General features: G+C 51.6%; 50 protein-coding genes and 2 pseudogenes (2 of these 52 cut by a window edge). 16 read left to right on the forward strand and 36 right to left on the reverse strand.

Annotated features, from left to right (window positions below; translation table 11 throughout):
• Nucleotides 1-331: the 5' portion of a 3'-5' exonuclease KapD gene (gene kapD, locus JG50_RS0107170; RefSeq protein WP_033100425.1), read on the reverse strand. 272 nt of this gene lie to the left of the window's left edge; only the first 331 of its 603 coding nucleotides appear in the window; it begins with the start codon at nucleotides 329-331; its stop codon lies off the left edge, out of view.
• Between the two features lie 271 nt (nucleotides 332-602).
• On the opposite strand from kapD, the gene JG50_RS0107175 reads away from it, so the two are divergent.
• A complete protein-coding gene (locus JG50_RS0107175) occupies nucleotides 603-1,052 on the forward strand; it encodes an SRPBCC family protein (protein WP_033100426.1) in 450 nt (149 codons plus the stop codon).
• Between the two features lie 556 nt (nucleotides 1,053-1,608).
• Here JG50_RS0107175 and JG50_RS0107180 read toward each other — a convergent pair.
• Nucleotides 1,609-2,112: a GNAT family N-acetyltransferase gene (locus JG50_RS0107180; protein WP_033100427.1), complete on the reverse strand. Its 504-nt coding sequence runs from the start codon at nucleotides 2,110-2,112 to the stop codon at nucleotides 1,609-1,611.
• 251 nt (nucleotides 2,113-2,363) lie between these two features.
• Here JG50_RS0107180 and JG50_RS0107185 point away from each other — a divergent pair, with 251 nt between their 5' ends.
• Complete coding sequence (locus tag JG50_RS0107185; protein ID WP_052154092.1) at nucleotides 2,364-3,554, forward strand: MFS transporter; 1,191 nt, start codon at nucleotides 2,364-2,366, stop codon at nucleotides 3,552-3,554.
• A 51-nt stretch (nucleotides 3,555-3,605) separates the two neighbouring features.
• Here JG50_RS0107185 and JG50_RS0107190 read toward each other — a convergent pair whose 3' ends face one another.
• The 11 genes and pseudogenes from JG50_RS0107190 to JG50_RS0107245 all read right to left on the reverse strand — a co-directional run bounded on the left by JG50_RS0107190 (nucleotide 3,606) and on the right by JG50_RS0107245 (nucleotide 18,254).
• Nucleotides 3,606-3,914: a cytochrome C oxidase subunit IV family protein gene (locus tag JG50_RS0107190; protein ID WP_052154093.1), complete on the reverse strand. Its 309-nt coding sequence runs from the start codon at nucleotides 3,912-3,914 to the stop codon at nucleotides 3,606-3,608.
• Between the two features lie 155 nt (nucleotides 3,915-4,069).
• The gene (locus tag JG50_RS0107195) at nucleotides 4,070-5,689 is read right to left on the reverse strand and encodes a CTP synthase (RefSeq protein ID WP_033100428.1); all 1,620 of its coding nucleotides are present in this window, start codon (nucleotides 5,687-5,689) and stop codon (nucleotides 4,070-4,072) included.
• A gap of 140 nt (nucleotides 5,690-5,829) precedes the next feature.
• The gene (rpoE, locus tag JG50_RS0107200; RefSeq protein WP_033100429.1) at nucleotides 5,830-6,294 is read right to left on the reverse strand and encodes a DNA-directed RNA polymerase subunit delta; all 465 of its coding nucleotides are present in this window, start codon (nucleotides 6,292-6,294) and stop codon (nucleotides 5,830-5,832) included.
• Nucleotides 6,295-6,691: 397 nt separating this feature from the next.
• Nucleotides 6,692-9,933, reverse strand: a pseudogene (gene icmF / locus JG50_RS18160) (fused isobutyryl-CoA mutase/GTPase IcmF).
• Nucleotides 9,911-10,570 carry a TetR/AcrR family transcriptional regulator gene (locus JG50_RS0107215; protein WP_033100431.1) on the reverse strand — a complete coding sequence of 220 codons (660 nt, stop codon included), beginning with the start codon at nucleotides 10,568-10,570 and terminating at the stop codon, nucleotides 9,911-9,913. Before JG50_RS0107215 ends, icmF begins: the two are co-directional and overlap by 23 nt.
• Before the next feature lie 12 nt (nucleotides 10,571-10,582).
• The gene (meaB, locus tag JG50_RS0107220) at nucleotides 10,583-11,521 is read right to left on the reverse strand and encodes a methylmalonyl Co-A mutase-associated GTPase MeaB (RefSeq protein WP_033100432.1); all 939 of its coding nucleotides are present in this window, start codon (nucleotides 11,519-11,521) and stop codon (nucleotides 10,583-10,585) included.
• Nucleotides 11,522-11,545: 24 nt separating this feature from the next.
• On the reverse strand, nucleotides 11,546-12,688 hold the full coding sequence (locus JG50_RS0107225) for an acyl-CoA dehydrogenase (protein WP_033100433.1): 1,143 nt from the start codon (nucleotides 12,686-12,688) through the stop codon (nucleotides 11,546-11,548).
• Nucleotides 12,689-12,702: 14 nt separating this feature from the next.
• Nucleotides 12,703-13,836 carry an acyl-CoA dehydrogenase gene (locus tag JG50_RS0107230; protein WP_258560218.1) on the reverse strand — a complete coding sequence of 378 codons (1,134 nt, stop codon included), beginning with the start codon at nucleotides 13,834-13,836 and terminating at the stop codon, nucleotides 12,703-12,705.
• 34 nt (nucleotides 13,837-13,870) lie between these two features.
• The gene (locus JG50_RS0107235; RefSeq protein WP_033100435.1) at nucleotides 13,871-14,725 is read right to left on the reverse strand and encodes a 3-hydroxybutyryl-CoA dehydrogenase; all 855 of its coding nucleotides are present in this window, start codon (nucleotides 14,723-14,725) and stop codon (nucleotides 13,871-13,873) included.
• Between the two features lie 23 nt (nucleotides 14,726-14,748).
• Nucleotides 14,749-15,930 carry an acetyl-CoA C-acetyltransferase gene (locus JG50_RS0107240; protein ID WP_033100436.1) on the reverse strand — a complete coding sequence of 394 codons (1,182 nt, stop codon included), beginning with the start codon at nucleotides 15,928-15,930 and terminating at the stop codon, nucleotides 14,749-14,751.
• A 227-nt stretch (nucleotides 15,931-16,157) separates the two neighbouring features.
• Nucleotides 16,158-18,254, reverse strand: coding sequence for a (Fe-S)-binding protein (locus JG50_RS0107245; RefSeq protein WP_033100437.1), 2,097 nt, complete (start codon nucleotides 18,252-18,254; stop codon nucleotides 16,158-16,160).
• A 315-nt stretch (nucleotides 18,255-18,569) separates the two neighbouring features.
• On the opposite strand from JG50_RS0107245, the gene JG50_RS0107250 reads away from it, so the two are divergent.
• From JG50_RS0107250 to JG50_RS0107265, 4 genes are all read left to right on the forward strand, one after another.
• Complete coding sequence (locus JG50_RS0107250) at nucleotides 18,570-19,085, forward strand: GNAT family N-acetyltransferase (protein ID WP_033100438.1); 516 nt, start codon at nucleotides 18,570-18,572, stop codon at nucleotides 19,083-19,085.
• 303 nt (nucleotides 19,086-19,388) lie between these two features.
• Nucleotides 19,389-20,183 carry a ParM/StbA family protein gene (locus JG50_RS0107255; protein WP_033100439.1) on the forward strand — a complete coding sequence of 265 codons (795 nt, stop codon included), beginning with the start codon at nucleotides 19,389-19,391 and terminating at the stop codon, nucleotides 20,181-20,183.
• Nucleotides 20,180-20,449 carry a hypothetical protein gene (locus JG50_RS0107260; protein WP_033100440.1) on the forward strand — a complete coding sequence of 90 codons (270 nt, stop codon included), beginning with the start codon at nucleotides 20,180-20,182 and terminating at the stop codon, nucleotides 20,447-20,449. Before JG50_RS0107255 ends, JG50_RS0107260 begins: the two co-directional genes overlap by 4 nt.
• A 29-nt stretch (nucleotides 20,450-20,478) precedes the next feature.
• Nucleotides 20,479-20,856 carry a hypothetical protein gene (locus JG50_RS0107265; protein WP_033100441.1) on the forward strand — a complete coding sequence of 126 codons (378 nt, stop codon included), beginning with the start codon at nucleotides 20,479-20,481 and terminating at the stop codon, nucleotides 20,854-20,856.
• A 55-nt stretch (nucleotides 20,857-20,911) separates the two neighbouring features.
• Here JG50_RS0107265 and kamE read toward each other — a convergent pair whose 3' ends face one another.
• The 13 genes and pseudogenes from kamE to speE all read right to left on the reverse strand — a co-directional run bounded on the left by kamE (nucleotide 20,912) and on the right by speE (nucleotide 36,317).
• Nucleotides 20,912-21,673 carry a lysine 5,6-aminomutase subunit beta gene (kamE, locus tag JG50_RS0107270; RefSeq protein ID WP_033100442.1) on the reverse strand — a complete coding sequence of 254 codons (762 nt, stop codon included), beginning with the start codon at nucleotides 21,671-21,673 and terminating at the stop codon, nucleotides 20,912-20,914.
• Nucleotides 21,648-21,974 (reverse strand): lysine 5,6-aminomutase subunit alpha TIM-barrel domain-containing protein, encoded by a 327-nt coding sequence (locus JG50_RS20650; protein ID WP_235281638.1) that lies wholly within the window; start codon nucleotides 21,972-21,974, stop codon nucleotides 21,648-21,650. The genes kamE and JG50_RS20650 overlap by 26 nt, the downstream gene beginning before the upstream one ends.
• A pseudogene (gene kamD / locus JG50_RS18165) lies at nucleotides 21,961-23,253 on the reverse strand (lysine 5,6-aminomutase subunit alpha); the annotation flags it as partial. The gene JG50_RS20650 and the pseudogene kamD, both read right to left, overlap by 14 nt.
• Nucleotides 23,238-24,857 carry a lysine 5,6-aminomutase reactivase ATPase KamC gene (kamC, locus tag JG50_RS0107280; protein ID WP_033100443.1) on the reverse strand — a complete coding sequence of 540 codons (1,620 nt, stop codon included), beginning with the start codon at nucleotides 24,855-24,857 and terminating at the stop codon, nucleotides 23,238-23,240. The gene kamC and the pseudogene kamD, both read right to left, overlap by 16 nt.
• Nucleotides 24,844-25,869, reverse strand: coding sequence for a lysine 5,6-aminomutase reactivase subunit KamB (gene kamB / locus JG50_RS0107285; protein ID WP_033100444.1), 1,026 nt, complete (start codon nucleotides 25,867-25,869; stop codon nucleotides 24,844-24,846). Before kamB ends, kamC begins: the two co-directional genes overlap by 14 nt.
• 19 nt (nucleotides 25,870-25,888) lie before the next feature.
• A complete protein-coding gene (gene kamA, locus JG50_RS0107290) occupies nucleotides 25,889-27,181 on the reverse strand; it encodes a lysine 2,3-aminomutase (RefSeq protein WP_052154095.1) in 1,293 nt (430 codons plus the stop codon).
• A gap of 23 nt (nucleotides 27,182-27,204) precedes the next feature.
• Nucleotides 27,205-28,251: an L-erythro-3,5-diaminohexanoate dehydrogenase gene (kdd, locus tag JG50_RS0107295; protein ID WP_232331029.1), complete on the reverse strand. Its 1,047-nt coding sequence runs from the start codon at nucleotides 28,249-28,251 to the stop codon at nucleotides 27,205-27,207.
• A 295-nt stretch (nucleotides 28,252-28,546) separates the two neighbouring features.
• Entirely contained in the window at nucleotides 28,547-29,944 is a 1,398-nt protein-coding gene (locus JG50_RS0107300; RefSeq protein ID WP_309485160.1) for a sigma-54 interaction domain-containing protein, read from the reverse strand.
• Nucleotides 29,945-30,100: 156 nt separating this feature from the next.
• Nucleotides 30,101-31,561, reverse strand: coding sequence for a protein kinase domain-containing protein (locus tag JG50_RS18755; protein WP_052154096.1), 1,461 nt, complete (start codon nucleotides 31,559-31,561; stop codon nucleotides 30,101-30,103).
• Between the two features lie 665 nt (nucleotides 31,562-32,226).
• Nucleotides 32,227-33,897, reverse strand: a complete 1,671-nt coding sequence (argS, locus tag JG50_RS0107315) for an arginine--tRNA ligase (RefSeq protein WP_033100448.1) — start codon at nucleotides 33,895-33,897, stop codon at nucleotides 32,227-32,229.
• Nucleotides 33,894-34,316 carry a DUF1934 domain-containing protein gene (locus JG50_RS0107320; RefSeq protein WP_033100449.1) on the reverse strand — a complete coding sequence of 141 codons (423 nt, stop codon included), beginning with the start codon at nucleotides 34,314-34,316 and terminating at the stop codon, nucleotides 33,894-33,896. The genes argS and JG50_RS0107320 overlap by 4 nt, the downstream gene beginning before the upstream one ends.
• A 287-nt stretch (nucleotides 34,317-34,603) precedes the next feature.
• Nucleotides 34,604-35,476, reverse strand: a complete 873-nt coding sequence (gene speB, locus JG50_RS0107325) for an agmatinase (RefSeq protein ID WP_033100450.1) — start codon at nucleotides 35,474-35,476, stop codon at nucleotides 34,604-34,606.
• 1 nt (nucleotide 35,477) lies between these two features.
• Entirely contained in the window at nucleotides 35,478-36,317 is an 840-nt protein-coding gene (gene speE, locus JG50_RS0107330) for a polyamine aminopropyltransferase (protein WP_033100559.1), read from the reverse strand.
• Nucleotides 36,318-36,594: 277 nt separating this feature from the next.
• Here speE and JG50_RS0107335 point away from each other — a divergent pair, with 277 nt between their 5' ends.
• Entirely contained in the window at nucleotides 36,595-38,643 is a 2,049-nt protein-coding gene (locus JG50_RS0107335) for a transglycosylase domain-containing protein (protein ID WP_052154098.1), read from the forward strand.
• 147 nt (nucleotides 38,644-38,790) lie between these two features.
• Here the strand turns inward: JG50_RS0107335 and JG50_RS0107340 are convergent, their stop codons facing one another.
• From JG50_RS0107340 to JG50_RS0107365, 5 genes are all read right to left on the reverse strand, one after another.
• Nucleotides 38,791-39,027 carry a hypothetical protein gene (locus tag JG50_RS0107340; RefSeq protein ID WP_033100451.1) on the reverse strand — a complete coding sequence of 79 codons (237 nt, stop codon included), beginning with the start codon at nucleotides 39,025-39,027 and terminating at the stop codon, nucleotides 38,791-38,793.
• A gap of 230 nt (nucleotides 39,028-39,257) precedes the next feature.
• A complete protein-coding gene (locus JG50_RS0107345) occupies nucleotides 39,258-39,752 on the reverse strand; it encodes a YwhD family protein (protein ID WP_033100452.1) in 495 nt (164 codons plus the stop codon).
• 18 nt (nucleotides 39,753-39,770) lie between these two features.
• Nucleotides 39,771-42,080 (reverse strand): sensor histidine kinase, encoded by a 2,310-nt coding sequence (locus tag JG50_RS0107350; protein WP_160173827.1) that lies wholly within the window; start codon nucleotides 42,078-42,080, stop codon nucleotides 39,771-39,773.
• A 322-nt stretch (nucleotides 42,081-42,402) separates the two neighbouring features.
• Nucleotides 42,403-42,996 (reverse strand): hypothetical protein, encoded by a 594-nt coding sequence (locus JG50_RS0107360; RefSeq protein ID WP_033100455.1) that lies wholly within the window; start codon nucleotides 42,994-42,996, stop codon nucleotides 42,403-42,405.
• 217 nt (nucleotides 42,997-43,213) lie between these two features.
• Nucleotides 43,214-43,975, reverse strand: coding sequence for a YheC/YheD family protein (locus tag JG50_RS0107365; protein ID WP_052154099.1), 762 nt, complete (start codon nucleotides 43,973-43,975; stop codon nucleotides 43,214-43,216).
• Between the two features lie 119 nt (nucleotides 43,976-44,094).
• On the opposite strand from JG50_RS0107365, the gene JG50_RS0107370 reads away from it, so the two are divergent.
• Genes JG50_RS0107370 through JG50_RS0107395 form a run of 6 tightly spaced genes read left to right on the forward strand, consistent with a single transcriptional unit; the run spans nucleotide 44,095 to nucleotide 49,917 of the window.
• Nucleotides 44,095-44,415 (forward strand): hypothetical protein, encoded by a 321-nt coding sequence (locus JG50_RS0107370; RefSeq protein WP_033100456.1) that lies wholly within the window; start codon nucleotides 44,095-44,097, stop codon nucleotides 44,413-44,415.
• Complete coding sequence (gene yycF, locus JG50_RS0107375; RefSeq protein ID WP_033100457.1) at nucleotides 44,412-45,125, forward strand: response regulator YycF; 714 nt, start codon at nucleotides 44,412-44,414, stop codon at nucleotides 45,123-45,125. Before JG50_RS0107370 ends, yycF begins: the two co-directional genes overlap by 4 nt.
• A gap of 13 nt (nucleotides 45,126-45,138) precedes the next feature.
• The gene (locus tag JG50_RS0107380; protein WP_033100458.1) at nucleotides 45,139-46,941 is read left to right on the forward strand and encodes an ATP-binding protein; all 1,803 of its coding nucleotides are present in this window, start codon (nucleotides 45,139-45,141) and stop codon (nucleotides 46,939-46,941) included.
• Nucleotides 46,934-48,307 (forward strand): YycH family regulatory protein, encoded by a 1,374-nt coding sequence (locus JG50_RS0107385; protein ID WP_033100459.1) that lies wholly within the window; start codon nucleotides 46,934-46,936, stop codon nucleotides 48,305-48,307. The genes JG50_RS0107380 and JG50_RS0107385 overlap by 8 nt, the downstream gene beginning before the upstream one ends.
• An 18-nt stretch (nucleotides 48,308-48,325) precedes the next feature.
• Nucleotides 48,326-49,087: a two-component system regulatory protein YycI gene (gene yycI / locus JG50_RS0107390; protein WP_033100460.1), complete on the forward strand. Its 762-nt coding sequence runs from the start codon at nucleotides 48,326-48,328 to the stop codon at nucleotides 49,085-49,087.
• Between the two features lie 23 nt (nucleotides 49,088-49,110).
• Nucleotides 49,111-49,917, forward strand: a complete 807-nt coding sequence (locus JG50_RS0107395; protein WP_033100461.1) for an MBL fold metallo-hydrolase — start codon at nucleotides 49,111-49,113, stop codon at nucleotides 49,915-49,917.
• Between the two features lie 39 nt (nucleotides 49,918-49,956).
• Here JG50_RS0107395 and JG50_RS0107400 read toward each other — a convergent pair whose 3' ends face one another.
• Nucleotides 49,957-50,214, reverse strand: a complete 258-nt coding sequence (locus tag JG50_RS0107400; RefSeq protein ID WP_033100462.1) for a hypothetical protein — start codon at nucleotides 50,212-50,214, stop codon at nucleotides 49,957-49,959.
• Nucleotides 50,215-50,770: 556 nt separating this feature from the next.
• Between JG50_RS0107400 and JG50_RS0107410 the strand changes: the two genes are divergently transcribed.
• The 3 genes from JG50_RS0107410 (at nucleotide 50,771) to rlmH (ending at nucleotide 52,795) form a co-directional block, all read left to right on the forward strand.
• Entirely contained in the window at nucleotides 50,771-51,949 is a 1,179-nt protein-coding gene (locus JG50_RS0107410) for a S1C family serine protease (protein ID WP_033100464.1), read from the forward strand.
• Between the two features lie 164 nt (nucleotides 51,950-52,113).
• Nucleotides 52,114-52,296 carry a CxxH/CxxC protein gene (locus JG50_RS0107415; protein WP_033100465.1) on the forward strand — a complete coding sequence of 61 codons (183 nt, stop codon included), beginning with the start codon at nucleotides 52,114-52,116 and terminating at the stop codon, nucleotides 52,294-52,296.
• A gap of 19 nt (nucleotides 52,297-52,315) precedes the next feature.
• A complete protein-coding gene (gene rlmH, locus JG50_RS0107420; RefSeq protein ID WP_033100466.1) occupies nucleotides 52,316-52,795 on the forward strand; it encodes a 23S rRNA (pseudouridine(1915)-N(3))-methyltransferase RlmH in 480 nt (159 codons plus the stop codon).
• 78 nt (nucleotides 52,796-52,873) lie between these two features.
• Here the strand turns inward: rlmH and JG50_RS0107425 are convergent, their stop codons facing one another.
• From JG50_RS0107425 to JG50_RS0107440, 4 genes are all read right to left on the reverse strand, one after another.
• Nucleotides 52,874-54,160, reverse strand: a complete 1,287-nt coding sequence (locus JG50_RS0107425) for an adenylosuccinate synthase (RefSeq protein WP_033100467.1) — start codon at nucleotides 54,158-54,160, stop codon at nucleotides 52,874-52,876.
• A 127-nt stretch (nucleotides 54,161-54,287) separates the two neighbouring features.
• Nucleotides 54,288-55,637 (reverse strand): replicative DNA helicase, encoded by a 1,350-nt coding sequence (gene dnaB / locus JG50_RS0107430; protein WP_033100468.1) that lies wholly within the window; start codon nucleotides 55,635-55,637, stop codon nucleotides 54,288-54,290.
• Nucleotides 55,638-55,695: 58 nt separating this feature from the next.
• Nucleotides 55,696-56,142, reverse strand: coding sequence for a 50S ribosomal protein L9 (gene rplI / locus JG50_RS0107435; RefSeq protein WP_033100469.1), 447 nt, complete (start codon nucleotides 56,140-56,142; stop codon nucleotides 55,696-55,698).
• Nucleotides 56,139-57,671, reverse strand: the 3' portion of a protein-coding gene (locus JG50_RS0107440; protein WP_033100470.1) for a DHH family phosphoesterase. Its footprint extends 438 nt past the window's final position; only the last 1,533 of its 1,971 coding nucleotides appear in the window; its start codon lies beyond the right edge, outside the window; the stop codon is at nucleotides 56,139-56,141. The genes rplI and JG50_RS0107440 overlap by 4 nt, the downstream gene beginning before the upstream one ends.

The raw sequence follows: 57,671 nt of genomic DNA on the forward strand, positions 1-57,671 counted from the left end.
GGCAGGATTTGCGCAAGACGACCATATCCATGTTTCCCCACGTCACAACAACCGTTGAACCCAACCGATAAAAAGAATGAAGGGTTTGAATCAGTTCCCGAAAGGTAATTCCCTGATCCACATCTTCCTGGCAAATCTGCAGAAATCGCTTGCACCTCTCGGTCAGGGTCGGATTGATTTCCGGTTTGACAAACGAACGATACTGGCGGATAATCTTTCCGTCTTCCACCAGCACCACACCCGCTTCAATGATTTCCGGGAAGTGAGTCCTCTCTTTTTCCGTCTTCTCCGGCATGGTAAATTCAAAGTCGATAAACAGAAGACGCTCCACCTCATAACCTCCTGCAACCCGGTCACCGGTCTTTTTCTGTAAAAGTTTGTTGCCGGCAAGGATTGGGACACCCTACAGCGACATTCCCGATGGCGTTGATGCCCCATCCCCGTCCGCCAAGCCTCATCTCCGGTTTTTTCCGACAAAACATGATCGTTTTTTGTCGGGCAAGCAGGCGACACATTCGCGTGAAAATGTGTTATAAGATAATTAAACAGTCGATGAAAACCAATCTCACTTTTCTCAACTACTACATAAGCGGAGGGGAAAAATGATCCTCACTCAACAGTTGGATATAGGCGTTTCGATTGATCAAGCATTTTCCTGGATTTACGATACCGATAAACAAAAGAAGTGGATAAGCGGACTGATCGATACCGTTTGGTTAACACCGTTTGACCCCGAAAACCCCGTGGGAAGCCAATTTAAAAGACAGTTCCGGCAAGATCATCAACTGCTGGAGCTGGAAGGGGAAGTGATCGAATTTTACTCTCCCAATATCTATGGGGTGCGCATCAACGATTCCCGCCTTCCATATGAAGAGATTTTCCGTCTAGAACCCCTGACCCCCCAAAGCTGCCGCCTGCATTACAAACGCATGATCACATCCCGAAGCCTGCTGTCGCGGGCGGTCGCATCGATGATGCTGATGTCGGCACGGGTGAAAATAAAAAAGCAACTGAAAAACTTGGTTTATCTCATTGAAACCGGGGGCAAATAGCCCCTTTTTGCACGAACATGCCAAAAAATCCCTGATTCTACTCTTATGTATGCAGACGGTCCGGGAGATAATACTTCAGTTGCTTTTTCCTTTGGTCTTCACTATCTTTTTCTCACTTATATACAAAAAATCCTTTATATTAGTTAGATTTATTCCGGCGTGTGAAGTTGCATCCTATCGGAGGGAGAAGTTGATCCCGGACTCTTGCCGCCTCATCCCCAATCTCCGGGCGCAAATGGAACTCTCTTCAGTCAAAAATCCCATCCGCGTGATCCCCCCTCCGTTTGATGCATTTGCCTCCCGGCGGAGACAGATGCCACTTGCTTGCAATCAGATAAAATTGAAAATGAATAACTGTTTTTTAAAAAGACCTATAAAAATCCTTAGAGTCACAAAATAAAACATGTTAGAATGAATCATGAAAATGGAGGCTTGCGTCCATTTCAACCGGCCGTTAAACTCGCGGGGAACGAAGAGGTGCTGCCCGCAGCCCGCCCTGCGACACTTTCACAGAAAAACAGCAACCGGATGTCCCACGGTTGCTGCTCGTTTGTGTTCAGTGAAGCACTTTTTCATAGGCGACAAAAGGGCGATCAAAATCGGGAAAATAAAACTCCCCTCTTTTCTCATAACCTTGAGATTCATAAAGGTTCATCGCCCGCTGATTGGTTGTTTTCGTATCGAGGCGAATACTTGTATACCCCTTTTCACGGGCAAAGTTTTCAATCTCCTGAACCAGCTTTTTGGCAATCCCCTGCCCCTGAAAAACCGGGTTGACGCATAAACGGTGAACAGCGAGATATTGGCCCGACCGGTCGCGCCATGATATTTCGTCATACTCCGGCGGAATAAACCGGTCAAGCGTCACGGCGGCGGCCACTTTTCCGTCTTTTTGCATCAGGTACAAGTGACCTTGTCTCAGATCTTCACTTATAATGTCGCGGTTGGGGTAATCCTGATTCCATTGGTATATGTTGTTCTTCGCCATCACTTTTTTTACATCTTCAAACATGTGCACAATTTCTTCCAGTTGTTCCGGCTGGGCTGTTGTCAACTGCATCCTACTTATCCTTTCTCGATGAAATATCAGGCATGTTCATTTCATGATCTGCAGGGAGACCGAAGGGAATTTTTCGTCTGATGGCGTTGACCGCCTTTTTCGCCGGCTGCGGATCCGAATTCCCCGGCACAGCTCGCTCCCCTGCCATGGCAACCTGCCTGCCGACAGATGGTTGGATCATGCACTATATATTTTTCCACATCCATATAAAAAAACACTTTTTGCCAAATCAGACAAAGAGAGGACTACCCATGAATTCTGTAACAAAAAGACGCACTCTTTTATCCATAACCCTGGTTTATTTTCTGGCTTATTTCGCCCTCGGTGCATTCTCCACTTTATTCGGCGTGTACCTGAAAGAGGAAATTCAACTATCCGGAACCCAAACCGGGCTGATCCTCTCCATCGGCCCGATTGTCATGTTGTTCACCCAGCCCTTGTGGGGGTTTTTAAGCGATTATACGCGCAAACCCCGCCAGTTGCTCATGCTCTCCATTATCGTTACCGGTCTGCTCGGACTTTTGTTTCTCTTTTTCGACCGATACTTTCTCATTTTTGCCGCCGCGATCCTGCTGGCCGTGTTTCAGGCGGCAATCAACCCGCTTACCGACAGTCTGACCCTGAACTACACGTCGAAAAACGGGCTGAATTACGGGCGATTCCGCCTGTGGGGTGCAGCCGGCTTCGCTTTTGCCGCCTGGGTCAGCGGTACGTTGGCGGAAATGTTCGGCCTGAAGGTCATCTTTTTCGCTTTTGCCTTCAGTCTGTGGATCAGCGCCATCTTCGCCTGGTTCATGCCGCGTGAAGGGGAATTCCGGCGGGCCGAAGTGGGCAAAGGGCTGGTCAAACTGATGCGAATGCCCCGCTTTCTTATTTTCCTGACCGCCAGTTTTTGCGTCATGGGACCACTCCTGGCCCACAACTCCTACTTCGGCCTGTATTACCAGGCAATCGGGGGAACAGTGGCCGGGGTCGGCTTTTGTTTTTTGCTGGGGGCGGGCAGCGAAATCCCGATTTGGAATACCTCGGGCAAATGGATTGAAAAACACGGCCCTCATCTGATGGCGATTTGTGCCGGTGTCATCGGCGCGATTCGCTGGTTTTTCTATTCGTTTGACTTGCCGCTGGCCTGGGTGATCATTCTCACCCTGACACAGGGGCTGACGATCGGCATTTTTTTCCCTGCCTCTTTGATTTACATCCAGTCGGTTGCGCCCCCCGAAGTGAGAACAACCGCCGTTTCTCTCAACGCCGCGATGACGTCCGGTTTGGGGAACTGGTTTTTCGTCCTTATCGGCGGCATGATTTTGGACGCCTTTGGCATTTTTTCCGTGTACCGCTTTTTCAGCCTGTTTACATTCATCGGGGTGATCCTGATCGCCGGACTGGCCTTGACGAAAAAAAAGCCGCCCTCAACAGAGCTGGCAGCAAAGGAAAAATGAAACCCATTCAAAAAAGGTGGCTGCCAGTATCGCCACCTTTTGCCTTCTTTATTACATCAAGATGATTCCCACCGCTGAAATCACGGCGATCAACAGACCGAGAGCGAAAAAGAGAATCACGATGCCATAGCCTCTTTGCGCCAGATGCATAAAGGTGAAAAGTTGCAGGATCACTTGCAGGATGGCCAAAATCAGGATGATCCAGAAAGTCTGTTCCAGACTGAGTTTATTCTCCCCGACAATCCAGAAGGCGATCGCCGTAAACAGGATCATCCAAACGAAGGAAAATACATGTTTCCAGGGGGATTCACGCTTCACCCTTTTTTCCGGTTCCCTCTGTCTCACCCAATCCGGCTGCATCGTCCATCCCTCCCGAACCGAACGTTCAGCTTGGTTAAAAGAAAGCCGCCGATCCTACACTCTACCCTTTATTTTAAACTATTTACAATTATCTGACAAGTGATGACCGCACAAAAGAACCCGGAAAACGATCCGGGCTCCGTCCATTGTGAACTTTATACATTTACCTGTTCTTTCAGTTTGCTGTTCAATGCTGCTTTGACAAACTCACGGAACAGAGGTTGCGGCCGGTTGGGGCGGGAGATGAATTCCGGATGGAACTGGGAAGCGACAAACCACGGATGGTGGTCATACTCAACGATTTCCACCAAACGGCCGTCCGGTGAGGTTCCCGAAAAACGATATCCCGCTTTCTCCATCTGTTCGCGGTATTCATTGTTAAACTCATAGCGGTGGCGATGCCGTTCATAGACCAAATCTTTCCCGTAAGCCTGATGAGCACGGCTGTTTTGCTCCAGTTTGCACGGATACAGACCCAGCCTCATCGTGCCGCCTTTATCTTCGATTTCTTTTTGTTCCGGCAGCAGGTCAATAATCGGGTACGGGGTGGACGGGTCAATTTCTGAGCTGTGCGCCCCTTCCAATCCGAGTACGTTGCGTGCCCCCTCGACACAAGCCATCTGCATACCGAGGCAAATCCCCAGGAACGGAATTTTGTTCTCCCGGGCGTAACGGGTGGCTACCAGTTTCCCTTCAATCCCGCGGTCGCCGAAGCCGCCGGGCACGAGGATGCCATCCACATCTCCGAGCAAGTCATCCACATTTTGCTCGGTCACGTCTTCGGAATTGACCCATTTCACCTCAATGTCGGTGTCCCGTTCAAACCCGGCATGGCGCAGTGCCTCCACCACGCTCATATAAGCATCATGCAAGGCTACATATTTGCCGACGATGGCGATCCGGGTCGTATGGGTCAAGTTTTTCACCTTTTCCACCAGGCGAATCCAATCGGTCATATCCGCTTTTCCGCATTCAAGCCCCAAATGCCGGACCACGATTTCGTCCAATCCCTCTTCCTGAATCATCAACGGAACTTCATACAGCGTTTCCGCATCGCGGGCCTCGATCACCGATTCCCGGTCGATATCGCAGAAAAGGGCGATCTTCCGCTTCAATTCCTCGGACAGAGGGTGTTCCGTGCGGCACACAATCACATTGGGCTGGATGCCGATGCTGCGCAATTCCTTGACACTGTGTTGCGTCGGTTTTGTTTTTAACTCACCGCTCGCCTTAAGCATCGGAACCAATGTGCAGTGAATATACATTACATTTTTGCGCCCGACATCGCTTTTGATCTGGCGAATCGCCTCCAGGAACGGCAAACTTTCGATATCGCCGACCGTCCCACCGATTTCCGTAATCACCACATCGGCACCTGTTTCCCGTGCCGCCCGGAAGACGCGATCCTTGATTTCATTGGTAATATGGGGAATCACCTGCACGGTTCCGCCCAGATAATCACCGCGCCGTTCTTTATTGATCACGGCAGAGTAAATTTTCCCTGTGGTCACGTTGCTGTTTTTGCTGAGGTTAATATCGATAAAGCGTTCATAATGGCCCAGGTCCAAATCGGTCTCGGCCCCGTCATCCGTCACGAACACTTCGCCATGCTGATAAGGACTCATCGTACCGGGATCGACGTTAATGTACGGATCAAACTTTTGAATGGTTACTTTCAGGCCGCGATTCTTGAGTAATCGTCCCAATGAGGAAGCCGTGATTCCCTTGCCCAGTGAGGAAACCACACCTCCGGTTACAAAAATATATTTCGCCATAATGATCTTCCCTCCAAAAATAGGATGCCCCAGTTATCAAAAAATAGAAAAGAGCGCCCCCGGTTTAGGGGCGCTCTTTTGAATCCGTTCATAATGAGCCCAAAAAATAATTTATCGTAGGCACGTTTTCTTGTCAAGGCTTAAAGCTCTTCGTCATCGTCTCCGTTTTCCGTCTCATCATCCAATTCCCCGAACGGATTGTCTTCATCGTCGTCCAAGGGGAGATCGAGATCATCTTCGTCCATGGCATCGAGATCGTAATCCTCGTCCTCATCCTCATACAGATCACTGTCCAATTCGTCGTCCAGATCATCCTCTTTGATGTTCCCGGCTACAGCCGAATCCGTAGCCTGCTCGATCGGATACCATTCACGAAGCCCCCACAAATTCCGTCCCACACAGACAAAACGGCCGTCAATGTTGATTTCCGTATAGAGCTGCGCAATGTATCTTGTGATATCTTCTTCGGTAAATCCTTTGATCTTGGCGATTTCATCCATGATCTCCCGGTAGATCATCGCGTCGCCTTTTTCCTTCAACAGGTTGTAGGCCAAATCTACCATGGCGGTTTCTCTGATCTTCTCCAAAGCGAGGTTGTCACTCAAGCTGGACACATCCTTCCCAAATATAGGTCGTCCCGTAGAATCCCTATTTTTCTCGTACAACTATTTTATCCAAAAACCGGGGGAAGTCAACCAAAAGAAGGGATTATCGCTTTTCAGCGCCCCCTTTCTTCTACAAATTCGTGATTCCCCCTGTTTATGCCTTCATATCTTCTGCCAACACACCTGTTAACCTGAATCCTGTCTTTGTTTTGACAGCAAAAAAAGGGCCTCTGTATAAGGCCCTCAGCATGTTTACAAAGTCCTGAAACAGGATTCCACCGGTTCTTGATGCTTCCCCGCTCCTTCATCGAAAAGCCGCGGCAAAAAAGCACCAAGCCCCTTCCCTTCAGTTCCGCAGATTTACCCGACAGCCTCAGGAAACCATTGATGGCCCGGTTCACATATTCCGGCGATATTGTCCGCCCACCTCGTACAAAGCATGGGTAATCTGCCCGAGGCTGGCCACTTTCACCGTTTCCATCAATTCAGCAAACAGATTCCCATTCTCTCTTGCCACTTGTTTCAATCTGGCCAGCGCTTTTTCAGCCGCTTCGCGATTTTTCTCCTGAAAAGCACGCAGGTTGGCGATTTGCCTTTCTTTTTCCTCCGGTGTCGCCCGGGAAAGTTCAAGCTCATAATCCTCCGGCGGATTGGGGTTTTCAAACGTATTGACCCCGATAATCGGCAATTCCCCCGAATGCTTCTTCGTCTCATAATAGAGAGACTCTTCCTGGATCTTGCTGCGTTGATACTGCGTCTCCATCGCCCCGAGCACCCCGCCGCGGTCACTGATGCGCTCAAATTCTTTGAGAACGGCTTCTTCAACCAGATCGGTCAACTCCTCGATTATAAAGGAACCCTGGAGGGGGTTTTCATTCTTGGCCAGCCCCAGCTCTTTGGTGATAATCAGTTGAATCGCCATGGCGCGGCGCACGGATTCCTCCGTCGGGGTGGTAATCGCCTCATCATAGGCATTGGTATGGAGCGAATTGCACTGATCATAAATAGCCATCAGGGCTTGCAGCGTCGTGCGGATGTCGTTAAAGTCGATTTCCTGCGCGTGCAGGGAGCGGCCCGATGTTTGAATATGATACTTTAACTTTTGACTCCGCTCACCCGCCCCGTAGAGGTGCTTCATGACGATGGCCCAAATGCGCCGGGCCACACGGCCGATCACCGAATACTCAGCATCCATTCCGTTGCTGAAAAAGAACGAGAGGTTGGGTGCAAAATCATCGATCTTCATCCCGCGGCTGAGGTAATATTCCACATAGGTAAAAGCGTTGGCCAAGGTGAAGGCCAGCTGGGTGATCGGATTGGCCCCGGCTTCGGCGATATGATAACCGCTGATGCTGACGGAATAGTAATTGCGAATGCCGTAGTCGATGAAATACTGCTGGATGTCACCCATCATCTTCAAAGCGAACTCCGTGGAAAAAATACAGGTATTTTGCCCCTGATCCTCTTTCAGGATGTCCGCCTGCACCGTTCCGCGCACCCGCTTCAGCGTCTCCCGCTTGATCTTTTCCCTTTCCTCCTCCGTCGGCTCCCGCCCTTCGGTGGAACGGAACTTTTCGATTTGTTGTTCAATCGCCGTATTAAAATACATCGCGAGCAAAATCGGCGCCGGGCCGTTAATCGTCATTGACACGCTCGTGTTGGGCGCACACAGATCAAAACCGGCGTACAGTTTCTTCATATCTTCCAAGGTACAAATACTGACCCCGGATTCTCCGACTTTCCCGTAAATGTCCGGCCGCTCATCCGGGTCTTCCCCATACAGCGTCACACTGTCAAAAGCAGTGGACAGCCGCTTCGCCTGATCATTTTTCGATAAATAGTGAAAGCGCTTGTTGGTTCGCTCCGGCGATCCCTCACCGGCGAACTGCCGCTTAGGGTCCTCATCGGTTCGCTTGAACGGGAAAACCCCGGCAGTAAACGGGAAGTAGCCAGGCAGGTTTTCTTTGTGCAACCAGCGAAGGATTTCGCCCCAGTCCTTAAAACGGGGCAGAGCCACTTTGGGAATCATCGTCCCCGAAAGCGTTTCGGTATACAGGGGAACACGGATCTCCTTCCCGCGAATCCGGGTGACGAACTGCTCCTGCCGATAAGCTTTCATCATTTCCGGCCAGTTTTTAAGCGCTTCCTTGTTCTCCGGAGTGAGTTTTGCCTCGACCTCTTTAATCTTTTGCTCCAGCCTCTCCCGGACGGAGGCATCTTCTTCATCCTGCAAGACAGCCTTGCTTCCCTCCAGTTGATAGAGACGGCTTGCCCATTCCGCCTGGCGCTCGGACTGCTGATGGTATTTGCGAACGGTTCCCGCGATTTCGCGCAGGTAATGGGTTCGCTCCGGCGGTATAATATAGTGAATGTTGAGATCCCCGCTCACGGTCATTTCAGATTGCCAGTCGACTCCGCATTTTTGCCTGATTTTATCGATCAGGGCGCGATAAAACCGATTGGTGCCCGGATCGTGGAAACGGCTGGCCATCGTCCCATAAACCGGAATTTCCTCATCAGGAGCCTCGAATAATTTATGATTGCGCCGGTATTGTTTCTTCACGTCGCGCAGCGCATCTTCGGAACCCTTGCGGTCAAATTTGTTGATGGCGACCAGATCGGCATAATCCAGCATCTCGATTTTTTCCAACTGGGACGGTGCGCCGTATTCCGAAGTCATCACATAGACGGAGACATCGCTGACCTGAATCACATCGGCATTTCCCTGCCCGATTCCACTTGTCTCAACAATGATGAAATCATAGCCGGCCCGTTTTAACACACGGATCGCCCCGCGAATCCCTCCGCTCAGTTCGGAACGGGTGCGCCGCGTGGCCAGGCTTCGCATATAGACCCGGGGATGATGCACGGAATTCATGCGGATACGGTCTCCCAGCAACGCACCGCCCGTTTTTTGTTTCGATGGATCGACCGACAGGATCGCCACTTTTTTTCCGGAAAATCTTCGAGAAAACGGCGTACCAGCTCATCGGTCAACGAACTTTTTCCCGCTCCGCCGGTTCCCGTGATTCCGACGACGGGGATCACCTTTTCCTCTTCCTCCCCGATCTCTTCCAGAAGCGAAGACGCCGTTTGCCGCCATTGCTCGTTTTCGGCCGCTTCTTCAACCAGCGTGATCAACCGGGCAATCTCTTTTTTATCCCCGGTTTTCAAGGCATTCATTTCCCAGGAAACGTTCTCAATCGTCGAAAAATCGCACTGCCGCACCATAAACTCGATCATTCCCATCAGGCCCATGTCGCGGCCATCTTGCGGGGAAAAGATCTTGCATACGCCATATTCCTCCAACTCTCGTATTTCCCGGGGAATAATAACGCCCCCGCCTCCGCCGAAGACGCGGATATGGGCAGCGCCTCTCTTTTTTAGCAAATCAATCATATATTTAAAAAACTCGATGTGTCCGCCCTGATAGGAAGAAACGGCGATTCCCTGTACATCTTCCTGTATGGCCGCTTCCACGATCTCATCGACGGATCGGTTGTGTCCGAGATGAATCACTTCCACACCTGAATCTTGCAAAAGGCGGCGAAACAGGTTGATGGATGCATCATGTCCGTCAAACAGGCTCGCTGCCGTTATAAACCGAATGGCATGCTTAGGTTGCGCTGGTTTTCCCATCCGTCTTTCCTCCCGTTGTCAGATCGCCGAGAAGCAGGCTCATCTGCCGCTCGGTAAATTCCTCCAACCCATAGTGCTTCCCGACCGCCCAATGGCGGAACGTCCACATCTGGCCGATCACGATGATATTATGGGCCATCAGTTTGACGGAGGAAGGATCGATCTGAATCGTTCCATCTTCCATCCCTTTTTGCAAAATCCGCTCAAAAATCCCGGTGATTTCCTCTTCTTTCCGCAACACATATTTCATCTTGTCTTTCGGGAGCGATTTCGTTTCCTGATAAATCAGCAAAACGAGCGGCCGCATCTCTTCCATCACTCTGAACAGCTGCTTTAATCCCTTGGAGAGAGAAACGGCTCCCTGATCCTCTTCCGCAACCACTCTGCGCAAACGATCTTCCAATTCCGAATGGATATATTCACAAACAAGATACAAAACATCTTCCTTGCTCTGAATATATTCATACATCGTCCCGATCGACAATCCGCATTCTCTCGCGATTTCCCGCGTTGTCGTTTTATGGAACCCTTTCTCCACAAACAAACGCACTGCTCCCTCGATGATCTGGGCCCGCCGCTGTTCGATCAGGCGCTGATCCTTGATCATCGAGGGAATCAGTTCGGAATTCTTTTTCATCTCCTCACCTCTCTAGTCGAATCGGACACGCCTTAACCATTCACGCGCAGCGGAAATCGGGCTTTTCTGCCGGGAAACCACCTGGGAAAGCTCATGCTGCCAGTCAGGGGAAGCGAGCGATTCCGCCAGTTTTTGCCCGAGCAAATCCTGCACCAGCTCCTTCAGCTCCAACTCAGCCTGACGCTGCCGCCTTCGCCTCCTCTCACCGGTTTGCTCAAGAAAGCGGCGATGCTCCTCCAGCTTTTCCCATAACAGCACCAGTCCTTCTTCCCTGGTCGCGATGGTTTTGACAATGGGAGGACGCCAGGGGAGATCAGGCTTCAGATCGAGCATGCGTTCAATTTCCTCCGCAAGGCGATGCGAACCCGGCAAATCCGCTTTGTTGATCACAAAAAGATCGGCGATTTCCATAATGCCCGCTTTAAAAACCTGAACGACATCCCCCGCTGTCGGATTGAGCACCAGGGAAACAGAATCCGCCGCATGCATCACATCCAATTCCGCCTGCCCCACCCCGACCGTTTCCAGCAGCACCAGATCATATCCCGCCGCATCCAGCACTTTCACAGCATCCTTTGCCGCCCGGCACAATCCGCCCAGGCTGCCGCGGCTGCCCATGCTGCGAATAAATACGCCCTCATCCAGGGAATGTCCGGTCATGCGGACGCGGTCACCCAAAATGGCGCCTCCGGAAAAAGGACTGGTCGGGTCGATGGCTATGACCGCCACAGTCATCCCTTTTTGTCTGAGATAACGGATTAACCCGTTCATGAGCGAGCTTTTGCCGGCACCGGGAGACCCAGTAATGCCGAGCACATACGCCTGCCCGGTATGCGGGAAAAGAGCCTCAAGCAATTGCTCCCGCTCCGGGTCCCCGTTTTCAATGCGGCTGATTACGCGGGCAATGTACCGTTTGTCCTTTTCTTTCAAGCGCCTGATCAAATCGGCCACTTTCCGTCCCTCCCGGCCAAACCGCTATTCCCTGAGCAGATGGTTTGAAATCACCACGCGCTGGATCTCATTGGTTCCTTCATAAATCTGCGTGATCTTCGCATCCCTCATCATGCGTTCGACCGGATATTCCCTTGTGTAGCCGTAACCGCCAAAGATTTGAACCGCTTCCGTCGTCACTTGCATCGCGATATCACCGGCGTACAATTTTGCCATCGCCGATGCCTTTCCGTAAGGGAGACCTTGTGACTCGAGCCAGGCAGCCTGGTAGGTGAGCAGGCGGGCTGCTTCAATCTGTGTCGCCATATCGGCCAGTTTGAACTGAATCGCTTGCTGCTTGGCGATCGGCTTCCCGAACTGGTTCCGTTCTTTTGCATAGGAGAGCGCGGCATCAAATGCTCCCTGGGCAATGCCGAGCGCCTGGGCGGCGATGCCGTTCCGGCCCCCGTCAAGCGTCATCATGGCGATTTTAAAGCCTTCTCCCTCTTCTCCCAAACGTTGGTCAGCCGGAATGCGGCAATTGTCAAAAATGATTTCCGTCGTGGGAGAGGAACGGATTCCCAATTTTTTCTCTTTTTTGCCGATGGAAAAACCGGGAGTTCCCTTTTCCACGATAAAAGCGGTCGTCCCTTTGTGTTTCAGCGCAGGGTCGGTCAGCGCAAACACGACGTAAATCTCCGCTTCACCGCCATTGGTGATAAAAATCTTGTTCCCGTTTAAAACGTAGTGATCCCCGTCTTTTACCGCAGTCGTCTTCATTCCCGCCGCGTCCGAACCGGAACCCGGCTCCGTCAAGCCGTAGGCCCCCAGCTTGGTTCCTTCCGCCAAAGGACGCAAAAAACGCTCTTTTTGCTCTTTTGTTCCAAACTTATAAATCGGCCAGCTCGCCAGTGAAATGTGGGCCGACAAGGTGACCCCGGTGGAAGCGCAGACGCGCGACAATTCCTCCACCGCAATCACGTAGCTCAAAAAATCAGCCCCGGCTCCTCCCCATTCCTCCTCCCAGGGAATCCCGGCCAATCCCAGTTCCCCGATGCGGTCAAAAATGGAGCGGTCAAATTCTTCTTTCTCATCGCGGAGAGCCGCTGTCGGAGCGACTTCTTTCAGCGCAAATTCGCGGACCATCTTGCGCATCATTTCATGTTCTTCACTCAGTTTAAAATGCATGGGGGTTCCTCCTCTTATGCCAAAAGTTCATTTGCGATCACGATCCGCTGAATTTCATTGGTTCCTTCATAGATTTGCGTTACCTTTGCATCACGGAAAAATCGCTCAACCGGAAATTCCCGCGTATATCCGTACCCGCCAAAAATTTGCACGGCTTCGACCGCTGTTTTCATCGCCACATCGGTGGCAAATCTCTTCGCCATCGCAGCTTCAAGGCGACAGTGTTTTCCCTGTGCGTGCAAATCGGCAGCACGATAGGTCAGAAGGCGGGCCGCTTCGATCTCTGTAGCCATATCGGCCAGTTTGAACTGAATCGCCTGCTGCTTGGCGATCGGCTTTCCGAACTGATTCCGTTCCTTTGCATAGGAGAGTGCGGCATCGAACGCTCCCTGGGCAATGCCGAGCGCCTGGGCGGCGATGCCGATTCTTCCGCCGGCCAGATTGCTCAGGGCCACCTTGTATCCTTCTCCTTCCTCTCCCAGCCGGTTTTCCGCGGGCACTTCCGCCTCTTCAAAAATCAGTTCGCAAGTGCCCGAACCATGCAGCCCCATTTTTTTCTCTTTTTCCCCCACCCGAAAACCGGGGGTATCCCTGTCCACGATAAACGCCGTGATGCCTTTTTTGCCCCGGGACGGATCGGTCACGGCAAAGGTGAGAAAAACATCGGCCGCTTCCGCGTTGGTAATAAACACCTTGCTTCCGTTCAGGATGTATTTGTCCCCCACCCGGCGCGCGCCGGTTCGAATCCGGGCGGCATCGGAACCGGCGTGCGGCTCCGTCAAGGCAAAAGCGCCCACCTGCTCCCCGCTGGCCAATCGCGTCACATATTTCTGTTTTTGCTCCTCCGTTCCGCACTTCAAAATGGGAAGAGTGCAGACCGAGGTGTGCACTGCCAGAATCACGCTGAATGCGGCACTCACTTTGGCAATTTCCTCAATCGCCAGAATATAAGATAAAAAGTCAGCCCCGGCTCCCCCGTACTCTTCCGGAACGGGAATCCCCATCAGGCCGATTTCTCCCATCTTGGAAATTAAAGCCCGCGGAAATTCATCGTTTTCTTCCATACGGCTGATCAAAGGTGTGATCTCCTCACACGCAAAATCCCTCACCATCTTGCGCATCATCGCCTGCTCGTCCGTCAGCCTCAAGTCCACTGCTCTTCACGCTCCACATCACGCAATTTCATTCATAGGTGTAAAAGCCGCGCCCGCTCTTGCGTCCCAGCCAACCGGCCTTCACATATTTGCGCAACAAGGGACACGGACGGTATTTGCTGTCTCCAAAACCTTCATACAAAATCTCCATGATGTACAAACAGGTATCCAGTCCTATAAAATCAGCCAGGGTTAAGGGACCCATCGGATGATTCATGCCCAGTTTCATCACCTGGTCAACCGCTTCCGGCGTGGCCACGCCCTCATAAACGGCATAAATCGCCTCGTTGATCATCGGCATCAGAACGCGGTTGGATACAAAGCCGGGAAAATCATTCACCTCGACGGGAACTTTCCCCATCCGTTTCGCCAATTGCTCTACTGCGGCAAATACCTCGTCCGCTGTCTGCAAACCGCGAATCACCTCGACCAGCTTCATCACTGGAACCGGATTCATAAAATGCATGCCGATCACTTTTTCCGGGCGTTTGGTGACAGCAGCGATTTCCGTGATCGGAAGCGACGAAGTATTGCTGGCCAAAATCGCATGTTTCGGGCAGAGTACATCCAGTTTTCGGAAGACGTCCGCCTTTACCTCCATGTTTTCCACAACGGCCTCGATGACGAGATCCGCCTCGGCTGCCGCTTCCTCCAGTTTCAATACCGGACGGATGCGTCCCAGCACCGCCTCCATCTCCTGAACGGAAATCTTCCCTTTTTGCACGTCCCGTTGCAAATTCCCCTTAATCCGCTCCAATCCCTTTTGCAAGGGCGCTTCCGCCATGTCGACAAGGGTGACGTCCAGGCCTGCCTGCGCTCCCGTCTGGGCGATCCCGCTCCCCATCTGCCCTGCTCCGATAACGCTGATCCGCTTGATTTCCACCGATTCATCCCACCTTTTCGCTTTTAGCCTTCGACTTTGACCAAAACGGCATCGCCCTGGGCCGCACCGCTGCAAATCGCGGCCACACCCAATCCGCCGCCGCGGCGTTTCAGTTCCATGATCAGCGTCAACAAAATTCTCGCTCCGCTGGCGCCGATCGGATGGCCCAAAGCAACCGCGCCTCCGTTTACATTGAGCTTCCCGGGATCGATTCCAAGCAGTTTGCTGTTGGCCAGCGCAACCGCAGCAAACGCCTCGTTAATTTCAAACAGATCGATTTGTGCGACGGTCAGCCCGTGCTTTTTCAGCAGTTTCTTGATGGCATAAGCGGGGGTGATCGGAAAATCCTTCGCTTCCATCGCCACCGCTGCGTGACCCAGGATGCTTGCCAACGGCTTGATCCCCAATTCCTGTGCTTTCTCGCTTGAGGCCACCACCAGAGCGGCTGCACCGTCATTTACCCCGGGCGCATTGCCGGCGGTAATCGTGCCATCCTGGAGATAAACCGGTTTCAACCCGGACAGTTTTTCCAGCGTGGTATCGGCGCGAACGGCTTCATCGCGGTCAACGACGATCTCCTGTTTCTTTACTTTGACGGTTACCGGAGTGATCTCATCGGCAAACCGCCCGTGATTAATGGCTTCAAGCGCCCGCTGATGGCTGCGAAGCGCCCATGCATCCTGCTCTTCGCGCGTCACGTTGTATTCCTTGGCCGTATTGCTGCCATGGACGATCATGTGCACATCGTGAAAAGCGCACCACAAACCATCATGAATCATGAGATCGACCATTTTCCCGTCACCCATGCGCTGGCCAAACCGCCCCGACGGCAAAATGTAAGGAGCATTGCTCATGCTCTCCATCCCGCCGGCCACCACCACCCCGGCATCTCCCGCACGAATGATCTGATCTGCCAGGGTAACACTGCGCAATCCGGAAGCACATACTTTGTTAATCGTTTCCGTGCCGACTTCCCATCCCAAACCGGCAAGACGTGCCGCCTGGCGCGAAGGGATTTGCCCCGCTCCCCCTTGGAGCACCATCCCCATGATCACTTCATCGACCATTTCCGCTGCCACCCCAGCTCGTTCGAGAGCGGCCCGAATCGCCGTCCCCCCGAGCTCGACTGCTGGAACATCTTTCAATGCACCGCCAAATTTGCCAAAAGGCGTTCTTGCCCCGCCTAAAATTACCGCTTTCACCATTGGTCACTCTCCCTCACGCATTGTTCTACCGAGCGTTCGTTCACATCGCCTCCAAATGAAAGCGCCTCCAATTTTAGATTAACTGAAATCCCTACTCTTAACAATAGTAAATCTCATTCCATTATTTCGATTAAGTATTTTATTCATATTTTTTGGCATTCATCCAATCCAATTCACATTTAAAAAGACGCTCTCACATCATACCTGAGAGCGTCTTTTTCTCCCGCTTAGTGAATGCCTTCCACCACATCTGCTTCGTCCTCAAAATTGATGGAGAGAGCGAGGATTTCGGCGACATCCATCGTTTTCACTCTGTCTTCCACTTCTTTGGCCTTGGTCCCGTCGGACAACATGGTCAGGCAGTACGGGCAAGCACTGCCGATCAGAGTCGGATTTACTTCCAGCGCCTGCTCGGTTCGGGCCACATTGATGCGCACGCCCTCGGTTTCCTCCATCCACATCATTCCTCCACCGGCGCCGCAACACATGCCGTTTTCCCGGTTCCGCTTCATCTCCACCAATTCCAGTCCGGGAATGTGCTCGAGAATATAGCGCGGCGGATCGAATACACCGTTGTAACGCCCGAGATAACAGGAATCATGATAGGTGATCCGCTCTTTCACCTCTTTGACCGGCTTGATGCGGCCCTGTTTGATCAGATCCGCCAGCACTTCGGTATGGTGGTACACTTCCGCCTCAAGCCCCAAATCCGGATATTCATTTTTCAGGACATTATAAGCGTGCGGGTCGATGGTAATGATTTTCTTCACGTTATGCTTTTCAAACAATGCGATATTGTCGGTGGCCAGCTGTTGAAACAAAAACTCATTTCCCATGCGGCGGGCCGTATCTCCCGAGTTTTTCTCCTTGTTTCCGAGAATGGCAAACTTCACGCCGGCGTGATGCAAAATTTTCACCAGCGCCCGGCTGATTTTTTGACTCCGGTTATCATAGGAGCCCATCGAACCGACAAAAAAGAGATATTCAAACTCTTTTTCCTCTTTTACCGTCGGCACCGGCACATCGGCCCCTTCTGTCCATTTCGCCCGATCCTTCCGGCTGATCCCCCACGGATTGCCCTGGCGTTCGATATTGGAGAAGGTACGGGAAGCCTCGGGACTCATCTTTCCTTCCGTCATGACGAGATAGCGCCGCATGTCAATGATTTTGTCCACATGTTCGTTCATCACCGGGCAAGCATCTTCGCAGTTGCGGCATGTGGTGCAGGCCCACAGTTCCCGTTCGGTGATCACATCGCCGATCAGATTGACCGGGTAATCAATCTTTCCGGAATCATCCCTGCTCGCAGCCGTTTCCATCAGTGCTTTGTTGGCACTAGCGAAGGCGAAGGAAGGCATCCAGGGTGTTTTGGAAGTGATGGCCGCTCCTTTTGCTGTCAGGTGATCCCGCATCTTTACGATCAAATCCATCGGCGACAGCAATTTTCCCGTTCCAGCTGCCGGACAGACATTCGTGCAGCGCCCGCATTCAACGCAAGCATACAAATCGATCAGCTGTTTTTGGTTAAAGTTTTCGATCCGGCCTACCCCGTACTCTTCTGCCGATTCATCCTCAAAGTCGATGAGCGACGGTTTTGCCGGCGGCTGTTGCCGTTTCAAAAAGACATTGATCGGAGCCACGAACAGATGGAAGTGCTTCGATTGCGGCACATAGACAGCAAAGGAAAAGAGCACCAGCGCATGCATCCACCAGAATACGTAAAACACCGCCTCACCTGCACTTTGGCTCATCCAGCCTGCAAACGGCGCGGAGAGCACGGAAGAAACAGGCGTATACCAGTTCGCCGGGTGGCCCAGCCAGATTTTCTCAAAGGCAGCCGAAAGTAAAATCGATGCCATCAGCAACGTAAGGAAGATAATGACCAGCCCTGCTTTCCATCCCCGTTTGAGACGGGCGATCTTCTCGATATAACGGCGGTAAAAAGCATAGATTGTGGCCAACAAAACGAGAAACGTCGTCAGCTCCTGCAGGAATTGAAAGAAAGGATAGGCCGGCACCGGGAGATGATGCCCGGGGGCCAGACCTTTGATAAAAAGATCAATGGCACCAAACTGGATAATGATAAACCCGTAAAACATGACGACGTGCATCAGGCCGCTTTTTTTGTCCTTCAGCAGCTTTTTCTGCCCGAAAACATTGACCAGAACCTCATTGATGCTCTTTTTCATATCCAGCTTGAAATCAGCCGGCTTCCCCAGTTTCACATACAGATAGCGCTTGTAAATGACACTGACAACCAAGTACAGAGCATAAGCGGCGACTGCCAAAAAGGCGATCAGGTTGAACACTTGCAAAAACGACATGATCTTCTCTCCTTTCTCTCATTTATGTTAATTCAGAAAATGACAATTGCAAAGAAAATGAATGAATTCGCTTTCAAATGAATTTCGACACTATTTTAACATAAACTGAGCAGTCATTCATTTATTTTGCAACAAAAAAATCATCGGCAAATATTCAGACTCCCAAATGTTAATATAATCTCAATTCGGGCGTGTTCAACCCAATCTATGAAAGTGGCGAGTGGAGATTAGGAACACAGGGCTCCTGCCGCCTGACCGGAAAAGACCTGGTGAGTGACATGACATGAAAGGCAGATTGATTTGCAGGAGGTAACCATGAAAAGACAAACACTGACCCTTCATCTTCAGAACTGGCAAAGAGAATCCTTTTCCCGTATGGAAGACCCCGCCGGTATTCACTTTTTTCGTTTAAATGAAGTTCATGACACGGATGAGACAAGACACCGCCTTTACCGGCTCGTACGCGAAGGCGTTCTCGACGAACCGGGACACGACGGGCCGTTTGAGTCGTTTTCCGACTTCTGCGAAAAGTTGTTTTATCGATATTACTGGCAACATCGCCACACTCAATTCATTGCCCGTTGCAATGAGGAGTGGGTGGGTCTCAGCAGCGTCAGGATCATCTCCCCGGAAACTGCCGAATGCGGCCTCACCGTTGTGAAAAAATCGTTTCGCGGGATGGGGATCGCAACTTCGCTCAAACTTCGCGCTATCTCTCATTGCCGGGATCAGGGGGTCAAGATTATGTGCACCCATGTGAATGAAGCCAACCAGCCCATGTTATCGATCAATTTCAAACTGGGCTTTCGGATCACAGATGGAGAAAAGTGAAAGACAAACGAGATGTTCAATCTTGGAATGTGCTTTGGTTTTTGGCGGGAAAACATCTTTGTTTTGATGAATAATTCATTTTTTATATAAATATTTCTATATAAATACCGCTTTAATCCCACTATAATGGACAGTAGTCCGTACAATGTATCACTCATCGCATTTTTGTGTACTTTTGTACGTACTTCTGTCCTCTCTTTTTTATATTATGACGACCGAAGCACTGACTGCTGTCATCATTTAATGAAGTTCTGTGACAACAGTCATGACATTCGTCTTCAACATTGGGAAGGTGGTTCAAGCATGTTGGTCGCAGTTGATGCCGGGCGGGCCTATGTCAAAACCATTACCGGCAACAGAAAATTCTCGTTTCCGAGCAAGGTGTCAAAAGCCCGGCAACGCACATTTGTGCAGACGCTGGAGGAGGATATGGAGATCCGTTATCAGGGGAAGGACTATTTTATCGGGCAGCTTGCGGAAAGAGAAGGCTCGTTTACAAGACAGATGATGACGGAGAGCAAGGTGAACATAGAGACGGTGTTGCTTGTTCTGACGGCACTGTTTCAGGCAGGGGCAATCGGCGAGGTCAAACTGGTGACAGGTGTGCCGATCAATATGTATAAAGAGGATGAACGTGCACGGCTGCGGGCGAAGTTGGAAGGTGAACATGAAATTATTTTAAATGGTACATATCGCAAACTGCATATCACAAAAGCGGCGATTACAATTGAGGGAGGAGCGGCCTACTGGGTGCACCGCCGGATGGGAACGGTGCGCATCGTCGACCCGGGGGCACGAACGACCAACTACGCCACGTTCAAAGATGGCATCTTCATTGACCGCGAGAGCGGAACAATCCCCAAAGGCTGGGACAACGTGCGGGAAGCGGATCCCGAGGAAATGGCCTCCATGATCGTCGGCCATTTGGGCGGGATGTGGAATATTACCGATGTGGTTGAGCTGATTGGGGGAAAGGCACACGATTTGGTAGAACCGTTTAAGCGTGTCGGCTTCCAGTTTGCCACAACGTTTGAAGACCCCCAATTCGCCAATGCTCTCGGCTATTATGCGCTTGGAAAGGAGACGCTCGGCGAATGAGAGACTACAAGAAACGGGAACGGCGCCAGGTCTCCTTTAATACGGAAGATGCGGTCGAATTGGAACTTCTCCGGTTTGCCGACCGGGAGGATATCAATTTTTCCGGATTGGTGAAAAATCTTTTGTTCGCTTATTGTATGGGACAGCTAAACCCGCAACCCCTTTCGGCATCCGCTTCTCCGGCCAATCCCTCCGTGGGCGCGGCACCCCATCTATCCGTGGCCTTTGAAAAGATCAAGGCGAGCGGCATGCCCTTTGATTTTTAGAATGAAACATATAACGGGAGGAGAACAGCATGAAACCTCATACGTTAAGCATTCCATATTCGGTTGTCGACAAACTTCCTGCGGCGGAACGCTTCGTCTATTATGAACTGTGCCGTCTCGCCGCCTACGAGGACATGACAGACGAAGATTTTAAAATTCCTCTTTCCAAGGGAGAATTGGTCACCTCCCATTACCGTCTCGCCAAAGTACTTGACTATCCTTACTCAAAAGCGGCGCTGGCGATTGAGAGCCTGGAGAAAAAAGGGCTGATTGAGATTTCCATGATCAATGATCCCGAATTCAAGACCTATTATGTCGTCCACATCAAGAAAATTGTCCCTGATGATCAACCGATCGAAAATGAAGTGCCTTATGCCAACCAAGACTTCTACTGGGACATGAAATAATCCCGTCGATTTTCGTCAAACCTGGGAATGGTTCTCTTCCCAGGTTTTGTCTTCTTCATTTTGCTTCAATCCCCCTTGTCATCCGGTTATGGATTTCCTGCACAAAGTAAGAAGCCACCTGCGGCGCCAGCGTACCCGGCCCGAACCCGGCGTCATAGCCTAATTCCAGCGCCAGTTCATGAGTGATGCGCGGACCTCCGCAGATCAGGATAAACCGATCCCGCAATCCTTCCGCTTCGACCAGCTCCACCAACTCGGTCAGGTTGGTGATATGGACCCCCTTTTGCGTGACAATCTGCGATACGAGCAACACATCGGCATTTAACTCCAGCGCTTTTTCCAGCAGCACCTCATTTTCCACCTGGCTGCCGAGGTTATAGGCGTCGATTTCAGGATATCGCTCCAGTCCGTATTCCCCGTTATACCCTTTCATGTTCATGATGGCATCGATACCGACCGTATGGGCATCGGTACCCGTACAGGCTCCGACCACCACGATTTTGCGCCCGATCCGCTCCTTGATGAACCGATTGATTTCGTAAAAGTCCATTACCTCGCTTTTCACCTTTGCCACCTTAATCGATGTGAAATCGATGTGATGCCGGCATTTGCCATAAACGATGAAAAAGGTGTATCCCTCGCCCAAATCCTTCATATGGTAGACCTGAGGTTCATCCAGCCCCATTTTGGCGGTGAGCCGGCGGGCAGCTTCCCTCGCCTCTTCGCCACAGGGAACGGGCAGGGTGAAGCTCAGCTGCACCGCACCGTCGTCCAGTGTATCCCCGTAAGGTTTAACCCGTGTAAAATCCACGCTCATCACGATCCCCCTCCCTTGCCTGCAAACCGAGCCGCGCTCTCAGTTCCTCTTCAAACGGATTGAAATAACCCTCCGCCTTTTCGAGTACACCGGCCAGCCCTTTCCCACCGGTAAAAGAGCGCTTCACATCGGCGAACATGCCTTGTTCCAAAGCAGAGAACAACCCGATCTCCTTCACTTCCTCCAGCATTTTCGCCGCCTTGTACAGCACCTCCTGCGCCCGCCGTTCCAATCTCCCCCCCTGGCTTAAAGAGAATCTCCTCGCCGAGATGGCGGGCGTTATGAAAGATATATTGCGCATTTTCTATCGCCAGCTGCCGGTCGTGGATGTGCGGGGTGTGCATCGCTTCGGTCATCATTCCGAGCAACTGGACTCCCTGCCCGGTCATAATGCTGACCAGGTTGAACAACGCATCCCGAATATGCCCTTTAAAAATATTTCCGGTCATATGCTTGGTCGGGGGCATATATTTCAGCGGGGCGTCGGGGAAAATCTGGCGGGCCATCTGCGCCTGCGCCAGCTCCATGAGAAAGCCGTCCTCCAGATCGGGGTTCATCTCAAAGGCATGACCCAATCCCATCTGCTCCGGAGGCAGTCCGGACAAAAGCGCCAGTTGCTCATTGATAAACTGGGAAGCAAGTACCGTATGCGCCGCTTCGACCGCATCGGCCGTAGTCAGGTAATTGTCTTCCCCGGTATTGATCATGATGCCGGCATAACTGTTGATCATTCGTGAAAAAGCCTGATCAATCAACGTCCGCTGCATATTGATATCGCGGAACAAAATCCCGTATAGGGCATCGTTCAGCATCACATCCAGCCGCTCCATCGCTCCCATCGCGGCGATCTCCGGCATGCACAGCCCGGAGCAGTAATTGCACAAACGGATATAACGGCCCACTTCCTCGCCAACTTCATCGAGCGCCTGGCGCATGATGCGGAAATTTTCCTGGGTGGCATACGTACCGCCGTACCCTTCTCTGGTCGGGCCATACGGAACATAATCGAGCAAACTCTGCCCCGTGCTGCGAATGACGGCAATAATATCCGCTCCCTGCCTTGCCGCGGAACGCCCTCGCACCACGTCCTCATAAATGTCGCCGGTGGCCACGATCACATAGAGATACGGCTTTTTCCCTTCTCCCAGCCGCCGGATCAGCTGATCCCGTTTCAAGCGGTTGTTCCGAATCCGGTCGAGGCATTGCTGCGCCAGCTGCCTTGCAGCGTCCCTGATCCGGGCCGGTTCCGACTGCCCGATCGCCGTCAGGTCCAGGGAACCGCATGCCACTTTTTCCGCCACGTCACACGGGGACAGACCCAACTGGAGCGAGGCATTCACCACCCATCCGGACGCCCCCAGCTCCAACACTCCCTTTTCGAGCAGGTGATCAACCACGACATTGGGCAAGGGGACACCGTCGGCATCCACCCCGTCGATTCCCATTAAACGGAGATTGGTGCGTTCCACGGCTACCGTCGTCCGCCGGGCGATAAAATTGTCAACGCTGGAAGCGATCGCCGCCGCCGCTTCCCTCGCCCTGCTGATCAGAACCGGGTCGAGTCTCAATTTTTCTTCCACCCGGACTCCTCCTCCTTTCGCAAACCACTCTTCGCTTCTTCGACGATTGCGGGATCAAGCCCCAAACGTTCAGCAATCCACAGCGCCTCATGCGGAATGGTTTCACCAGGCTTCAGCGGGAGCAAACGATAGTCCATTCCCACGGCGATTGCCTGTTGCAGATCTTCCGGCAAAAGGCTCCCCTGCTGCTCCCGTGACCGTGAAAAACCGGCCACGCGGTAACCGCGAACCCCTTTGACTTCAAGCACTTCCTGATAATGGGTCACGTGAACGCTCCACAACCGGCGCCGGGTAAAATGTCCGGCAATCGCCCGCGCTAGGGCCGCTCCTTCTGCCGGATTGGTTCCTCTTCCGATTTCGTCCAACAGCAGAAGTCCGCCGTCTCCCAAGTCCATACTGTCCCGCAGGCGCGCAATCTCCGAGCCAAAACTGCTTAAACCGGCCTCTGCGTCCTGCAAATCTCCAATGATTCCCCTGACCCAGGCGAACAGGGGGAGTTTGCAGGAAGCAGCCGGCACAAAAAAACCATACTGTGAAAGAAGGGCAATCATCCCCATCGTTTTCAGAGCTGCCGTCTTTCCTCCCATATTGGCCCCGATCACCACGGTCGTCCCCTGGTGCAGTACACAGTCAATCGGAGTGCATTCCTTCCCCTCCGCTTCAAGCATGCGAGCCATCCACGGGTGAAAACCGCCACGGATCTCCATCCGGTGCGGGTCGTGAACAGGCTTCGTCCCCCGCCAGGTTTCCGCGGCACGGATTCGCGCCAACTGCAAATCAAAATGAGCCACCCGGTTGATCCAGTCTTCCAGTTTTGGCGCATAGGGAAGAAAAAACGCAGTCAAACGTTCAAGGATCTCCCGTTCCAACGCTTCCACGCGCATCGTCAATTCCCCGACTTCCCTGGATTCCTGCTCCGGTTCAGCCAAGTGATAGACGGCATCATAGACTGTTTCCCGTACCCGGATCAGCTCTGCCTCCTCCCGCAACGCCAGATCGAGGGGGGAACCGCGTTCGACGACCCATTCCCCCAGGCGGTTGCGGCGAAGGGAATAGCGAGTTTCCAGATCGACCGCTTTCTGTTCCTTCCTTTTCTCCCGTTCCCGCTCGTATTTTTTCAAGAGCTTCCGGTTTGCGGCCAGCGCCGGGTCGTACGCATCATCAATCCAAAATGAAGGAACGAGCGGACCGCCCGGATTGAGCGCGCGCAATAGCGTGTGCACATCCCGCCTGTCCGCATCGGACAATAAGCATAAAGGAGGCAATAAGTCCGAAAGCCGAAACAAGTGCCAGAGGAAAACCTTCATATGAAACCATTCCGTCAACTGAAGCGCTCGTCCCTGTTTCAATTTCGCAACGATGGGATCGGGATCCGGCATCCGGGCCAGGTGAAGCAGCACCTGATTGCGCTCCTTTGACCCGTCGGGCAGAAGGCGCTGCCATTCAGCCTGCTCGGCCAAAGAACGTTGCCACGCTTCTTCCTCACCGGGCAAAAACGGTTTCAGCTCGCGCCATGTCTCTCTGCCCATCGGAGTGACCGGCTGAAAGACATTCAGGCATTCGTTCAAGTGCAAAACACGCATTGTCTCTTTATCGCAAAACATCTTCCCATCCCCCTTCAAGCAAGGGATCGCGTACAACATCAAACACCGGGAGCGGGGCGGCGACTGCAGCGATTCGCTCTTTCATTTCCGAAGGAGGAAACGCGTACCCGTCGGGGGAAACCGGGTTCACGGCCACCCCCAGGAGCCGGGTGGGATAAACCACTTCCACCGCCCCGCCCCACTGCAAAAAACGGCGCAACATGCTGTGTGTAAAAAAGCAATGCGTGGCATCCGGCACGATCAAGCGCGCCTTCACCCCTTCTTCCATCAGCATGCGGAGCATTCGGTCTGTCAGTGAGCCGGGGATGATGAGCACTTCCCAATTTTTGCTTGAAAATGCCTCTCTCTTTTCTTTCCATTCCAATAAGGTGGAGAAGGGGAGCGGTTCTCCCATGCCTTGAACCACACCGATCACTTTCTTTTCCGTTTGCGCCTGTTCATGAAAAAAACGATCGGCGGACGGAGCAGCAGGCAGGCGGAGAATGGCCAGCAATTCGGCCGCCTTTTTCACCACCTGCGGCAGACTCCGGTGCAAACAGGCCCCGACGACGAGGATCACGGCATCGCTGATGAGCGGGCTGGAAAGAGACTTGCGGTCATAGGCCCCATCGACCAAGACCAGTTCCGCACCCGCCCCCTTCAGTTTGCGGATGGCTGCCTGCACTTGTCCGGTGCCGGGGATCCCGGCCAGTTTGATCCGGCTGCCCCGCCGCGCCTTGCCGAGCAAAATCTCCCCCATCGCCGATTGGAAACCGCAGGAGCCGATCATTTCAAAACTGCCGGGATAAAGGTTAAAGCATGAAGCAGCCGACACAACCAACATCCCCTCATCACAGCGAATGGCCGGCTTTTCTCTCCCGCTCCATGCGTCACGTTCCTCTCCGTCGACACCGATGCTCAGCACTCCCAGGCGCTTTCGCCGGGACAACTGCCGGATGAGACTGTTTAGAACCGTTGTTTTTCCGGCGTTTTTGGACATTCCGATAATCGCGACGGTTTCCGGTCTCTTCATCGTTTTGCGACGTCTCCTGCTATTGCTTCAGCTTTTCCTTATCTGCTTCCAGTCCGGCGCGACGGTCTTCCCTGGACAACTGTTTCGGTTCAAGATTGATCCGCTGATCGCTCATCAATGCGGCAATCCCTGTCTGGCTGCCGGCTGCCTGACAGTACTCGCAATGCTCGGGATCATGCGGCTTGTATTGGCTCGGTTCCGGATAGCTGGTAATCACTCCTTCAAAGTTGCGCAAAACGGTTTTGGACGGGCTTTGCGAAATGAGATAGTTGGGGCTGAGCGGAATTTTCCCTCCTCCGCCGGGAGCATCGACGACAAAGGTCGGAACGGCATAGCCGGAAGTGTGACCGCGCAGATATTCGATAATCTCCAACCCTTTCGACACCGGTGTGCGGAAATGGCCGATTCCTTCTGACAAATCGCACTGGTAGATATAATAGGGGCGAACACGCACTTTCACCAGTTCATGCATCAGCTTTTTCATCACATGGGGACAATCATTGATGCCGGCCAGAATGACTGATTGATTTCCCAGCGGAACTCCGGCGTCAGCCAGCATCTCGCAGGCGCGTCTGGCCTCCGGAGTCAATTCCTTGGGATGGTTGAAATGGGTGTTGAGCCAGACGGGATGATATTTTCGCAAAATGTTGCACAGGTTTTCCGTAATCCGCTGGGGAAAGACCACCGGCGCCCTTGTTCCGATACGGATGATTTCCACATGGGGGATGGCCCGCAGGTTGCTGAGCAAATATTCGAGAATCCGGTCATTGACCAGGAGGCCGTCCCCGCCGGAGAGAAGCACATCCCTGACCGTCGGGGTGTTGCGGATATACTCTATACAGGCGTCCATCTGCTTCTTCGGGACACCCATCCCGATTTGCCCGGAGAAGCGGCGGCGTGTACAATAGCGACAGTACATCGAACATTGGTTGGTGATCAGAAACAGCACCCGGTCCGGATAGCGATGGGTCAGCCCCTTGACCGGGGAGTCCGTATCCTCCAACAGCGGATCTTCCATATCGTATCGAGTGCGAATCAGCTCGGAAGAGACGGGAACCGATTGCATGCGAATGGGATCCTTCGGGTCATCCGGATCCATGAGCAGCGCGTAGTACGGCGTGATGTTGAGCGGAATCGTCTGTTTGCTTATTCCGACACCTTCAATCTCTTCCGGGGTCAAATTGATCACCTTGCTCAGGTCATCCAGCGTGCGGATCGTGTGCGTCAATTGCCAGAGCCAGTCATTCCACTGCTCCTCCGTGACATCTTTCCACAGCTCAATCTCTTTCCAATCGCGTTTCACTTTGATCAAATCCCCCTTCTCTGATGATCCCGTCAGCAGCTTCCATACCTTTTCCGGAACAATTCAAGGAGCGGCGGGCACTCCCGAAGCGTTTGCAATGTCAACTTCGCATGTCCCGGAGCATAACCATTCCCGATCATCATCTGCACATCTTTGCCGATTCCTTCCGCTCCCAGCGCGGCAGTCGTAAAGCGGACAGCCATACTGAAGAAATAAATCGTTCCCCCGTCCCGTGTCGCCAGAATCGACGGCAGTTCCGTTCCGGGCACATTGACACAATTGAGCGTAAGGTCGGCCATTTCCCCAGCCGTTGCACCAGACACGGCCTCATAGACGGCGAGCGGATCAGTGGCATCCACCTCCAGCACCTGATGCGCCAATCCCAGCTGCCTGATTTCGGCGCAAGCTTCCGCCCGGGATTCCAATGCGATCACTTGCCCGTTTGTCCCCGCCTTTTTCCACGCCTGACAGAGGCTCAGCAACCCCGACTTCCCGCCTGCTCCCATCACCACAATCCGCTCCCGCCCCCGGATGAGTCGAGCTGTCTGCGCCGGAGCACCGGCAACATCCAAAGCCGCCAGGGCCACCGCTTCCGGGAGATCATCCGGCAGGATGGCAAAAGGACCGCTAGCAAAAAGAACCGCTTTGCCTTTCACATCGACTTGACCCGTCTCCAGATGAACCCGGTTAATCTGTTCAAGTTTGAGCGGTGTTAAGGTCAGGGAGACCAACGTCGCGATCTTCATCCCCGGCCGTACATGGCGATGCGGATAACGCGGCCCTGTTTTTTCCACTGTACCGATCAACATGCCGCCCGATCCGGTGACTGGATTTTGCATCTTTCCCCTTTCAGCCACAATCTCCAATATGCACTGTTTTATCTTGTTCACATCGTCGCGGCACTCTTCCCGCATCTGCATGAACGATGCGGAATCAATATTTAATCGTTCCACGGCGATCAGGAGCTCATTGTCATAAAGATCACTTTCGGCATCCAGTTTCCAGGCTGGTTGCGGCAAAACCCGCTCAGGCGCCAACACGCGGTGCAGTCCGTAAGGATGTCCTGTTTGACCGTCCAAAACCCCCATCCCCCTCCCGATGGATTCATTCACTATTCATGCAATAACCATGCCAATAACCAAATCCTGTTTCCGGCGGCCGTTCAGCGCACAAACAGAAAAAAAGTGCCCGGAATCGGGCACACCAAGAATATGGCATTTGCATGAGTGAAGAGGCACCAAGCAACAAATCTTCCGTCCGGGCGCTTGCCGCCTTGCAGGAAAGGAAACGCGGCCAATCTGTACCACCCCCCCCGAAGATTGAAATTCCATCCATTCACATTCAAGAAAATCGGGGGAAATCTCCGAACCGACATCAACCTTCGCGCTTTTTCAGTTTATATTGCAGGGTTTGCCTCGGAATTCCCAGCAGTTTGGCCGCTTTTAACACATTGCCTCCGGATTCTTCAAGCGCCAGGCAAATCAGCTTTTGTTCCAATTCGCCGAGCACTTCCCGCAAACTCTTGCCGTCAAGGCCTGGGAGCGGAAGCATCTCCTTTTTCTGTTTTTTCTGCATATGCGGGGGGAGGTGCTCCAGTTTCACTGCCTTCCCTTCTGCCAGATTTAGCGCGCCTTCCAGCGTGTGTTCCAATTCCCTGACATTCCCCGGCCAGTCATAGTGGAAAAAAGCTTCCATCACCTCATCAGCAATTTCCTCAACCGTTGTCGGCAATTGTCCTTTTAATTTTCTGAAAAAATAGTGCGTCAGGCATTCAATATCTTCTTTTCGTTCCCTGAGAGGAGGCAAATAGAGACCGACGACGTGGATCCGATGAAAGAGGTCGCGCCGCAAGCGCCCCTTTTCAATACTCTCCAGCGGGTCTTCATTGGTCGCGACGATGATGCGCACATCAACGGAATGAAACCGGGTTCCTCCCACCCTTCGCACTCCGCCGTCCTCCAGCACGCGCAGCAATTTTGCCTGCAAATCAATCGGCATCGCATGGATCTCATCCAAAAACAGGGTTCCCCCGTCTGCCAATTCAAACAAGCCCGGCCGGTCCTCAGCGCCGGTAAAAGCCCCTTTGGCCGTGCCGAACAAAATCCCTTCCAGCAGAGTGGACGGAATGGCGGCACAGTTTTGGGCAATAAAGGGGCGTCCCATTCTCGGCGAGTCACGGTGGATCGATTGTACAAACAGCTCTTTGCCCGTTCCCGTCTCCCCCACTACCAAAACAGGGGAATCCGTTCTGGCCGCCCGCTTTGCTTTTTCAATCTCCCTCAACATGAGTGAGTTTTGCGTCACGATCTGCTCAAAACAGTAGTACGCGCTCTCCTTCTGCGCCTTCCTGCTCCGTGGCTCGCGAATTCTTTCCTGCAGCTGAAGAACTTGCTCCGCCAGCTCTTTGATCTGGGTGATATCCTTGGAAATCTCAGCAGCTCCGACGATCTTTCCTTCAGAGCGAAGCGGAATGGTCCGGTTGATTGTGCTAATCTGTTTCCCTTTGCGATTCATATACGTCTGGTGCTGCTCGGCGATCGGTTCACCCGTTTTCAGGACTTTCAACAGTGTGCTCGTCTTTTTCGTCAGTGAAGGAAACGCATCCAATACATGCATCCCCATCACCTCTTTGATGGACAGTCCGTCCAACCGGGAGGCAACCCGATTGTAAAATACCGTGATTCCATCTGCATTGACGATATGGATTCCTTCATCCAGGCACTCCAAAAATTCATAGACGATTTCCCGGGTAAGATCAGGTTCATTCCTCATGGGCATCCATTTCACCTCGATCCGCGAGCTGCCAAAAAGTGATCAAATATGCCGAAATTTCGTCATTTTTATTATTGTATCGATTATCAGTCTCGTCTGTCCAGAAACGGGCAAAAACAAAAAAGAGCCGCTTGATGCGACTCCTTGTATATCTTTTCACAAAGCGCTCGACCTGTCTCTTTTTTCCTCGACCGACTTGGGAAGCGGCCCCCACATCTGCAACAGATTGTCGGTGGCATAAATCTTTCTCCCGTTTTCTCCCAGCCGGTAAAACATGATCTTGGCAATTCCCCAATCCGGCAGGTGTTGCTCAGGGATTGTTACAGTTACCGTTTTGGTCGTGTAACGTTGGTCTGGTTTATGTTTGATGTGAACGGAAATGCCCTGATCAACTCTTTGGGAACTGTAACTGTCGACGACGAAAAGGTCATAGTAAAAAGTGTCTTCCGGAAAATCGCCCACTTTCAGCGTCACTTTGTAATTCCCGTTGCTTCCTGATACCCGGATATCGCGAAAAGCCTCATTTTCCTCTCTGCTCTCTTTGGGCAGCTCCTTCCACCATTTATGGTCTCCATGCTCTTTCGGAATTTGCTTGCCCTGCTGCACGGCTTGTACGGGACTGCCGTTCGTCGGCTGATCACTCTCCAGATATCCTGCGCCAAATGCCTGGTAACCGAGAAACAGCAGGAGCACCCCGGATACCGCCGCGACGCCCCTGAGCCAATATTTCCTTCCCCGATGGGGCGGCTGCTTTATTTCCTGGGAAACCTGGGAAACGTAATCATGTTGCGGAGGATTAAATATCATGACGGCCTGCTGCAGCGCCTGTTTCATTTCCTGAGCTGTTTGATAGCGTTTTAACGGATCTTTCTCCAGTGCCTTCATTATCACCTGGCACAACTCTTCCGGAATTCGCGGATTAAGCTCCCGCGGATCAGGCACAGGGTCATGAATATGTTTGAGTGCAACGGAAATGGAACTTTCTCCGTCAAAAGGAACTGAGCCAGTCAGCATCTCATAAATCACAATCCCCAGCGAATAGAGATCGGAAGAAAAGTGGATCTCCCCGCCGGAAGCCTGCTCCGGAGAGAAATAATGCGCCGAGCCCATCACGTATCCTTTTTGCGTGATGGTGGAAGCGCGCGGAGTATAGGAAATTCCAAAGTCCGTCACCTTGTACAGCTCATCCGGGGAAACAAGAATATTATGCGGCTTGATATCACGATGAATAATTCCGTTTTTGTGTGCATGCGCCAAAGCATCACAGATTTGGGATGCGATCATCACCGTTTTTTCCGGTGTAAGCGTTCCTTCCTTTCGAATCACTTCTATGAGGGACGGCCCTTCTACACATTCCATCACCATGTAAAAGATGTCCCCTTCACGTCCGACATCATAAATACTTACTACATTAGCATGGGATAAACTGCCTGCAGCCTTGGCTTCACGAATGAACCGTCGCACAAAGTCGGGATCGTGCCCCAACGAGTCGTTCATCACTTTTACTGCCACAAACCGATCCAGAAGCAGATCTTTTGCCTTGTAGACTACAGCCATTCCTCCTCCACCCAACAGGTGAAGGATCTCGTATCTCCCTGCCAGCCTCATTCCTTCCATTTAACCATATCTCCTTGATTCATTGTTATCCTTCACACGCCAGTTCAGCGCAAATTGCTCTCAATCTGATTCAGACAAACGATGATCCACCGTACGTCTTTTTCTTTATATGGTGGATTTTGGGAAGAAAAATATTTCCCGGTACTCCTATTATCTGCTGAGTTCAGGCAACTGGATGTTACGTTTTTTTAAACATTTCACGCAAATAGCATTCCTTTTCATGGAATTTTCATAAATTATCACTGCTCATGATTTACGGCACAAACCGGCAGAAAAATCCGAGAAAACACAGCGGAAAATCGGGTATCTGTGCCCTTGATCGAATGCGGGAAGAACAGAATGCTGCCCCGCTGTCCCCCGCCCGCGCTGCCACATTCACGGAAAGGGATTGCGCCGCAGACGAAGGCCGTTTCCCCCGATGGCGCTTTAAAACCACCCCGGGAATAAAACACCTTTACTGGATAAATGCATTTCTATTTACTTTATTCGCAAGTCATCTTAATTTTAACGCTCGATATAAAAAAACAGCCGGTTTTTCACCGGCTGATTCTGCACTGATTAAACGTTGACCCGTCGGAACTCAGGATCCCGGAAAAGGGGACACAGAGGAAATTTTGGCATTCCGCACTTTTGCCGCCTTGCCGGAACCAAATGCCGGCAATTCCTTACATACGATCCGGCGCGCTGACCCCGATCAATTTCAATCCGTTGACAATCACTTGACGAATGCCGCTGAGCAATGCCAGGCGCGCTTCCGATTTTTCCACATCATCAGTGATCACGCGGTGAGCATTGTAATAACTGTGGAATTGTGTTGCCAGATCGTAGAGATAACGAACAACCCGGTGTGGTGCCAACTGCTTGGCCGCCGTGGCGATCTCACTGCCAAACTCGCCAAGCTTCTGCAACAAATCCAATTCCTGTTCCAGTTCCAACCGGGACAGGTGCTCCTGATCCCACTTCGCCGACAACCCTCTCTCCTCAGCCTGACGGAAGACACTGGCGATCCGCGCATGGGCATACTGCACATAGTAGACCGGGTTTTCATTGGACTTGGAAACAGCCAGATCTATATCAAAATCAAGATGGGAATCCGGGCTTCTCATCACAAAGAAGTAGCGGGCTGCATCCACTCCAACCTCGCTCATCAACTCTTCCAGCGTGACCGCTTTTCCGGTCCGCTTGGACATTTTCACCAGTTCGCCGCCCTGGTACAGCTTCACCATCTGGATGATAACCACATCCAACCGGTCCCGGTCATTCCCCAGAGCCTGCAATGCCGCTTTCATCCGGGCGATGTAGCCGTGATGGTCGGCTCCCCAGACGTTGATCATCCGGTTGAAACCCCGTTCCAGCTTATTGCGGTGATAAGCGATATCCGGCGTCAAATAAGTATAGGAACCGTCCGACTTGACCAGAACGCGATCCTTGTCGTCTCCGAAAGCGGTGGAGCGCAGCCAGAGGGCCCCGTCCTGTTCGTAGGTATAACCTTTTTCCTTCAGCTCCGTCAATGTTTTCTCAATGGCTCCGGACTGATACAGGGACTGTTCGCTGAACCATACATCAAATTCGACCCGGTAATCACGCAAATCATCCTTGATCTTCTCAAGCAGCTTCTTTTTCCCGTATTCCTTGAGGAACTGAAGCCGCTCTTCCCGATCCATCCCGAGCAAACGCTCTCCCTCTTGTTGGATCAGCTCCTCGGCGATCGCAATCATTTCCTCGCCGCGATAACCGTCCTCAGGGAACTCGATCTCTTTTCCCAAGCCTTCAAAATAACGGGCTTCAATGGACTGGGCCATCATGTTCATCTGATTGCCGGCGTCGTTGATGTAATATTCGCGCGTCACCTCATACCCGGCGGCCTCGAGAATGTTGGACAGGGCATCGCCGACGGCCGACCCGCGGGCATGTCCGAGATGGAGCTTTCCTGTGGGGTTGGCACTGCAAAACTCCACGTTGACCTTCTCACCCTGACCGCTGTCCGAGCGTCCGTATGCATCTCCGGACCGTTTGATTTCCACAAGCACATCGGTCAGGAAGGAACGATCCAAAAAGAAATTGATAAAACCGGGCCCGGCAATTTGAATGTCGCGAACGCCCACTTGTTCGCGGTCAATCCCGGCAACGATCTTTTGCGCGATCTCTCTGGGGTTTTTGCGGGCAATCCTCGTCAGTTGCATGGCAATGTTGGTAGCCCAGTCGCCATGTTCCTTTTCCCGCGGCACTTCCAGCACGATCTCCGGAATGTCCGTTTCCTTTACCAAATCGGCGGCGATGACCGCCCGCTCGATTTCCTGTTTCAACTCCTCTTTCTTTCTCTCAAGCGGATTCATTTCCCAGCCTCCATCCACTTCAAACTTAATTGGTATTGGCCCAGATCCTGGCTCCCCATATGAAGCAAAAAGGTGAAGCGAATCCGGCCTTCCTTTCCGGACCAGTCACGCTCATACACCAATGTGGTCACTTCCATCTCCGTCTTACCCGCCGGAGTATGAACCACGCTCTCCATGGTTTTCCCAGGGGCATAGGTCTGCCTGTACGAAACAGGTCCTTGGCGCGCGATCGTGATTTTCTCCGGGAATGAACGAACCGATGTCCGCACTTCATCAGGCTTTCCTTCATTTTCGGTATAACGGAGAATCCATTCCTCTTCCTTCATTTGAAAACGGCCGTCCAATTCCTGCTCGATGACTTCCTTCTCTTCTCCCGGCTGTTCAATGGTCGACTCGATGAAAATCTTTACTGGAATCAAACCGTCCGCCCCTTTCAACCTAATAAATGTATCTTAACACTGGTTTTTATGCTTTGCCAATAAAGCTGACCCGTTCTTCCTCCAATATTTTGAAAATCATCCGTCAGAAAAAAGCTTCCCTCCGCAGATCGGGAGGGAAGAATGAGGTTTCTTCAGCTTGCTGACAAAGACCTGAAGAGTCATCCGTCGGGTCTCGGCGCCCGGCCTCATGCTTGGCAAAGGCCGCTGCATAAAGCATTCAACCCTTTTCGCTCCAGTTTGTCAACAGCCTCAGAATGGGCAGGGATTTATTTCACAAAGCCGAGCAACATTTCGCGAATGAGTTTGGCAGCCAAAACCGGGGTCTGCTCACTGTGATCATAAGCCGGCGCCACTTCCACCAAATCTGCACCGACCACTTTCACGCCGGATCTGGCGATCAGGTGGATGGCTTCCAGCATTTCTTTGCTCGTAATCCCGCCAGGCTCGGGCGTTCCGGTTCCCGGAGCATGGGCCGGGTCGACGGCGTCGATATCAATCGTCACATAAACCGGACGTCCTTTCAGTTCCGGCAGGCATCTCTTCAAAGGCTCCACCACGTCAAATGGATGAAAATGAATATTCGCCTCTTTGGCGAACAGCACCTCCTCCTTGGTCATCGAGCGAATCCCGAATTGATATAAATTGGGACCCCCGATCAATTCGGCGATTTTACGAAGCGGGGTGGCGTGAGAGAGCGGCTCTCCTTCATAATCCGTGCGCAAATCAGCATGTGCGTCAATATGGATGACAGCCAGGTCAGGATAATCCTTGAAAACTTCCCGCACAACAGGCCAGGTGACCAGATGCTCGCCCCCCAAGCCGATCGTCATTTTCCGCAAATCGAGCACCTTGCGCACAAAATCGGCAATCTGCTGCAAGCTCCTTTCGGGATTGCCAAAGGCCAGCGGGATATCCCCTGCATCATAAAAGGTGATTTCCGAAAGCTCCCGTTCCAGGTAGTGGCTGTATTCCTCGTGCACCAGGGAAGCCTCGCGGATGCGTGCCGGACCGAACCTGGAACCGGGGCGGAAGCTGACCGTCCAATCCATCGGCATCCCGTAAATGATCGCTTGAGCAGCCTCAAGGTCCGTACTTGCCCCGATGAACACATTTCCCGAGTATTTCTCTTCAAAGCGCATCCTATTTCACCTCGTCCGTCAGCAGTTCCTGTACGAAAGCGGGAAGTTCAAACAAGGCTTTATGCATTTCCGGACGATAATAGCGGGTATCGAATTTGGACAGTTCCGCTTCGTTGACATGAAGGGGATCATATTTTTTCGATCCGATCGTAAAACTCCACAAGCCGCTCGGGTAGGTGGGGATGCTTGCCGTGTACAGGCGCGCCACCGGGAATGTATTTGAAATGTCACGGTAAACCTGGCGGATCAAATCGCGGTTAAACCACGGCGATTCCGTTTGCGCCACCATGATCCCATCGTCCTTCAGTGCTTCGTAAATCCCTTCGTAAAAGGGCTTTTGAAACAAACCGACAGCCGGCCCCACCGGTTCGGTCGAATCGACGATAATCACGTCATACCTGCCTTTATTTTCGGCAATGTGGCGAATTCCGTCCGTTACTTGCACATCGACGCGGGGGTCATCCAATTTCCCGGCGATTTGCGGGAAGTATGTTTTTGATGCTTCGATCACCTTTTTGTCGATCTCTGCCAACACCGCACGGGTGACAGACGGGTAACGCAAGATTTCACGAATCACGCCGCCATCGCCTCCGCCGACCACAAGAACTTCCTTGGGATCAGGATGCGTATTCATCGCGACATGGGTAATCATCTCATGGTACACGAATTCATCGCGATCCGTCGTCATCACCATGCCATCAAGCACCAGCATATTTCCGAATTCCGCTGTTTCAATCACATCCAGAGTTTGAAACTCGGACTGATCATGATAGAGCGTCCTTTTGATTTTCGTCGTAATCCCGTGATTTTTCGTTTGTTTTTCTGTATACCAAAGCTCCATATCCATCTGTCATTTCTCCTTTCAAGGCCGAAAACCGGGGCCATTCCGCATTTCCCCGGATACTCTTACTAAGAATAATGCATGTCCATTTCGCAGACAATCGCTTTTCGCCCCGCCACAAAAAATTTTATAATCATTTTTTTAGCGACTGTTATCCAAACCATGTATTCTGCCGCTAAATTCCGCTTTTCTTTCTCCAGGTATATTCTTCCTGCGGCTTTCGCATAATATTCTTACCTTTAGACTTGGAAGGAACTTCCGGAAAAGGAGCAGAACCATGGGCGATAACAAAGCAGCCACTCATCCCCATACCCTTAACCAGTTCTTTCTCTGGCGTCTGGTCAGACGGACACGTCAAGTGATGCGCCTGCTCTTCTTCTCTCTCCTGATCAGCTCCCTTGCCTTCATCATTCTCCTGCTCTATCTGAAAGCGCGCCCCTTGCCCTCACCCGAGGTATATAACATCTCCACCCTCTACGATGATGAGGGAAATTATCTCGGGCAACTGGATCACAATGAGCCGCGCGATCCCGTCCATTTAAATGAAGTGCCCAAGGCCCTGATCAATGCGACACTGGCCGCGGAGGATAAAAACTTCTATTCCCATCACGGCTTCTCCCTGAGCGGAATAGCCCGCGCCACACTGGCCAACATCAAGGCGGGGCACGTCGTGCAAGGAGCCAGCACCATCACCCAGCAATTGGCGAGAAATCTCTATCTCACCCATGACCGGACGTGGACGCGAAAACTGAAGGAAGCCATTCTGACCGCGCAATTGGAACTCCATTTTTCCAAAGATGAGATCCTGGAGATGTATCTCAATGAGATTTACTACGGTCACGGAGCCTATGGAATTGGCCAGGCGGCCAAGTACTATTTCAACAAAAAGGTGCAGGACTTGAATTTGGCGGAGTGCGCACTGCTGGCCGGAATTCCGCGCGGACCCTATTTATATTCGCCTTATCATCATCTGGGCCGGGCGATTGCGCGCGAACACCACATCCTCGACCTGATGGCAAAAAACCGCATGATCACCGCCGAAGCTGCGCGGGAAGCAAAAAAGCAAACGCTCACTTTTGCGCCAAGGACCCATCCCAAACAGATGAAAGCCGAGTATTTTCGCGATTATATCGTTCAAACGCTGGTCACGCGGTACGGGCTGGATGAAGCGACGGTGCGCCACGGCGGACTCAAAATATATACCACCCTTAACGCGCAAATGCAACAGGCGGCGGAACAATCGGTAAGCCGCTATACCAAAAAGGTGGACGGGCTCCAGAGCGCCTTGATCTCGGTTGATCCCCACACCGGTGAAATCAAGGCGATGGTCGGAGGCAAAGATTACTCATCCTCTCAGTTCAACCGCGCCTTCGCCCGCCGGCAACCCGGTTCTTCTTTTAAGCCGATTCTCTATTTAAGCGCCTTGGAAAACGGATTTACGCCGCTGACCCGGATCATGAGCAAGCCGACCGCTTTTCTTTTTCATGGACAAGAATACCGACCCTCCAATTTCCGCGGCCACTATGCCAACCGGCCGATCACGCTGCGTGAGGCAATCGCCCGCTCGGATAATATCTATGCAGTGAGCACACTAATGAAAATCGGTTTACAAAAGGAAATCGACATGGCCCGCCGGCTCGGCATCCGGGCCACGCTGAAGCCGACGCCCTCCCTGGCACTGGGCAGTTATGCCGTCACTCCTTTTGAAATGGCCGAGGCCTATGCGACGATCGCTTCCGGCGGAATCCACCATCCGCTCACCGGAATCAAAAAGGTGCTTGATCCGTTTGGACGCCCCTTGGTTCAAGAGGAGAGCAAACCGGTCCGGGTAGCCTCTCCCGCCCACGCCTTCGTCTTGACCAAGCTGATGGAAAGCGTGTTTTCTCCGGGTGGAACCGGCGGACGCGTGCACCAGATTTTTTCACGGGCCGCCGCCGGCAAAACGGGAACGACCGATTGGGACGGCTGGCTCTCCGGATTTACCCCGGATCTGGAGACTACAGTGTGGGTCGGCTATGACCATGACAAAGAACTGCCACATGATCAGGCGCATTTAAGCCAATATATCTGGGCGGATTACATGAAACAGGCCACCCGGTTTCAGCCGGCAAAAATCTTCCCAATTCCCCAGGGGGTAACGAGTGTTTATGTCGATTTGGATACGGGCTATGTGGCCACACCGGAATGCAGGCACACCCGCCTGGAGTATTTTGTCAAAGGTACGGAACCAACAGAAGTCTGTCCCGTCCATCGAACAAAAACCGGTTCTTCTCCTGAACAACCCTCTTTGTTGAAACGGGTGCTCGACTGGCTGAAAAGCTTTTAAAGTGACACAAACGGACATTTCCTGTCTCCCCAGCCGCGGGTCAAGCCCGGGCAAACCGGGAAAAATCGAGGCCTCACCCCCGACAGGCAAAGGCGGGATCGCGAAAACGCCCGACCATCCAATAACTACTGGATGTCGGGCGTTTTTTCAGCATTCATCGCTGCCGCCAATCTTCCCTTCACCGTCTGCCCAGATTCCATCATTCAAAATGGTAATCATCCCGGCAGACTCCAATTCCTTCATCACCTGAGCCATATTGCTGCGCCGGGATTCCGGCAGAAACGCAACAAAACGGTTTAATTCTTGCTCGGAAACATTGGCGCGAAAATGAACCCCGCCATGGCGGGCGAAATGGTCCTGTGATCCGATATGATGATCAGCCATTTTCTTAAGCCCTCCTTTAACCCTTAGAATGAGCCAAAGAAAAGGCAAATACTCAGGAAAAAGAAAAAGCGGACCGATGGGATCCGCCAATTTGGTGTCCTAGCAAAAGATTCCGAAACCACATAATTAAGTGTACATTTGCAATTGAGAGCCGACAATGCTGAAATCCATTTGTTCACAAACCGTTCACTTTTAAAAACTTCGGTTGGAACCCCTTTTCACAATGGCACTCACGACAACTTTTCTTTCAGTTCATCCGGGCTGTTTTTCCACATCTCTTCATTATGGTTGACCAAAAAATCCCTCAGCACCGCTTTTTCCTGTTTCCCCAGCTCATCGACACGGATTCTCCGTTTCAACGCATCGTCCATGCGGTTCACGTGGAAGGGCAGGTTTTTCCACCCGATCCGTTTTTCTTTATTGATCCTCATCGGACAGGCGGCCACTCCTGCATAAAAAGGCCCGCTTTCATTGCGGTCGACGGCCACCCACACAACCCAGTAATCTTCACCATCAGGAACCTCATCCTGATGGGGGGTAAACTTAATCCCTCGTTCCACCGCGCTTTTGGCGTGAATCAGGCCGAGGTCGATTTTCGCTTGTTCCCCGGTCAGCAAGATAGAGGAAAGATTGCTTATGTTCAGCGTTCCGGTGTAGTAAGTGCCATGGGTGGTCGATTTATTGCTGATAATGTTGAATTGCGCATTTTTCTTTTGGTTGGCCATTTTTTCCCTCCTCGCTCATCATTTTACCGCACGCCGGGGCTTCGGCGCAAAAACCGTTTCCTCATAGAGGTAAAAATCCGCTTCCTCCCCGCTCTCCGGCGGATCAGCCGGAACCTGCTTCACCACCATGTGCACCTTTTGCTCCTGCCCGCTTCCTTGCCGTACGGCCTCTTCTTTCATTTTTTCTTCCACTCTCTTTTCCGCCCGGGCCATGATCTCGGCCACTTTCTCTTCAACGGAACGGCGGTCCTTTTTGCGCGGAAAAATGTCTTGCAGGGGGAGTTCTTCCTCCATAACCTTCCCTTTTCCGGCCATCAATTCTTTCTTATACTTTTTCCAGTCCGTGGTTTTTTCATGTTTCGGCTGCTCATCTGCATGCACCTCGTCTGCTTCACAGTTGCTCCCAGCGGAAGCCTGATGCCCGGTCCCATCGGTTTCCCGGCCCGCGCCTTCCTCACTCCGGTCAGGGACGGATACGCTCTCTTTCGCCTCCTCCCCCGCCTGCTCTGCTTCCGCGCTTCCGGCTTCGTCAGCGGCGATTGCGGCACTTCTCTCCTCCGGTTCCGGGAGAACTCCGCTCCCATCCGCGGCGGCAACATCTTTCTGAATTTGTTGATCCGCTGCCAGTGCCCGTGTTCTCATCCTGCCGGATCCGGCCTGGCTGAGCGGCAGATAAATATTGAAAGTCGTGCCGAGCCCGGGCTGGCTGTTGACGAAAATTTCCCCGCCATGCTCGGTAATGATCCGGTGGCAAATAGAAAGTCCCATCCCCGTTCCGTCTCCCTTGGTCGTAAAGAACGGATCAAAGATGCGGGTCATATGTTCCGGATGAATTCCATCGCCTGTATCTTTCACGGAAATATGGGCGTAATCGTTTTCACGCGCCCAGCTTACCTCCACAACTCCTTTGCTCGTCAAGGCCTCCAGCCCGTTCTGAATCAGGTTGATCATCACTTGTTTCAGCTGTTCCCCGTCCGCTTCAATCTCCATCTTGTACGGAGGGGCAACCTGTTTCAATTCATGCCCCATCAACAACGATTTCGGTTCGAGAAGGCTCAACACATCCCCCATCAACTGCTCCAGTTGAAAACGGGTAACCTGAACCGGTTTCACCTCACTAAGATTCAGAAACTGTTTGAGCAAATCATTAATCCGGTCGATTTCCGGCAAAATAATCGATTCCCATTTTTTCACCGCTTCCGACTCGGCGGCGGAAATTTGCACAAAGCCCCGAATCGATGTCAAAGGATTGCGGATCTCATGAGCCAGCCCGGCAGCCAGCTGACCCAGTGCCGACAGTTTTTCCAGATGCCGCCTGTGTTCCTCTTCTTTGTTGCGAATGCGGCGCTGTTTGAGCGTGAGCCGCTCTTCCGCGAGGCGGATCAACTGTCCTCCCGTTTTCGCCTCCTGCGGATAGGTGGCCGTCCCCAGGCAATAGTGCAGGTAGCCTTTTTCCACCTGGATCTCTTTCATGATGCAATCCACAGTCTCCAAAATCCGGCGCAGAACCTGGGAATCCCCCATCAACCCGATCGCGAATTGGTCACCGTCATAACGGGCCAGCTTTGCCGTTGCCGGCATATACTTCTTCAAAGCGTGGGCGATTCGCACCAAAATCCGGTCACCGACATCGATCCCTTCCCTCATGTTCACCTGCCGAAAGTCGGTCAAATCCAGACAGACCACGTGAAACGGCTGGTTTAGCAAATTGCGGGCCAGGCTGCGAATCACCTGTTGCTGAAACCCGTGGAAATTATATAATCCGGTCAAGGGGTCGCGCAGGTAGGTTTCCTCCAATTCCTTTTGAAAATCGCGCAGCCGCTTGTTGGACTCATTTTTCTGTTCAATCAGATAGCAGATCTTTTCCTTCTGTTTTTGCAATTCAAAATAAGCGGCCCTCACCTGCCCGCTCATCCACGCAACCCATACAAACAACAAAGAGTGACTGATCAGTTCGATCAGCATAAATTGATTCCAGACGGTAAAAGCGGAAACAGATAAATAACAAACCGTAAAGCAAAATGTGATCACATACGGGTGCTCTTCGGATGATCGGAACAGAACATAGCCCAGAACAATCAGGTAAACAGTCAAAATCGGAATGGTTTGCGTCAGGAGATCCAGCAACAAAATCGAACCCAGAACCGCCGACATGTATGTGTATAACGGAAAGCGTTCCAGCCATTTTTGATTGATAAAGAGCAAAAAGCATAAAAGGGCGGTTACCATTCCCACACAAATCCAGTGGACGGAAGGATATGTAGAAAATAATCGTTGGATGAATAAATAGAGAATCCCTTTTTTCGTGACAGCTTGAACGGTTAACACGGCGAATTCCACCCCCCGGCTCGTATTTTCAATATTTTCCATATTCCAACTCAATCATACAATCTTTGCTCATATTCTGGATGATTTCTTCCACTTATAAATAAAATAATCCTCCTCTCCTCCCCTCCTTCGACAAAACCTCACAAAATTCGCGAAGTTCCGATCCATATAAAATAGGAGTCCGCTCCCCACCATTACGGACTCCCTCTCATTCCAATCGCCGATTAATCCAATCCACGGTGTCTCCTCATTCACTTGTGATCCACCCGGTCAAGCACCGGATCACCTCGCTGTGATCGCCCCGCTTCTCTCGGGTGAAGCATCAACCGAGATAATTGACCAAATGGTTAAATCCCTTTGCCGCCTTTTCCTTGTTCTCGCTCTCGTCTTCCGCTGCGTGTTTGGATATTTTCTCCCAATTGGTGTAAGGCTCTTCCAGAGAAACGTGTTCCCGCTTGAGCAGAGTCAGCTTTTGCGACTCTTCCGAATAGGGATAGTATAATCCTTGCGCTTCATGCGCCTCCTTCACTCCATAGGGAGCTTGTCCCATCATCCGTGGCGGAAAGTGAGGTTGATCATTGAGCAGTGTATGAACAACCGTCTCCTTCAGGATATTTTTGATTTCCTCACTCCGATACCCGCTTTCCAGGCTTTTGATCCATTGGTAAACCGGTCCGTCCTCGGGTGTGAACGTCACGTTGCGCTGGGTCGGGACATACTCGCTCCGCTTCTGGATCTGCTCCTTCAACATCCTTGAATCACAGATGGACTGCAGCGGAAAGTAGTTGCTGCGCAGATAGGATTGGATGCAATATTTTACCAACATCGGGAATTGGCCTTTTGGAAGGATCTCATACCAGTAACGCACCAACCGATCTTTTTTCCCGAGATAAACGCCTACCGTAATGGAAGACATGATAACACCTCCGACAGTTGTTAAAAAATTTTAAATACCTAGAATTAATATTAATAGTAACAAGTGATCTACAAATAAGTCAACGGGAATACTTTGTCGAATCCTGTTATATATTTGCGAAAACGAAAAAAACATGCTTAGTGCATGTACAAAATCTTCTTGCAACGGAAATTTATTGGTTAAATTTTTTTATTTTTTATGAAATAAACTCCTCTGATCAAACAATGAGACTGTGAATCTTTTTAATCCTGCGATACTGCGACCGGTCTTTCAAATCACGGAACATTTTGAAATCAGGCCTTGTATTTACCTCAAAAACCCAAATTTTAAGATCGCTGTCAATCCCTGCATCAATCCCTAGCTCTTTCAACCCCTTAAAACGAGCGTTTAATGTTTTAGCAATTTCTATAGAAAGATAATGTAATTCTTTATGCAAATTTTTCATCTCCGTCAGGTTGCCGTCCGTAATTTTTTGCAATGCTGTGTGCAGTTCGATCGGCATTCCTCCTTTGCAATGATTTGTCACGATTTTTCCCGGAGCCGCCACTTTGGCACAGACCCCCGTTATTTCCCAATACTTATGCGGCTTTTGCAAATTGATGCGAAGATCAAACGGTCGTCCCTCGATCCGGGCTAATTCAATTCCTTGTTGCATGATATATTTTTTGTCCGGACGAAATTTTCGCTCAATCCATGTGGAAATTTGTCGGATTGGCAATTTTTTTCGCTCATAAAGAGTTTCGCACTTGACGATTCCGCCCCCGAGTTTCGTCAACCGGATTGCCCCGGCGCCACCGCCGCCCTTATCCGGCTTGATAAAAACGGAGCCATGGTGTTCCAGCATTCGGTAAAGCCGGTCTTTCTGATACCAGTCTGTTTCAGGGAGATAAGGCCGTAGCCTTTCATTCGCGTATAAGACCGCTGTTTTGAGGGATTTGCTGGCGACTTGTTGATACGGGAGTTTACGGGTCGTTCGCACTCCTTCTCCCCTCCTTTATGATCGTCATATCTTATTCATCTCTCTTCTGCCACGCTCGTCGGCGAACGCCCAATTTTCGACGATTTTTCAAGGGAAAAGAGGTGTTAGAATAGATAATAATGAAACAGATTGTTGCAACGGCAAAAGCGTTTGTCTTCGACCCGTCCTTGTGGGACAATGGTCTTAACTTTTGCCGGCGCCCATCGGCATTCCGGCGCAACCGGCAATCTGTTTTCCGCCAAACGCCAATCCGGCACCTTTCGGTGAAGACTCATAGAAAACAAGTATTTCGGCACAAACCGGGAATGAAAGCCGAAGCAAACTCGAAAGAGCGCTGGGACCACTTAACTGGCCATCAGGAACGTGGGGAGATCAGGAGTCCCCAACGGCCTGACCTGAAACAAAATATCACCATCAAGCTGAAGGAGGGACTGCTTTGAGCGCCAAAATCTATGTCGTCGAGGACGAGCGGCCGATCGCCGATATCATCAAGTTCAATCTGGAAAAAGAGGGATACACCGTTGATTGTATCCACGACGGATTGGAAGCGATTGAAAAGGTGATGGATTCAGCACCCGATCTCATGCTGTTGGACCTGATGTTGCCCGGCGCGGATGGAATTGAAGTTTGTCGGCGCGTACGGCAACATTTTCAATTTCCGATCATCATGCTCACCGCGAAGGACTCCGAACTGGACAAGGTCCTCGGACTGGAGATGGGAGCCGATGATTATGTGACCAAACCCTTCAGCAATCGCGAACTGCTCGCGCGGATCAAGGCAAATCTGCGCCGCACCCAATCCACGGTTAAAGAAATGAGCAAAGCGGAGAAAGGAAGCGAGATCACCGTTGGCAACATCGTCATAGACCCCGGAAGTTTTGTGGTCACCAAAAAAGGGAAAACGGTCGACCTCACCCATCGAGAGTTTGAACTTCTGCTGTACCTGGCAAAACATGTGAATCAGGTGCAAACAAGAGAACATCTGTTACAATCGGTATGGGGTTATGATTATTTCGGGGATGTGCGCACCGTTGATGTCACCATCCGTCGTCTGCGCGAGAAAATCGAAGACGACCCCGGCGCTCCCAAATACATCATCACACGCCGGGGAATCGGGTACACCATGCGCGATCCCCATTCCGAACGTTAACCCGGGTGATCAAATGAAAAAGTGGCTTCAGCTGGCAAACAGTATACAATGGAAATTGGTTGTGATCTATCTCCTTTTGATCGTGATCGCCATGCAGCTGATCGGGGTCTATTTCTTCCGGCAATTGGAAAATTATCTGACCGACAGCCTGCGCGGACAGATCAGGAATAACGCGGTGGCGATTCAGCAGACGATTAAGGACGAGCTGGCCAAACCGGAAAATGACGAGCGAAACAAAACTATTTTGTATTGGCTGAATACACTGGTTCCCCGCACCTCCAAGATGACGGTGCAGGTGATCGACCAGAACAACTTTGTCATCGCCTCCACCTCATCCAAACAGAGCAAGATCAAACAGCCCTTCAACTTTCAGCTTCCGGCAAAAGGATCGGCTTCCTTCAAGCGGCGGGACCCGGCGACCAACAAAGATTTTCAGGTCTACATTCAGAGCATCAAGGGAGAAAACGGAAAAAACCTCGGGATGATTTATATTGAAGCCCCGCTTGACGGGACCTATGCCACGATTTTTGCCATCAGCAAGATCCTGCTCAAAATTACGGCCGTCGCCGTCGTCATCTCCAGTTTCCTCATTATTATTTTGGCCCGGACGATCACCTCCCCGGTCAAAGAGATTACGGAGCAGGCCACCATTATGGCAGCCGGCGACTTTAACCGTCAGGTGGATGTGCGCAGCAAGGATGAGATCGGGCAACTGGGAATCGCATTCAATCATCTGGCTTCCCATCTGCGCAATGCCCTGGCGGAAAAAGAAGAAGAAAAAGAAAAACTGGAGTCGGTGCTGGCCAATATGAGTGACGGAGTGATAGCCACCGACAGCAAGGGGAATATCATCGTCAAAAACGCGTGGGCGGAAAAGCTTCTGGAATGCCCGGTCAAGATCGGGGACAGCTTCAATCGCGTCCTTCCCTTATCCGAACCGATTCAATTTCCCCTGCGCGAAGAAAAGCAAACTTTTCTCGAACTGAACAGCGACGACCCGGAAGAGCTGACGATCCTGAAAATCACCCTTACCCCTGTCAAATTAAAAGGGGCGCACCAGACGGGGATGGTTGCCGTACTGGAGGATGTAACTGAACAGGAAAAACTGGACCGGCAGCGAAAAGACTTTGTCGCCAACGTTTCCCATGAATTGCGCACTCCCCTGACCACCATCAAAAGCTATCTCGAAGCGCTTGATGACGGGGCAATCAATGAACCGGAGCTGGCGACGCGATTTTTGAAAGTGACCCGGCAGGAAGCAGACAGGATGACCCGCTTGATTCAGGACTTGTTGCAGCTGTCCCGCCTGGACGCGCAAAAATCCAAGTTCGCCAAGAAACCGGTCTCTGTCGAGCTGATGCTCGAGGAAGCGGTTGACCGTTTTTCCTTCCAGTGCAAACAGAAAAATATCTCTCTTACGCTGTATATCCATGAACGGATTCCGCGCGTCTATGCCGATCCGGACAAATTGGATCAAGTGCTGGACAACCTTATTTCCAACGCGGTTAAATACACGCCTGACGGGGGTTCGGTTGCCGTCGTCGCACAAGAAAAAGCGGATGGCATGGTGGAAATCGGGGTGGCCGACACGGGTATCGGCATCCCGAAAAAAGATCTCGGCCGGATTTTTGAACGTTTTTACCGTGTGGACAAGGCCCGCTCCCGCAGCATGGGAGGAACGGGGCTCGGTTTATCGATCGCCCAGCAGATCGTCCACGGTCATCAGGGAGAGATTGAAATTGACAGTGTGTACAAGAAAGGGACGCTGGTATCCTTTACGCTGCCCCCGGTGAGTGGAGGGAACGTTCATGAGTGAAAAATGGATTGAACATGCCAAAACGGCCACCCTGGTCACGCTGGTCACCATCAGCCTGGTGTTGACCGGTTTCCTGTGGTTCAGTTCCCCTGGATACCAGACCAATCCACCCTTTACCAAATATGACCTTACCTATATTTACAGCGGTACGAAATACAATGATCGGGCAGCTCATCAGCTGGCTTCCCCCTATCAGGTGATTGTCCATGCCAACAACAAAATCTCCTGGTTATTGCCGGAAGGAAATACGTATGCCCGTCTGACCCAATTGCTGCAAAAGGCAAGCTTTGACAGCTTCACCACTGTCGCTCCCACCGCGGACATGTGGAAAACCCTGTTCACTCAGGCTCCCGGCGCAGAACTGGTCTTCCCGCGCGATATTTCCGTGCAATATGCGGATGCTTTTTTCGATGCTTCCCTGCTGCAAAAGTATCCGCTCAACGGGCTCGATTCGATCAGCCGCATCTGGTTTTTTTATAACCCGGCATCCAAGGAATCTTTTGTCTGGTTCATCTCGGCGCAGGATCAGCAAATCGTGCAGGCGAAAGTGGATTTGGGGGACAAGCACCTGGAAGATGAAATCGCCAGGAGCAGCATGACCAAATCCCCGCCGCTGACAGCGGTTTTTGCGGACGGCAAAGCCCCGTGGGAGCAAAAGAACCCATCCGGCCATGCGTTTTCCCGATTTTTTTATCTGCCGACCTCTTCGTTGCCGATGAACGAATGGAGCTTTAAACTGACATCGTTCGATATCAATGAGATGAAAAAGTGGCTGATCAAAGATCCGAGCGTCGAGCCGTTCGTCACCAATAAAAATGAAGATCTCTATATGAACAACAATGAGTTTCTCACCTACAACAAAAAAGGAAACTTTATGAGTTACAGCCAGACGCCTGACGACACAGAACCGGGGACTTCCAATCTCTACACCGATCTCGCCCATATCAACAACTTTGTGCAAAGGCATCACGGGTGGACCGGCAACTATCTGCTCGACGATGTGCGGAGCAATGATAACAATCAATATTCATTCCGCTTGCTGGTGAAAGGATATCCGGTTTACTGGTCGGCCAATGTCCCGATCAATCCTGATCAAATCCAATTACAGACCAACAACAACGAAGTGATTAAATATTACCGGTCGGTTTATATCCTGGGGAGCCCCGACCGGCAGAGGACGCTTTCCCTTCCGGGCAAAGCCGAACTTCTGCAAAGTCTTGCCGACAAGAAAATCAGCCTTTCAACCGTCGAGCAAATCTATCCCGGCTATCAGGCGGACGGAATCGCCGGCAAACAAGCTGTACTCAAACCAGTCTGGATTGTCATTACCACTTCAGGCAAACGCATGTTTATCAGTTCTCCATGATGCGGGGAGGATTCCCAAATGGATTGGAGTCGTGCCAAAACCATTTTTATCATCGCTTTTCTCATTCTCGACCTTTTTCTGGGGGCACAGCTCAGCCATACGATGCAGCAACAATCACAATTTGTGGAGGAGAATGATATTTCCGCACAACAGCTACAGCAATTGCTGAAACAGGCCAAAATCAAATTCGCGGTTAAAGCGCCGAGCCCCCCGGAGCAACTGGATACCTACAAAGCAACCATCACGGCGATGGACAACAGCTGGAACCGGGATGAAAAAGGAGGCTATATCAAAGAGTTCCGTAACCCCCTTTCCTATCGTAACCAGCATGAGCTGGAAGGGATTTTGCATAAAGAAATCCCTTTTTTCGGCGAATTTGATTACATGCCGGCCCTGTCCACCCCGTCAAAAAAGCTGGTTTATTTGCAAATGGTGGGAAACCGTCCCATTTATGACGGAAAAATAGAGGTGAACCTTTCCGGTTCCCACCGGATTCACTCCATTCATGTAACCCGGTTTCAACTGGAAAAGGTGCAGGCGGTGCAGCTGGTTCCTTTCAATAATGTGCTCTACCGCTTTGTCACCGGGTGGAACAAGACGGACTTTACGATTAGCAGCGCCACTCTCGGCTATCAGGCCAAGGTTTATCCGGGAACGAGCGAAGATTACTGGTTAATCCCCTGCTGGTGTTTCCGGGTGGGGAACAGCCATCTCCTGGTGAATGCCACCAATCGCGGCGGCGATGAAGATGTGGAAACAGGGCCGGGGATCACAAAATAAAAAACAAAGGAACGAACAAGACGATGAAATTTAGCGTTCTGGCGAGTGGAAGTACAGGAAATGCCCTTTTTATCGAATCGGATAAAACGCGGATTTTGATCGATGCCGGATTGAGCGGCAAACAGCTGGAAGAGCGCATGAAAAAAATCGACATCGATCCGTCGACCATCGAAGCCATTTTTGTCACACACGAGCATATTGACCATGTGCGCGGATTAGGGGTGATGGCCCGGCGCCACCAGATCCCCGTCTATATGAATGAGGCGACGTGGCTGAGCCTTCCCTCAACCGTTGGCGAAATCCCGGAACCGTTGCAGAATGTGCTGGAAACCGGAGCGGCCCTTCAATTTCAGGACCTGACCATCGAGTCGATCCCCATCTCCCACGATGCGGCCGAACCGGTCGGCTACCAGATTCGCCAAGGCCGGGAATGCCTCGCCACCGTGACCGACCTGGGATATGTGAGCAAACGCATTGTCGACCAAGTAAACGGCGCTGACACGCTCATCTGGGAAAGCAATCATGATGTGGAAATGCTGCGCATGGGTTCTTATCCCTGGAATGTAAAGAGAAGGATTTTGAGCGACACCGGCCATTTATCCAATGAAGATGCCGGTGCGGCCCTGACCGAGATTCTGAAGGGCATCGGGGAAAACGTTTATCTGGCGCATTTGAGCCGTGATAATAACATGAGCGAACTGGCCCATCTGACGGTGAAAAACATATTGGAAGAAACGGGGATGAAAGTGGGACGCGATGTCCATCTGTGGCCGACATTTGACGACCGCCCCACTCCTCTCCGCGAAGTGCGCATAAAGGTAAAAGGGTAGCCCCCTGTTCCGGTTCCGGCAAGGGGCTGCCCTTTCCTTTCAGTAAAACGAATGTTCATCATTTTGGTTTGCACCTGGCTCTGCCTTCACCTCTGCATCAAGTCCCTTGACCAGTTCCGCAAATTCGTTTCTTTCTATCAGGCCTTTACCGATCAATAGTTCCAAAAGGGCCGTCAACAGCAAAGTCTGCTTGTAAAAATCCAGCTTCAGATCGGCCAATTGCGCCCCGAAATTCACTTCGTCACAGCGCTTATGAGGACTTACCGGCTTACCCGCTTTCGCGCGATTTTCTTCCATTTTCTCAACTCCCAAGCAAGCAACCGACGTATAGATATTTTCTACTATTCCCCTCCTTTTTCCTATTTTATGAGCTGATTTCCACCTGCAAAATATCAAACTCCGGCAGGCTCACGCGATGATTCCCCCGCTTTGCTGATCGAGAACCCCCTTCCGGTAATTTTTGCAAACAAAAAGCGGCCCCGAGGGAACGCCGGCCAAATGCTCAATTCCAATATGGTTTCAATCAAACGGAGACAAAGCCCGAATGGTTCGAGTTGCAATGAGACACAGACGGGGGGGAATTTTACCCAGTTTTTCATTGCAGTTTGAATCATCACCTTTTATGATTTCATTGAAAGCGGCCGGTTCTGCCTTTTCAGCAAACATTCAGCCAATCCTCAAGAAATGTTCAGTTCCTTTTAAGCAACCATTCAGCCGATCAGGATATGATGAGATTGTAAGCAAAATCGGCTGAATGCCCTCATCAAATATGAGGAGGGCGGAAAAATCTCCTCATGCCCAAGGTTAAAGACTTTACCAATTCGGGTATATTAAGGATGCAGGAGGGAATGAAATGGGATATTATGACGAATCGGACCACTATCCAAAAAGACGCCTCACCTCCCCGATCTGGACTGCTCTCATTTCAGCAATTATCGGCGGATTGGTCGTCTTGCTCTTAACCCCTTTCTTTATTTCAAGAGGGATTCTCTCTCTTCCGCCCACTTCTTACAACGGTGCAATCTCCGGACCAACCACAACGACGAGCGTCAAAGTGAACTCAGATATTACCAAGGCCGTCCAAAAAGTGGCGCCTGCAGTGGTCTCGGTTATCAACTACAACAGATCGGAAGACTTTTTTAACCCACAGGAAGTGGAGAAAGACACGGGTTCCGGCATCATTTTCCGAAAAGCAAACGGAAAAGCCCTGATCGTCACCAATTACCATGTGATTGCCGGCGGTGACCAGTTCAAAGTCGTCATTTCCGGATCAGACAACAAAAAAGAGGTCAACGCCAAACTGCTTGGCGGCGATCAACTGACCGACCTGGCAGTGTTGGAAATTCCGGACACCTATGTGACGGCTGTTGCCGAATTTGGCAACTCCGATACGCTCAAAGCGGGAGAACCTGCGATCGCGATCGGAAATCCGCTCGACCTCGGGCAATCGGTTACTGTCGGGGTGATCAGCTCTCCCAAACGCTCCATCAGCGTGGATGAAGTCAACACCACCGACGTCATTCAGACAGATGCAGCGATTAACCCCGGTAACAGCGGTGGTGCGCTGGTGAACATCGCCGGACAGGTTATCGGCATCAACCGGCTGAAAATCGCCGAATCAGGGGTGGAAGGGCTTGGATTTGCCATTCCGGTAAACGAAGCTCGCCCCATCATCGAACGGTTGATTCAATACGGACATATCTCCCGTCCATGGCTGGGTGTGGGACTGGTGGATCTTTCCACTTTGCCCGGTTACACCCTGGATCAGTTGAAGTTGCCTGATTCCGTAACGGAGGGAGTGGCCGTTGCCAAAGTGGAACCGGGAAGCCCGGCCGATGAAGCGGGTTTGCAACCGCGCGACGTAATTGTAGCGCTTGACGGCAAAGCGGTCAAAGATTCGTCCGGACTCCGCTCATATCTCTACCAAAACAAAAACGTCGGCGATAAAGTAACCATTACCTATTACCGTGACGGCCAAAAACAGACAGGGACGCTCGAACTGGGCGAAGCACCGCAAAACATATCACAATAGGGCTCCGTTATCGCGGAGCTTTTTCCATTTCCGTAAAAGTACAAGTTTGCCTGAACTGTCATCCCTGAGTTATCCTGAAAAAAGCACGCACATGATCCTTCCGTTTGTTTTGACTGGATTGTGGATAACTTATGAATAACTTTATATAATCATGGAGTGAAAACATGAACACAGAACACGTTTGGTACGCTTGTAATGAACATATCGACATTATTCTCGATGAAATTGTGGATGATACCTCACTCGCTCCTGAAATGGAACTTTATCGCGGAGATGACAACGAAGCAAAGTGCGGCTGGTGCGGGAACCGGCCTGCTTACCGTCTTTGGGTAAACCCCGGGGAATAAAAGGAGTTAAAGAATTTCCATGAAAATCGATGTGATAGCCGTTGGCAAACTAAAGGAAAAATATCTGCAACAGGCATGTGCTGAGTATCTGAAGCGGCTGAAGCCCTATGCGAAAGTGGAAGTGATCGAAGTAGCGGAAGAAAAGGCTTCCGATCCCGTCCATAAAACGGAAATGGAACAGATCGTCGCCAAAGAAGGGGAGCGGATCATGCGCCATCTCTCTCCGGACGCATACACGATCGCACTGGAAATTGAAGGCGAATCACTCTCTTCCCCAGCTTTTGCAAAGAAGCTCGACAAGCTGGCTACCTACGGAAAAAGCCATCTTCATTTCATCATCGGCGGTTCTTACGGTTTATCGCCACAAGTGACTGCATCCGCCGATCTGTCCTTATCCTTTTCATCCATGACCTTTCCCCATCAACTGATCCGCCTCTTTCTGCTGGAACAAATCTACCGGGCATTCAAGATCAATCGGGGAGAAACGTACCACAAGTGAACGGGACCTGTTAAAACGGCATAAAAAAGCACCGGCTGATGCAAAAAGGCCGGTGCTTTTTTATGAGTCAGAAGTTCTTTACGCATAGACAGGGCGAACCTGGATCGTTTGATCACGGTCCGGCCCTACCGAGAAAATCGCAATCGGAATACCTGTCAGTTGGGAAATCCGTTCTACATAGCGCTTGGTTTCTTCCGGAAGATCACTGTAGCTGCGAACCCCGGTAATATCCGTTTTCCATCCCGGAAGCTCCTCATAAATCGGTTTGCATTTTTTCAACAGGTTCAAATTGGCCGGATAATTTTCAATCCGCTTCCCTTCGCATTCATAAGCGACGCAGATTTTTACCGTATCCAGTCCGGTCAACACATCGAGCGAATTCAGGGAGAGACCGGTGATACCGCTTACCCGGCGGGCATGGCGCACCACGACGGAATCAAACCAGCCCACGCGTCGCGGCCGCCCGGTCGTCGTTCCGTACTCACGCCCAACCTCGCGAATTTGCTCCCCGATCTCGTTGAACAGTTCGGTCGGGAACGGGCCATCTCCCACCCGGGTGGTATAAGCTTTGGCCACGCCGATCACCTGGTGGATTTTCGTCGGGCCGACACCTGAACCGATGCAAACGCCTCCGGCTACCGGATTGGAAGAAGTCACAAAAGGATAGGTTCCTTGGTCGATATCCAGCATCACCCCTTGCGCTCCTTCAAACAGCACGCGTTTCCCTTGGTCAATCGCGTCATTTAAGACGACGGACGTGTCGGTCACATAGGGGCGGATTCGCTCGGCACAAGCGAGATACGTTTCATATACTTCTTCAAATTTGCACCCTTCGGTCTCGTACAGGCGATCCAAAATGCGGTTTTTCTCTTCAAGGTTCCGGGTCAGCTTTTCCTTGAATACTTCCGGATCAAGCAAGTCGCTGATGCGAATTCCTACCCGTGCAGCCTTGTCCATATAAGCCGGTCCGATTCCTTTCCCCGTCGTTCCGATCTTTCCGGCTCCCTTACTTTTTTCCTCAGCCAAATCCAATTTAATGTGATAGGGCATGATCACATGGGCGCGGTCGGAAATGCGGAGATTGTCCGCCTTTACGCCATGCTCTTCCAAGTAATCGAGCTCTTTTACCAGCGCCACCGGATTGATGACCATCCCATTGCCCAAAACACAGATCTTCTCTTTGTAGAAAATACCTGAGGGAATCATGTGCAGTTTGTATCGGGTTCCCCCAAACACGATGGTATGGCCGGCATTGTTTCCACCTTGGTAACGGGCAACCGCTTCTGCTTTTTCCGCCAGAAAATCAGTGATTTTTCCTTTGCCTTCATCTCCCCACTGGGTTCCTACCACTACGACCGTGGACATGATTCGTTCCTCCTAATAAGGATTAAAAACAATTCCCGAACATTTTTCACTCAACGAACTCATTTTAACAATTAAATACACATGAGTCAACGAAATACACGAACGTTATATTGACTTTCCGGCTTAATTATTCGACAAATTCCTTTTGCCGCAACTCAAGACTCAAAAATTTGTTGTAGTTCTTCAGAAAGAGCAGTTCCACTTTTCCTACCGGGCCGTTCCGCTGTTTCCCGATAATGAGTTCGGCAATATTTTTTTTCTCCGATTCCTCATTATAATAATCATCCCGGTATAAAAAGGCCACGACGTCAGCATCTTGTTCAATCGAACCCGATTCCCTGAGATCGGACAGCATCGGCCGCTTATCCTGTCTCTGTTCCACCGCACGGGACAACTGCGACAAGGCGATGACCGGCACATCAAATTCACGGGCGATCAGTTTCAGCGAGCGGGAGATCTCGGAGATTTCCTGCTGGCGGCTCTCCCCTCCCCGGCCCGTGATCAGCTGCAAGTAGTCGATCACGACCAGTCCCAGCCCGTGTTCGGCCTGCAGCCGGCGAAGCTTGGCCCGGATATCGTAAACGGTAAGACCGGGAGTGTCATCGATAAAGATCGGGGCTTCACTGAGCGTACTCATCGCCATTGTCAGCTTTTCCCAATCTTCTTCACTCAGATTCCCCGAGCGAAATCCTTGGGCATCAATGTTTCCCTCCGCTGCCAGCATCCGCATCACCAATTGGGAAGCGGACATCTCCAGACTGAAAAGAGCCACTGTTTTTCCCGCACGCACCCCGACATTCTGCGCCAGGTTCAGAGCAAATGCGGTTTTCCCCATGCTGGGCCGGGCCGCCAGTATGATTAGCTCCGAGCCCTTCAATCCGGAAGTCATGCGATCCAAATCGACAAAACCGGTGGGGGTTCCGCTGATTCCGCTTTTATTGAAATGCTGTGCCTCAATCTGCTCATAGGATTCCATCAAAACATCATGGATGGGGATAAAGCCGCTTCCCCGAACCCGACGTCCGGCGATCTCCAGAATCCGTTTTTCCGCCTCATTCAATATCTCGTTGACATCCCCGTTGCCGGAATATCCGGTCGCGGCGATTTGCGTTGCCGTGCGAATCAAACGCCGCAAAATCGCTTTTTCCTCAACGATTTTGGCATAATACTCCGCATTGGCCGCGGTGGGAACGACACCCGCCAGTTCGTTCAGGTAGGGCACGCCCCCCACTTCCTCCAACAGCTTGCGGTCACTCAGTTCAGCAGTCAAGGTCACCAGATCGACCGGTTCCCCTTTTTCAGCCAATTCATTCATCACTTGGAACAGACGTTGATGTGCTTGGCGATAAAAATCCTCGGGGCGCAATCGCTCATTGACCGAAATCAAAACCGACGGTTCGATGAGGATCGCACCGAGGACCGCTTGCTCCGCCTCATGATTATACGGGGGAAGACGGTCAGCAAACAGATCACTCACAGGTTATCCCTCCCATCGCCATAAAAAAGCACTCCATTCCAAGTGGAGTGCCATGAGCTTACTCTTCAACCACTTGCACCGAAAGTTCTGCCGTCACTTCAGGATGGAGTTTGACCGGCACTTTTGTCACGCCGAGGGTACGAATCGGTTCATCCAGCTGAATTTTCTTTTTGTCCACATCCAGTTGAAACTGCTTTTTGAGTGCCTGGCTGATTTGCTTGGAAGTGATGGAACCGAAAATTCGTCCGCCCTCGCCGGTTTTGGTCGTTAACTTGACTGTCAGCCCGCTCAGCTTTTCCCCCAGACGCTTCGCTTCGATCCGCTCTTCTTCTTTCCGTTTTTCCTCACGCCGTTTTTGGTCTTTCAGCGAATTGAGATTTCCTTCCGTCGCCATCACTGCCAGCTTGCGGGGAATGAGATAATTGCGGGCATAACCCTCGGCCACTTCTTTGACTTCCCCTTTTTTTCCGGTTCCTTTCACATCTTTGAGCAAAATCACTTTCATCGTTTCTGCCCCCCACTTTCAACTGTTTCTTTTAATGTGTCAACCAAACGTGCTTTCGCCTCTTCCAGCGACAGATTCTTCAATTGACAGGCGGCATTGGTCAGATGCCCTCCGCCTCCCAACGCTTCCATCACCAGCTGTACATTGATTTCCCCCTGCGAACGCGCGCTGATCGAGACCAAACCGTCTTCACGTCTCCCGATGACAAACGAGGCGCGAACCCCGCGCATATTGAGCAGGGTATCGGCTGCCTGGGCAATCAGCAATTGATCATATTCTTCTTCCTCATCTCCAACAGCAACGGCAATCCCACCGTCCAAAACTTCAGCCTTCCGGATGATCTCCGCCCGTTTCACATACTGGGATAAATCCTCTTTTAACAGGGATTGCACCATCATCAGGTCAGCCCCGTGTCTGCGCAAGAAAGAAGCCGCCTCAAAAGTGCGGGAACCGGCGCGAAAGGCAAAGTTTTTAGTATCAACGACAATGCCCGCCAACAGGGCTGTCGCCTCCAGCGTATCCATCGCCAGGCGACCATCCTGATATTGCAATAATTCCGTGACCAGTTCACTCGTGGAAGATGCATAAGGCTCAAGATAGACAAGGACGGGGTCTTTGACAAAGTCTTCTCCGCGGCGATGGTGATCGATAATCACAATGCGCTTGGCGCGCTCCACCAGCTTCGGTTCCATCACCAGCGACGGCTTGTGCGTGTCGACCAAAATCAACAGGGTATCGGGATCCTCAACCCAGGCGAGCGCTTTTCCCGGATGAATGAGATATTCACCCAGATAATCATGCTGCCTGATCGCGGTTAACAGACGCTCAATCGAAGAGCTCTCCTCGTCGAGGACAATGTAAGCTTCACAATCATTAATCTGTGCAAATTTCAAGACGCCGATCGCCGCACCCAGCGCGTCCATATCCGGTTGGGTGTGCCCCATCACGACGACGCGCTTGCTGTCCCGCAGCAAATTGCTCATCGCATGCGAAATGACGCGAGCGCGCACCCGCGTCCGTTTTTCAACGGCATTCGTCTTGCCCCCAAAGAAGACGATTTTCTCCCCTTCCTGGACAGCCGCCTGGTCTCCACCACGGGCCAGGGCAACATCAAGAGCGGCTGCGGCATTCTGCGCCCGCTCCACCATGCTTTTTCCGACGCTGGCCACACCGATGCTGAGCGTGATCGGAATCTTGTATTGCCTCGTCATCTCCCTGACGACATCCAGTATATCGAAACGCGTTTTCATCAATCGCTGTAACGACCGGTGGTGCGTGACAAAAAACATCTTGTCCGTATCAATTCGTTTGAGGGAAATATCGTATTCCAATGCCCACTTCGAGATCGCTCCAGACACGTTCGACAACAACAAGGTGCTCTCCTGATCGGACAACCCCTGGCCTGATTCGTCAAAGTTGTCCAAGTGGATCAAACCCAAAACAGTTTGTTCATCGCGCAACTGCTGTTTCAGCGATTCCAGGCTGGTGATGTCACGGAAAAAGAAGAGACGCTCTTCTTCTTCATGGAT

The sequence above is a fragment of the Thermoactinomyces daqus genome, assembly GCF_000763315.1.
GTDB lineage: Bacteria > Bacillota > Bacilli > Thermoactinomycetales > Thermoactinomycetaceae > Thermoactinomyces_A > Thermoactinomyces_A daqus.

Excerpts from the sequence above, each read along its gene's own strand:
- JG50_RS0107215 (WP_033100431.1), bottom strand. The coding sequence starts at position 10,570 with ATGAAAAAGAATTCCGAACTGATTCCCTCGATGATCAAGGATCAGCGC.
- JG50_RS0107265 (WP_033100441.1), top strand. The coding sequence starts at position 20,479 with ATGAAACCTCATACGTTAAGCATTCCATATTCGGTTGTCGACAAACTT.
- JG50_RS0107340 (WP_033100451.1), bottom strand. The coding sequence starts at position 39,027 with ATGGCTGATCATCATATCGGATCACAGGACCATTTCGCCCGCCATGGC.
- JG50_RS0107185 (WP_052154092.1), top strand. The coding sequence starts at position 2,364 with ATGAATTCTGTAACAAAAAGACGCACTCTTTTATCCATAACCCTGGTT.
- JG50_RS0107240 (WP_033100436.1), bottom strand. The coding sequence starts at position 15,930 with ATGGTGAAAGCGGTAATTTTAGGCGGGGCAAGAACGCCTTTTGGCAAA.
- kamE (WP_033100442.1), bottom strand. The coding sequence starts at position 21,673 with ATGAGCGTGGATTTTACACGGGTTAAACCTTACGGGGATACACTGGAC.
- JG50_RS0107260 (WP_033100440.1), top strand. The coding sequence starts at position 20,180 with ATGAGAGACTACAAGAAACGGGAACGGCGCCAGGTCTCCTTTAATACG.
- JG50_RS0107225 (WP_033100433.1), bottom strand. The coding sequence starts at position 12,688 with ATGCATTTTAAACTGAGTGAAGAACATGAAATGATGCGCAAGATGGTC.
- kamB (WP_033100444.1), bottom strand. The coding sequence starts at position 25,869 with ATGAAGAGACCGGAAACCGTCGCGATTATCGGAATGTCCAAAAACGCC.
- JG50_RS0107395 (WP_033100461.1), top strand. The coding sequence starts at position 49,111 with ATGAAATTTAGCGTTCTGGCGAGTGGAAGTACAGGAAATGCCCTTTTT.
- rplI (WP_033100469.1), bottom strand. The coding sequence starts at position 56,142 with ATGAAAGTGATTTTGCTCAAAGATGTGAAAGGAACCGGAAAAAAAGGG.
- JG50_RS20650 (WP_235281638.1), bottom strand. The coding sequence starts at position 21,974 with ATGCGCAATATATCTTTCATAACGCCCGCCATCTCGGCGAGGAGATTC.
- JG50_RS0107415 (WP_033100465.1), top strand. The coding sequence starts at position 52,114 with ATGAACACAGAACACGTTTGGTACGCTTGTAATGAACATATCGACATT.
- JG50_RS0107400 (WP_033100462.1), bottom strand. The coding sequence starts at position 50,214 with ATGGAAGAAAATCGCGCGAAAGCGGGTAAGCCGGTAAGTCCTCATAAG.
- JG50_RS0107255 (WP_033100439.1), top strand. The coding sequence starts at position 19,389 with ATGTTGGTCGCAGTTGATGCCGGGCGGGCCTATGTCAAAACCATTACC.
- JG50_RS0107425 (WP_033100467.1), bottom strand. The coding sequence starts at position 54,160 with ATGTCCACGGTCGTAGTGGTAGGAACCCAGTGGGGAGATGAAGGCAAA.
- argS (WP_033100448.1), bottom strand. The coding sequence starts at position 33,897 with ATGAATCCGCTTGAGAGAAAGAAAGAGGAGTTGAAACAGGAAATCGAG.
- kamC (WP_033100443.1), bottom strand. The coding sequence starts at position 24,857 with ATGTTTTGCGATAAAGAGACAATGCGTGTTTTGCACTTGAACGAATGC.
- JG50_RS0107245 (WP_033100437.1), bottom strand. The coding sequence starts at position 18,254 with ATGTCGTTTTTGCAAGTGTTCAACCTGATCGCCTTTTTGGCAGTCGCC.
- JG50_RS0107345 (WP_033100452.1), bottom strand. The coding sequence starts at position 39,752 with ATGGCCAACCAAAAGAAAAATGCGCAATTCAACATTATCAGCAATAAA.
- JG50_RS0107195 (WP_033100428.1), bottom strand. The coding sequence starts at position 5,689 with ATGGCGAAATATATTTTTGTAACCGGAGGTGTGGTTTCCTCACTGGGC.
- JG50_RS0107250 (WP_033100438.1), top strand. The coding sequence starts at position 18,570 with ATGAAAAGACAAACACTGACCCTTCATCTTCAGAACTGGCAAAGAGAA.
- speE (WP_033100559.1), bottom strand. The coding sequence starts at position 36,317 with ATGGAGCTTTGGTATACAGAAAAACAAACGAAAAATCACGGGATTACG.
- JG50_RS0107300 (WP_309485160.1), bottom strand. The coding sequence starts at position 29,944 with ATGAGGAATGAACCTGATCTTACCCGGGAAATCGTCTATGAATTTTTG.
- speB (WP_033100450.1), bottom strand. The coding sequence starts at position 35,476 with ATGCGCTTTGAAGAGAAATACTCGGGAAATGTGTTCATCGGGGCAAGT.
- JG50_RS0107410 (WP_033100464.1), top strand. The coding sequence starts at position 50,771 with ATGGGATATTATGACGAATCGGACCACTATCCAAAAAGACGCCTCACC.
- rlmH (WP_033100466.1), top strand. The coding sequence starts at position 52,316 with ATGAAAATCGATGTGATAGCCGTTGGCAAACTAAAGGAAAAATATCTG.
- JG50_RS0107180 (WP_033100427.1), bottom strand. The coding sequence starts at position 2,112 with ATGCAGTTGACAACAGCCCAGCCGGAACAACTGGAAGAAATTGTGCAC.
- yycI (WP_033100460.1), top strand. The coding sequence starts at position 48,326 with ATGGATTGGAGTCGTGCCAAAACCATTTTTATCATCGCTTTTCTCATT.
- JG50_RS0107385 (WP_033100459.1), top strand. The coding sequence starts at position 46,934 with ATGAGTGAAAAATGGATTGAACATGCCAAAACGGCCACCCTGGTCACG.
- JG50_RS0107175 (WP_033100426.1), top strand. The coding sequence starts at position 603 with ATGATCCTCACTCAACAGTTGGATATAGGCGTTTCGATTGATCAAGCA.
- JG50_RS0107190 (WP_052154093.1), bottom strand. The coding sequence starts at position 3,914 with ATGCAGCCGGATTGGGTGAGACAGAGGGAACCGGAAAAAAGGGTGAAG.
- JG50_RS0107370 (WP_033100456.1), top strand. The coding sequence starts at position 44,095 with ATGAAACAGATTGTTGCAACGGCAAAAGCGTTTGTCTTCGACCCGTCC.
- JG50_RS0107380 (WP_033100458.1), top strand. The coding sequence starts at position 45,139 with ATGAAAAAGTGGCTTCAGCTGGCAAACAGTATACAATGGAAATTGGTT.
- JG50_RS0107360 (WP_033100455.1), bottom strand. The coding sequence starts at position 42,996 with ATGTCTTCCATTACGGTAGGCGTTTATCTCGGGAAAAAAGATCGGTTG.
- JG50_RS0107335 (WP_052154098.1), top strand. The coding sequence starts at position 36,595 with ATGGGCGATAACAAAGCAGCCACTCATCCCCATACCCTTAACCAGTTC.
- JG50_RS18755 (WP_052154096.1), bottom strand. The coding sequence starts at position 31,561 with ATGGAAGGAATGAGGCTGGCAGGGAGATACGAGATCCTTCACCTGTTG.